Raw genomic sequence first — 57,113 nt, forward strand, 5'->3', positions numbered from 1 at the left:
CCGGGGCAGCGGCCGGCGCGGCGTTGACGAGATCGACGACACCGTCCACCGGCGACCCCACCATGCTCCCCCAGGCAGGCGGACCCGACGGCATCGCCACGAACGTTCCCGACCCGTGCCGCGCCGACGCCCAACCACCCTCTCTCAGTTCGCGATACGCCGCACTGACGGTCACCCGGCTGAGCCTGAGCTCCTCCGCCAGCGCCCGCTCGGCGGGGAGCCGGACCCCCACTGCCATCGACCCGTCCGCGACCCTCTCGCGGAGTGTGTCGGCGAGCGCGCGGTACAGCGGTTGGCCGGGTGCGGTCGGTGCACCGACCAGCACCGCCAACTCGGCTGCCGTGATGGTCCGGACCGGTTCACTACTCATACAGGCCACTTTTCCACAGAGGACTGAAGATTGCGGTCCACTTGGCTCCGATAATCGATACATGCTGATGATTGGAATCCTCTTGGCCCTCAGTCTGGTCTCGGTGGCCTGGCTCGGTGTCAGCACCGTGCACGGCGGACGATGCGGGCTGTCCGGCCCTCCGCGCAGCCACCTGCACAGCGACTGACCGGGTGCGGCAGCATGAGGGAATGAACTCTGCCGCACCCGTTCACGCGATCGTCCTCGCCGGTGGACGAGCGACCCGGATGGGCGGCGTCGACAAGCCGGCCGTGGTCGTCGGCGGACGCCGGATGCTCGACACCGCCCTCGACGCCGTCGACGAGTGTGAGCGCGTCGTCGTCGTCGGCCCCCGCCGCGCCGACCTCGATTCGACGGTCCTGCAAACCCAGGAGACGCCGCCGGGCACCGGCCCGGTGGCGGGGGTGGCCGCGGGACTGGCCGTGCTCGACGCCGACCCGGCGGACCGGGTGATCCTGCTGGCCTCGGACCTGCCGTTCGTGCAGCCCACGACGGTCGGAACCCTCGCCGCCGCGGTACAGGACGCCGATACCGTGTTCGCGGTCGACGAGAAGGGGCGCCTGCAGTTCCTGTTGTCGGCGTGGCGCGTCGGCGCGCTGACCGACCGGATCCGGTCGCTGGGCTCGGCGGTCAATCAGCCGATGAAGGCACTCGTCCCGGCGACGTTCGACACCGTCCCCGTCAGCGGTGTCACCGACTGCGACACGCCGGACGACGTCGAGCGGGCCCGGGTCGGTGCCGCGGCCGTCCCCCTCACCATCCACGAGGCCCGCACGGCGATCCTGGCCTCGGTCCCCCCACTCCCGCCGCGATCCGCGGAACTCGCGACGGCACTCGGCGCCACTCTCGCCGAGCCGTTGCTCGCCGCCGAAGCCCTGCCCCGCATCGCAGTCTCCGCGATGGACGGCTACGCCGTCGCCGGGGAAGGTCCGTGGGTACTGCGCGACGCGATCCGGTACGCCGGCAGCGACGAGGAACTCGAACTGGCGGACGGCGAGGCGGCGCGCATCGCGACCGGCGCGCACCTCCCCCTCGGAGCGACCACGGTCGTGCGGGACGAATTCGCGGTGGCGACAGACACTTCCGACGGGCCGCGACTGTCCCGGAGGGAGGGCACGCCCTTGCGCGACGATGCACGGCGGCGCGGCGAGGACTGGCACGAGGGCCATCGACTCGCGGACGAGGGGACGGCCGTCACACCCGCCCTGCTGTCCGCCGCGGCGAGCGCGGAGGTGACCGCCGCGGGCGTGCGCGGACCGGTCCGCGCACACGTCGTTGTGACGGGCGACGAGATCCGGCGGGAGGGCCCCCTGCGACGGGGGCAGACGCGTGACGCCCTGGGACCCGTTCTCCCCCAGTTCCTCTCGTCGTGCGGCATCCGGACGGTCGCCGACACCCACCTGCGGGACACGTCGGACAGCTTCGACGAGTTGTTCCGGGAAGTACGCCAACCCGATCTGATCGTGATCGTGGGGGCCACCGGGGGCGGCGCGGCCGACCAACTGCGGGCAGCGCTCGACCGGGCCGAGGCCCGGGTCGTGGTGGGGAGGGTGCGGTGCCGGCCCGGCGGCTCCCAGGTGACCGCGCTGCTGCCCGACGGACGGGTGGTGCTCGGTCTGCCCGGAAACCCGTACGCCGCGGTCGCGACGCTCCTGACGACGGCTCCGTCCATTGCCGCCGCGCTGACGGGCCGCATCCCGGCACCGCCCCAGCTGGGACGGATCGCGAACGCGTCCGAGGCCAGCGGAGACGCCGCCCGCATCCTGCCCGCGGTCCCGCAGCAGGACGGCACGTGGCGCGTGGACGCCGGAATTCGCACCGCGCACCTGGCGGGCCTGATCGACCGTGACGCGCTGGCGCTGGTTCCGGCGGGAGCGGTCGACGGCGATCTCGCCGAACTGGTCCCGCTACCGCGCTGACGCGGCCGGTGAAGGGTCAGCGCTGCAACGACAGTGCGCGCTGCGCCGCGGGAATGCCACTGCGGTACCGCTCCGCCACCAGGCCGACGATGGCCGGGTCCACGCCGAGCGGCTCCGCGACGCCGTCCGCACCCACGTCCGCGAGGCGTGCGTGGAACAGTCCGTGGGCCAGGAGGTACGACGCGACGAAGACGCGCTTCTCGCCGTCCGCGCGCAGTCCGGCGACCACGTCGGCGACGCGGGGTTCCGCCGTCGCCACGTAGCCGATGCGGACCCGCGAGGCCACGAGTTCCGACAGCAGAGCCGCGGCGCGGCGCACGTCGCGCAGGGCCCGGGCGTCGGACGAGCCGGCCGCGGCGAGCACGACCGCGTCGCCCGGCTGCCAGCCCGCGTCGACGAGGCGGCGGAGGAGAACCTCGGCGAGCACGGGATCCGGTCCGAGTGCCCGTGTGACGGCCACCGACGGGTGACCGCTGTCCGCGACCTCCCGGGGAACGTCGGTGTGGACGTGGTAGCCCGAGGCGAGAAACGCCGGGACCACCACGGCGGGTCCGGGGAGGTCGCGGAGCACCTCGGCGGGCGAGGGCCCGAGTACGTCCACGAACGACACCCGGGTGGGTCCGACCTGCTCGGCGACGGCGTCGGCGAGCGCGGCAATCATTTCGGCGCCCCGGGGACTCCGTGTTCCGTGTGCCACCAGCACCAGTGCTGCTTCGTTCATGGCTGTCCCTCCTCACGTGAATCGGCGCAGTCGACGGGATCGAGGGCCAGGCGGTAGCCCCGCTTGACCACCGTCTGGACTGCTTTCGGTGCGCCCAGGGATGCGCGCAACCGGGCGACCGCCGTTTCGACGGCATGGGTGTCGCCGCCACCGCCCGGCAGCGCGGCGAGCAGTTCGTCGCGCGGGACGACCCGGCCGGGGCGGGCGCCGAGGGTGCGCATCAGCGACATCGCCGCCGGGGGTAGCTGACGCACCTCCCCGTCGACGACGACACATCCCCCGCGGATGCTCAGCTCGTGTCCGGCGGTCTGGATCTTGTTCGCCCGCCGCGGGAGTTCGTCGGCGATGTGCCGGGCGAGCGCACCGAGCCGCGAGCGCGCCGGCATGGTCGTCGGAACCTCGAGTTCGCGCAGCGGCCCTGCGGTGACCGGTCCCACGCACGCCGCGAGAACCCGGTGCCGGAACGAATGGAGGACCATCTCGATCATTCCGGTCTCCTTGGCCCGGGTCAGCAGCGAGGCCACGGCCGGTGCGCTGGTGAAGCTGACGGCGTCGAGGCCGCCGGTCGCGATGAGCTCGATCATCCGGTCCATCGGGGCCTGGTCCTCGAGCGGAGTCCACCGGTACACGGGGACGGCGATGACGTCCGCGCCCGCGCAGCGGAGCACCTCGCAGAAGTCCGCGACCGGCTCCCACTCGGTGGTGGCACCGTGCAACTGCACCGCGATGCGCTTGCCTTCGACGCCCTCACCGAGCAGGTGGTCGAGCACCTCGGCCGAGGACTCGGAGGCGGGCGACCATTCTTCCCGCAGGTCCGCGGCCCGGATCGCGCCCTTCGCCTTGGGTCCGCGGGCGAGCAGGCGGCTCGAGGCCAGTGCCCGGCTCAGTTCCTCCGCCTCACCCCAGCCGTCCGCGGCCTCCATCCACCCGCGGAAGCCGATGCCGGTCGTCGCGACGACGATCTCCGGCGGGTTGCCGATGATCTCGCGCGTGACGCGCTCGAGCTCCGTGTCGTCGGCCAGCGGGATGATGCGGATGGCCGGGGCGTGCACCACGGTGGCGCCGCGCCGCGTCAGGAGTGTGGCGAACTCTTCCGCACGCCGCGAGGCCGTGATCCCGACCGTGAACCCGCACAGGGGCGACGCGTCGTTCACGCGTTCGTGCTGTGGACCTGGACGACGCCTGCCCACACCCGCACGTCGTACACGGGCAACCGCACCGAATCGTCGTCGAGGCAGCGACCGTCGACGAGCGAGAACACCTGCTTGAGCAGCGGCGACGCCACCGTGGGCTCGCCCGCCCGGTCACCCACGAGGCCCCGGGACATCACGGCGGCGCGGCCGAACGGGTCGATGTTGCCCACGGCGTGCAGGGAGCCGTCCTCGAGCAGGAACAGCGCCACCTGTTCCCCTCCCCGCAGCAGCACGGCCACCCCGAGTCCGGGAATCAACTGGCTCAGCGGGCACGCGGACGTCCATTCGAGACGGCCTGACTTGACGCTCTCGCGCCTGGTTCCACTGGCACTGTGCACGTTCATGTCGACGACGGTCATCACAGTCCTCCTTCGGGCTGGTGTGTATCCGTGCTCGGATACATGGTTCGTGGTCGGTGTTTCCGCAGCGTTAAGCGGGGATTACTCCGATGTAGAAGCTGCGAATTTCGGCATTCCCATCAGCACCGGGACCTTCCGGACACCCGTGTCGTCGAACGCGACGGTCGGATCGGCTTCCTCGGGGGCGTTGACGAACGACACGAACCGCGACAGCTTCTCCGGGTCGTCGAGCACACCCGCCCATTCGTCCTTGTAGCCCTCGACGTGCTTGGCCATCGCCGCCTCCAGCTCGGCCGCGATGCCCAGGCTGTCGTCGCACACCACGGCCTTGAGGTGGTCGAGGCCGCCGTCCAGGGAATCGACCCACGGCGCGGTCCGCTGCAACCGGTCGGCCGTGCGGATGTAGAACATGAGGTAGCGGTCGATGTACGCGACCAGGGTCTCGTCGTCGAGACCGCCGGCGAGCAGCTGGGCGTGCTTCGGGGACTGGCCGCCGTTGCCGCCGACGTACAGGTTCCAGCCGTTCTCGGTGGCGATGACGCCGACGTCCTTGCCGCGGGCCTCGGCGCATTCGCGGGCACAACCCGAGACGCCGAACTTGATCTTGTGCGGGGACCGCAGGCCGCGGTACCGGTTCTCGAGGTTCACGGCCATCCCGACCGAGTCCTGCACGCCGTAGCGGCACCAGGTGGACCCGACGCAGCTCTTCACGGTGCGCAGCGACTTGCCGTAGGCCTGGCCCGACTCCATGCCGGCGTCGACGAGCCGCTTCCAGATCGCGGGCAGTTGCTCGACCCGGGCGCCGAACAGGTCGATGCGCTGACCTCCGGTGACCTTCGTGTACAGGCCGAAGTCGCGGGCCACCTCGCCGATGACGATGAGCTGCTCGGGCGTGCACTCGCCACCGGGCATGCGCGGCACCACCGAGTAGGTGCCGTTCTTCTGGATGTTGGCGAGGAAGTGGTCGTTCGTGTCCTGCAGTCCCGCCTGGTTGCGGTGCAGGATGTGGTCGGAGTCGGTGGACGCCAGAATCGAGGCGACCACGGGCTTGCAGATGTCGCAGCCCGAACCCTTGCCGTACTTCGCGATGAGCGCGGAGAACGTCCGTGTGTTCGTGGCCTGGACGATCTCGAAGAGCTCGGCGCGCGACTGCTCGAAGTGCTCGCACAGCGCCTTCGACATCACCACGCCGGACGATGCGAGAAGCTGCTTGATGGTCGGGAGGCAGCCACCGCAGGTGGTTCCGGCGTTCGTGCAACTCTTGACCTGCGCGATGTCGCAGGCGCCGTCGGCGATCGCCCCGCAGATCGCACCCTTGGTGACGCCGTTGCAGGAGCACACCTCTGCGTCGTCGGGCAGGGATCCGGCTCCGGGCTTCTCCCCCGCGGGCGAGATGAGTGACGCCGGATCACCCGGCAGTTCACGGCCGACGAGGGGCCGCAGCGACGCGTAGGCGGAGGCGTCACCGACGAGGATGCCGCCGAGCAGCGTCTTCGCGTCGTCGGACACGACGAGCTTGGCGTAGGTGCCCTTGGCGGCGTCGCTGAGGACCACCTCCAGCGCGCCGGGGGTCTGCGCGTGGGCGTCGCCGAAGCTGGCCACGTCGACACCCATCAGCTTGAGCTTGGTGGACAGGTCGGCGCCGGGGAATTCCGCCGCGCCGCCGAGCAGTCGGTCCGCCACGATCTCCGCGGTGGTGTAGCCGGGGGCGACGAGGCCGTAGCACCGTCCCTCCACCGCGGCGCACTCGCCGACCGCGTAGATGTTCTCGTCCGACGTGCGGCAGCCGAGGTCCGTGATGATCCCGCCCCGCTCGCCGACGTCGAGTCCGGCGTCGCGGGCGAGCTGGTCCTGCGGTCGCACACCCGCGGAGAACACGAGGAGCGCGGCCTCGATCACCGATCCATCGGACAGCTCGACGCTGATTCCGTCGGGGCCCTCGGTAATGCCGGCGGTGCCGACTCCGGTGTGGACGGTGAGGCCCAGGTCGGTGACCAGTTTGGCGAGCAGCGCGCCGCCCCCCTCGTCGACCTGCAGCGGCATCAGCCGGGGAGCGAATTCGACGACGTGCGGGGTCATCCCCATCAGCTTGAGGGCGTTGGCGGCCTCGAGGCCCAGCAGGCCGCCGCCGACCACGACACCGACCGCGCCGGGGCCGGCCGCGTCGGCCCGCTTCCGGATGCCGTCGAGGTCGTCGAGCGTGCGGTAGACGAAGCACTCCGGCCGGTCGTGTCCCGGGATCGGCGGCACGAACGGGTACGAACCGGTGGCCATCACGAGTGCGTCGTACCCGACGACCTCACCCGAATCGGTGGTGACCTTGCGGACCTCCCGGTCGATGGACGCGGCGCGACGGCCGATCCGGAGATCGACGAGCGCGTCGCCCGGGTAGTCGTTGCCCGCGAGCGCAAGCTCCTTGGGGTCCCACGCCCCCACGTAGGTGGACAGTCCCACCCGGTCGTACGCGGGGAGGGGTTCCTCGCAGAGGACCGTCACCGACCAGTCGTCGGATTCGTCGCGTGCGCGCAACGCCTCGACGAACCGGTGCCCGACCATTCCGTGTCCGATGACCACTGCTGACTTGCGGCTCATGCCGTCGCTCCTTCTAGCTGAATTTCTCGAGTTCGAGCGGTACTGCGTGAGGTCACGCCGAGACCGACACCTTTTCGTCGTCGCCGTCGGTGACTGCGATGCCGGGCGCGGAGGGCCGGCGCAGGAAGACGAACCAGGTGACGGCGATGCACACGACGTAGAAGGCGAGGAACACCCAGAACGCCATGGTCGCCGATTTGGCGGGACTGCTGTACGAGGCGCGGAGGATCAGGTTGATGCCGACGCCGCCGAGGCCGCCGATGGCTCCCGCGAAGCCGATGAGCGCACCCGACATCGAGCGGGACCAGCTGGCCCGATCCTCGCGGCTCAGTCCGTCGAGGCCCTGCGCCTTGGCTTCGAAGATCGACGGGATCATCTTGTAGACGGACCCGTTGCCGATTCCCGACAGCAGGAACAGCGCGATGAAACCGAGGACGAACGCGGTCATGACTCCACCGGTGGGGGCGCCGGCCGTACCGTCGTCGATCGTGCCTGCGGTGACGAGCACACCGGCGGCGAGTGCCATCGCGGCGAAGGTGTACAGGGTGATCCTGCCGCCGCCGATCCGGTCGGCGAGCTTGCCGCCGAGCGGGCGGGCGATCGAGCCGAGCAGCGGGCCGATGAACGCGATCTGCGCCGCGTGCAGTGCCGCCTGGGCGGGGGTCGCGCCGCCTGCGAGGAAGTTGATCTGCAGCACCTGGCCGAACGCGAAGCTGAAGCCGATGAACGAGCCGAACGTGCCGACGTAGAGGAAGCTGATCACCCACGAGTGCGAGAACTTCAGGGTCGCGCCCATCGCCCGCAGGTCGGCCTTCTGATTGCCGAGGTTGTCCATGAACATCGCGGCACCGACGGCGGCGACACCGCAGAGTACGAGGTAGACGGCGCACACGATCCACGGTTCGGTGTTGCCGACGGTCGCGATGACGAGCAGGCCGACCAGCTGGATCACGGGAACCCCGATGTTGCCGCCGCCGGCGTTCAGCCCGAGGGCCCAGCCCTTGAGACGCTGCGGGTAGAACGCGTTGATGTTGGTCATCGACGACGCGAAGTTGCCGCCACCGACACCGGCGAGCGCGGCGACGAGCAGGAACGTCGTGTACGACGCACCCGGGTTCAGCATCAGGTACAGCGTGAACACGGTCGGCACCAGCAGCACCAGGGCGCTGAACACGGTCCAGTTGCGGCCGCCGAACCGGGCGGTGGCGACGGTGTAGGGGATCCGGAGGATCGCCCCGACGAGGGTGGGGACGGCGACGAGGAAGAACTTGCCCGCAGCGTCGATGCCGTAGACGTCGGTCGGCATGAACAGGACCATCACGGACCAGATCGACCAGACGGAGAAGCCGACGTGCTCCGCGACTACGGACCAGATCAGGTTCCGCTTGGCGACGTCCTTACCGCCCGCCTCCCAGGCGTCGACGTCTTCCGCGTCCCAGTGCTCGATGTAGTGCTTCTTCACCCGGGCCTCCTCGTTGTGTGGGAGACCCAAAGGTAGAAAACCGGTGTTGCGGCGGTGCTGCGGTCGGTGACCGGGGCGTCAACTGATCCTCACTTTTCAGCCGGGCCGATGTGAGGTTTCCTGCATGTTTCCTAGACGTGTCGAAGAGCGTCCTCGAGTTCGGATTCGGCGTGCCAGCTGTCCTCGAGCATGCGCGGCTTGCACGCCTGGAACGCTGCTATGAGGAGGATCACCACGCCAAAGGTCAGGAATCCGAACGACACGGTCCACCCGCCGGACGCGTCGTGGAACACGCCGAACAGCAGCGGACCGAGGCACGCGACCGCGTAACCCACACCCTGGGTGAAACCGGACAGTGTCGACGATCCGATGTGGCTGCGCGTGCGCAGATTGATCAGCGTCAGCGCCATCGGGAACGTGCTGGGCCCGAGCCCGAGCAGCACGATCCACAGGATGGGCGCGCTCATGGGGGCGAGCAGCAGTCCGCTGAAGGACACGAGGTAGCAGACCGCGCACCCGATCACGATCGGGAACGGGTTGCGCATGCGCGCGCACAGCGTGGGAGCGCCGAACGCCGCGACCAGACCCATGAACGAGAACAGTCCCACCATGGCACCGCCGAACGCCTCGCTCGCGCCTGCGTCCGCGAGGATGTCGGGAATCCAGGTGAACATCGAATACGTGATCATCGACGTCATCCCGAACATGCCGGCCATCCCCCAGCCGACGGGCGAGCGCCACGCGTTGCCGTGAGGACGGTCCGCCGGGAGGTCCGCAGCCGGTGTGGCCGCCACGACCACTGCGCGTCGTCGGGCCCGGGTGAGCAGGACGATCCACGGCACCGCCGCGGCGAAGCCGAGCAGGGCCCAGATCCCGATCGACAGCCGCCAGCCGAATGCCTCCGCGAGCGGGACCGCGACGAACGCGGGCGCGATGGTGCCGATCTGCACGCCGACGATGTACACCGAACTCATCACGGCCAGCCGGTCGGAGAAGTACCGCTTGACGAGTGGGGGAATCACCACGTTGCCGATTCCCATGCCGGCGAGCGCGAGCGCCGACAGTGCGAGCAGCGACCACGTGTCGCTCATCAGTGCCCTCGTCAGCATGCCCACCGCGGCCATCAGCATGGCGACGAGCGCGGTGCGTTCGAGGCCCCACCGCTTCGCGATGAGCGGCGTTCCGAGCCCGAACAGCGCGAACATCGCCGTCGGGACCATCCCGAACACCCCGACGACCGTCGGCGAGAACCCGACGTCCTCCCGAATCTGGGAGGCCAGCGGGCTGAACGACGTGACCGCCAGTCTCAGGACGAGCGCCGACATGGCGATCGCGCAGAAGACGAGGAGGCGGCCGCGTAGAAGAGTCACGAGAGAAATCATAGGATGACCGGATGACCTTTGGAAAACCCGTGCGGCGCTCGAGTCTGATCTCACAGGTCACCGAGCAACTGCGCGACGAGATCTGCAGCGGGCGGTGGGCGGTGGGCGAGAAGATCCCCACCGAGACCGCGCTGTCCGAACTCACGGGCACGGGACGGAACACCGTCCGCGAAGCCGTGCAGGCCCTCGTCCACACCGGGCTGCTGGAACGGCGTCAGGGATCGGGCACGTACGTCGTCGCCACCTCCGACGTCGGGGGCACGCTCGGCAAGTACTTCGCAGGCGCCCACGAGCGCGACGTCACCGAACTACGGCAGGCTCTCGACGTCACGGCCGCCGCCCTCGCCGCCCGGCGACGCACCCCGGACGACGTCGCGCGCCTGCAGACCCTCCTCGACGAACGTCGCCGGTGCTGGGCCGAATCCGACACCGAGGCCGCCGTGGCGGCCGACGTGACTCTGCACCGCGCGATCGTCGAAGCGAGTCACAACGCCGTGTACCTCGAGTTCTACGACTCGCTGCTGCCCTCGATCGCCCAAACCGTCGATCGGCACGTGCACGCGACCGGGGCGGGGTTCCACGACGAGCACGGGCGCCTGATCCAGGCGGTGGTCGACGGCGACGAGACCGCGGCGACCGCGGCCGCTCGGGACCTGTTCGCCGAACTGCTCGTCTAGAGCAGGAGACGCACCACGTCGGCCGTCCGGGCGAGTCCGGGAAACGCCTCCGCCGTGGACCGCGGATGCAGCACGTGGACCGCGAGCCGGAACAGCACCGCGCGCAGCAGCATCTGCGGCCACTCGGGCAGATCCTCCCACCGCCCGATGAGGGCCTCGTCGGCCCCACCCCAGGAGATCGCGTCCACCACCGCCACCGCCGCCGCCCATGACGCGGGACGCCAGTACGGGGTGATGTCGGTGATGCCGGGCGCGAGCGCGCCGGCGAACAGGACGGTGCCGAACAGGTCACCGTGCACCAGTTGATCCGGGCACGTGACGGGTTTGCGCAGCGTCGCGAGACCGGCGATCAGTTCGAGACTCTTCCGCCCGTCGGGGGACGGCGCCTCGAGCTGTTCGGCGCCCTTCGCGCTGCGGAGCGGGATCTTCTCCCACGCGGCCCGGTCCGCCGCCACGAACACGTCGACCTCCGCCCACGGAGCGACCGGGGGCTGCACCAGGAACCGGGGGCGGTCGAGCTGGGAGGTGGCCGCATGGAGACGTCCGGACATCGACACGACCTCGTCGTGCCGGGGTTCGGGTGTGCCCTCGATGAACGTGTCGGCACGCCACCCCGAGACCACGTACCTGCCGTCGGTCGAGCGGACCGGACGGGCGAGCCGCACCCCGTCCACCTCGAGCGTCTCGCGGACCTTGGCGGACCACGCGGCGCGCGCGTGGTCGGCGACGGCTGACAGGACTACGTCTCCACAGAGCCACCCGCCGTCCCAGTCCGCACCGAGTGGGATGGGCTCGACTTCCCGGAGGCCGAACGTGGAGCACACGTGTTGAGGGGGTTGGCCTGTGCTCACGGACTCAACGCTACCGCCGGGTGGGCCGGTGACAGCGCAAGGCGCGCTGGCCGGCGACGGCAATCACGCGTCGGCCGGGACCAGTGGACGAGCGGGGGTCAGTAGACGGGCAGGCTCGTGTCCACCTGTTTCGCCCATGCGATGACGCCGCCCTGCAGATGCGTCGCATCGGAGAAACCCGCCTTTTTCAGCGCGGCCAGCGCCTCCGCCGACCGCACGCCGGTCTTGCAGTGCAGCACGATCGGCTTGTTCTGCGGAAGCTCCGACAGCGCCTCTCCCGACAGAATGCGGTCCTTCGGGATCAGCACCGCACCGGGGAGGTGGACGATGTCCCACTCGACCGGTTCGCGCACGTCGATCAGTTCGATCTCCTTGCCGGAGTCGAGGAGGTCGCGCAGTTCGGTGGCGGTGATGGTCGACCCCGCCGCCGCGGACTGGCCCTCGTCGGAGACGACACCGCAGAACGCGTCGTAGTCGATCAGTTCGGTGATCGGGGTCCGCGCCGGGTCTCGGCGCAACGTGATGGTGCGGTACGTCATGTCGAGCGCGTCGTACACCATCAGCCGTCCGAGCAGCGATTCGCCGATGCCGGTGATCAACTTCACCGCCTCGGTGGCCATGATCGAGCCGATCGACGCGCAGAGCACGCCGAGGACGCCACCCTCGGCGCAGGACGGCACCATGCCGGGCGGCGGCGCCTCCGGGTAGAGGTCGCGGTAGTTGAGTCCGCGACCGTTCGGAGCGTCCTCCCAGAACACGGACGCCTGGCCCTCGAAGCGGTAGATCGAACCCCACACGTACGGCTTGTGGGCCAGCACTGCGGCATCGTTGACGAGATACCGGGTGGCGAAGTTGTCGGTGCCGTCGAGGATGAGGTCGTACTGCTCGAACAGTTCGACGGCGTTGTCGGGCTCGAGGCGCAACTCGTGCAACCGGACGTCGACGTTGTCGTTGATCTCGCGGATCGAATCGCGTGCGCTCTCGGCCTTGGGACGGCCGACGTCGGAGCGGCCGTGGATGACCTGACGTTGCAGGTTGGACATGTCGACCTCGTCGAACTCGACGATGCCGATCGTTCCCACCCCCGCCGCCGCCAGATAGAGCAGGGCCGGCGAGCCGAGACCACCCGCGCCGATGACGAGGACCTTCGCGTTCTTCAGACGCTTCTGCCCGGCCATGCCGACGTCCGGGATGATCAGGTGCCTGCTGTACCGCGCCACCTCGTCCCGGGACAGTTCGGCGTCCGGTTCCACCAACGGCGGTAGTGCCCCGGCGGTCTTCACAGAACGGTCAAGCGACACGGTCCACTCCTGACGATTGCGCGACAGCTTCCGATGTGTCGGACAGCATTTGTGTCGGACAGCATTGAATTCAACACCCCGACGAGGTCCATTCTTCCCTCCCGCGAGCAGTCGCGCGCAGGCAGTCCGGACTCATGCGCGGGGGAACGGCCACGGATTGAAATGGCAGGTCAGGCCATTCATCGGGACGATGCCCTCGGGGTCGAGTCTTGCGATGTCGTTGTTGGCCGTACCGAACGTCTGCTGCATCATCACCGGCGCGAGGCCGCCTTCCGTCTCGCACGGCTGGTGGTCCTGGTAGCCGATGGCGTGGCCGACCTCGTGGTTGATCTGATACTGCCGGTAGGACCCGATGTCGCCCTGGAACGCGATCGCGCCGCGAACCCAGCGGGGCTCGTTGAGGACGACGCGGTCGATGCCGGGGTTGTAGCAGGACACCTCGAGCTGGATGTCGTAGCCGCACGCCTCGCGAATCGTCATCTGGGACGTCAGCGACACGCGGAAGTCGGGGTCGCCCTGGTCGACGCGGCGGAACGCGAACCGAGGGTCCTTCGTCCAGCTCTTCGGGTTCGACAGCGTCTGGTCGACCATCCGGCCGAACGACTCGTCACCGCCGAACCCGGAGGTGTCGACGCCGTCCTCGATCTCGACGCTGTAGGTGAATTCGCGCTCGGTGCCCTCCCCGACCTTCGGCCCGGCCCCGGGGACGATGTGCCAGGTGCCTGCTCCGACCGCTGTGAACGGACCTCCCTCGGGCAGCGCACCCGAGGGAAGTTCGGCGGCGAAGTTGCCGTCCGCCTCCGGCGGGACCCCGATGACGCTCGAACCGTCGGTGTCGCGGGACAGGGTGCCGAAGCCGGGGCTGTCGGTCTCGGCGGTGGTGTCGGTGCCCCCGGTGTCACGGACCGCGTCGACCACGACGAGCACGGTGACGACCAGCAGGATCGGGATGGCATAGGCGCGCCAGCCGTAGGTGGAGACGAACCGGCCGATGCGGCTCTGCTTCCTCACCTGCCGCTCGGGCCGCGGGTTCCGGGGCCTGCCGACGTCGCGGCTGGTCGGGTCCCATTGCGCACGCAGCGGTTGATGCGACTGCGCCCGCGGTGCCGACTGCGACGTGCCGGGACTGCTGCCACGCCGGTCGACACTCCGCGATCGTCGCTCCCCGTCCTCGGAGCTCTGCGGAGCCCGGCCTTGCACCCGCGGTCCTCCTCGGTCAGTCACGCAGCCAGAATCTCACAGTCCGGCACCGCCTCGTCCCAGTGCACCACCCGCTGCTCATTCGGCGTGTCACACGGACGGGATCCGCAACGCCGCGGCTACCGGGGTCACCAGGGTCCCCGGACCCGCATGATGCACCAGTTACCGGTCAGGCAATATCCTTGACTGGGCGAGTCCAGCGAGTCCACCATGAACGGTTCACTACGCGCGGGTATCGTTCACACAGTTACACAGAATGTGACGCGGAATACTTGTGCAGATTGGAAGCGCTATGACTGAACTCGCGGATCGGACGAACTCCGATCGCGATGCCAAAACCGGAAAGGGCACCGGGGCCCGCCGCAGCACGCGACTCCCCCGCGACGCCCGGCGACTGCAGCTACTCGCCGCAGCCAGCGAGGTCTTCGTCACACGCGGATACCACGCTGCCGGTATGGACGAGATCGCCGAGTGCGCCGGTGTGAGCAAGCCCGTCCTGTACCAGCACTTCCCCGGCAAGCTCGAGCTGTACGTGGCCGTGCTGCAGAGCTATGTCGACAGCCTGATCTCCGGCGTGCGGCAGGCACTGCGGTCGACTACGGACAACAAGCAACGCGTCCGCGCCGCGGTGCAGGCGTTCTTCGACTTCGTCGACAACGACTCGCAGGGCTTCCGCCTGGTGTTCGAGTCGGACCTGATGGGTGAGCCGCAGGTGCAGAGCCGTGTCGAGCAGGCGACCGAGGCCTGCGTGGACGCCGTGTTCGACCTCGTCAGCCACGACTCCGGGCTCGACCCCTACCGCGCCCGCATCCTCGCCGTCGGCCTGGTGGGCGCCAGCCAGTTCACCGCGCGGTACTGGCTGGAGGCAGCACGCCCGATCCCGAAGGAAGAGGCGGTCGACACCACAGTCACGCTCGCCTGGGGTGGTCTGTCCCGCGTGCCGCTGCATCCCGAACAGCGCTGACGACACCGACGAGAGAAAGGGCCCGCAGTCGACTCGACTGCGGGCCCTTTCTCGTGTGTTCACTTGGTCGGAGCGAATCCGACCTTGCGGATATCGGACGGGCCGATCTCCACGTAGGCGATCTTGCTGGACTGAACGAGGTACTTGCGTCCCTTGTCGTCCTGCAGAGACAAGATCCCGTCGCCTCCGGCGAGGGCGTCCGAGACCAATGTCTCGACCTCGTCCGGGGTCTGCTCGCTGCTGACGATGAGCTCACGCGGGCTGTCGATTACACCGATCTTGACCTCCACGGTCAACCTCCGAACTCTCCGAGAAACATCAGCTGTCCTGGCCAGGCTAATGCAGTGGCCGCCGCGGGTGCGCGTCCGCGGGCTGTGCCCTGAGCGAACACGACGGCGGTGCCGTCACACGAGTCGCGACGGCGGTGCCGTCAGACCAGACCCAGCACGGCCATGCGTTCGGCGTGCATCTCCTGCATGCGGTCGAACAGCGCTACGACTCCGTTGAGGTCGCCGGACGCGGAGATGACGAGTTCGGTCAGCGCCTCCCGCTGCGCGAGGACGAACTGGGCCTGGGTGATGGCCTCGCCGAGCAGGCGCCTGCCCCACAGCATGAGGCGGTCCTTGTCGCGGTTGCTGGCCTTGATGGCCTGCTGCACCTCGTGGACGACGAACTCCGAGTGACCGGTCTGCGAGAGCACTTCCTCGACCGTCCGCGAGGCCTCGGCGGGCAGGGAGTGCCCGATCTCGCGGTAGAAGTCCGCGGCAATCCCGTCGCCGACGTACGCCTTCACCAAAGCCTCGAGCCACGTCGACGGGGCCGTGGACGCGTGGTAGTTGTCCAGTGCGCGGACGAACGGGTCCATCGCCTCGAAGATGTCGAACCCGCGGGCCGTCAGAGCCTTCTCGAGCATCTCGAAGTGCCCCATCTCGGCGGCCGCCATGCTCGCGAGCGCCACTTTGCCCTGCAGGGTGCGCGCCATCTGCGCGTCCTCGGACAACCGGTAGAACGCGGAGATCTCGCCGTACGCGAGGACCGCGAAGAGTTCACTGACCCCGGGGTGATCAGCGGGAATGGTGGAATCAGAGGATGCAGGCGTGTTGGGCTCCATGGCGCCACAGCCTAGTGCGTCGGGCAGTGATGTTTGCCATGAGTAACCAGTTGCGGGGCGTTCACCGGCTACAATGATCGTGGGTAACCGCTCGCGACCACGTTCGTCTCCACCGAGAACGCGGGTCGAGCGATGATCGAACGCGGTCAGACCAGCGGTTCCCACCGATAATGTGCGCGCACCTGATCGACGGTCCCAGCCGCGCCTCGCCGGAATCTTCGATTTCTGTGCTGAGGCAGAGGCAGGATCGACTCGAAAGAGGACATCGACGAGAGCGTCGACTGGGAAATCGGGCCGACCAGCGGCCTGGCCCTTACCTCGTGCGTGCGTGCAGCTACGAGGAAGGCCAGTCCCCTGAGCAAGATCACTGTCGACCATGAAGACGACGCCACCGAGACCACGCTCTCGGCGCAACTCGACTCCACCCACGTCGCCCCCACGTTCGCCGAGCTCGGAGTGCGTGACGAAATCGTTCGCGCGCTCGACGAGATCGGCATCCAGCGCACCTTCGCCATCCAGGAGCTGACGCTCCCCCTCGCCCTCGCAGGCGACGACCTGATCGGTCAGGCCCGCACGGGCATGGGCAAGACGTTCGGTTTCGGCGTCCCGCTGCTCCACCGCATCTCCTCCGGCACCACCGGGACCGCTGCGCTCGACGGCACGCCCCGGGCACTGGTCATCGTTCCCACCCGCGAGCTGTGCATCCAGGTCACCAAGGATCTCGAGGGCGCGGCGAAGTACCTGAAGGGCGAGAAGAACGAGCTCGAGGTTCTCGCCATCTACGGCGGCCGCCCCTACGAGACGCAGATCGCGACCCTGCAGAAGGGCGCGGACGTCGTCGTCGGCACCCCGGGCCGCCTGCTCGACCTGGCCAACCAGGGCCACCTGATCCTGGGCAAGGTCGAGGTCCTCGTCCTGGACGAGGCCGACGAGATGCTCGACCTGGGCTTCCTGCCCGACATCGAGCGCATCCTGGGAATGGTCCCGGACAAGCGGCAGACGATGCTGTTCTCGGCCACCATGCCCGGCCCGATCATCACGCTGGCCCGCACGTTCCTCACGCAGCCGACGCACATTCGCGCCGAGCAGGCCGACGACTCGGCGGTGCACGACCGCACCACCCAGCACATCTACCGGGCGCACGCGCTGGACAAGGCGGAGATGGTCGCCCGCGTGCTGCAGGCCGACGGCCGCGGCGCGACGATGATCTTCACCCGCACCAAGCGCACCGCGCAGAAGGTCGCGGACGAACTCACCGAGCGTGGGTTCGCCGTCGGTTCCGTGCACGGCGACCTCAACCAGGTCGCCCGCGAGAAGGCGTTGAAGGCGTTCCGCTCCGGCAAGATCGACGTGCTCGTCGCGACGGACGTCGCGGCACGCGGCATCGACATCGACGACGTGACGCACGTCATCAACTACCAGTGCCCGGAGGACGAGAAGACGTACGTCCACCGGATCGGCCGGACCGGCCGCGCGGGCCGCACCGGCATCGCCGTGACCCTCGTGGACTGGGACGACATTCCCCGCTGGCAGCTCATCGACAAGGCCCTCGGCCTCGGTATCCCCGATCCGGTGGAGACGTATTCCAGCTCACCGCACCTGTACGAGGAACTGTCGATTCCGGACGAGGCCACCGGCACGATCAAGCGCGCCCGCGCCGAGAAGGCCGAGAAGGCCGCGGCCGAGCAGGACGAGAACGCCGAGCTGGGCGAGAGGACCGAACGCACGGAGCGCCCGGCGCGCACCCGGACCCGGCGCCGCACCCGCGGTGGCCGTCCCACCGATTCGGTGGGCCCCAAGTCCGTGTCACCGGAGCCGACGGCACCCGAATCCGCCGCTTCGGGGACGGACGCCGACGGCGAGGGCGCATCCAAGCCTCGTCGGCGCCGTCGCCGCCGGACCACGAAGGTCGGCGCCGCCGCGACGAACGCGGAGTAGCCGGCCACCGTGCTCGCACCTGAGCGGCGCTCGCGCGCCGATCTCGTCGTCGCGGCCGGAATCGCACTCGCGGTGGTGGTCGCCATCACCGTGGTGTGGTTCCGCAGCGACGCCCGGGGTACCACTTCGGTCACCGCGGCCGAGCCGCCCGCCGCGGCCGTCACGGCCCTGACCGTGCCCGAGACGCTGAATCCGATCTGGGACTCCGCCAGCCCCGCCACGGCCGCACCCCTCGTCGTCGGCGGTGCGGCCGTCACGGCTGAGGGCGGAGCCGTCGTGGGACGCGACCGCATGTCGGGCACCGAACTGTGGCGGTACGAACGTGACCTCGCACTGTGCGGTGTGACGACGTCCTGGGACAAGGTCGTGGCCGTGTACCGCGACCATCGCGGATGCTCGCAGGTCACCGAACTCGACGGCGGCACCGGTCAGCGGCTGGCGCAGCGGAACAGCGACGCGGATGCCGCGGTGTCGGTGACCTCCGACGGCACCTATGTGGCGTCGCTCGGCGACAGCCGCCTGGAACTGTGGCGCTCCGACCTGGTGCGGACGGTGGAGTACGGCCGGGTGGACGCACCGGTGAATCCCAAGAAGCAGCCCCGCAGCGGGTGCACCCTGATCGACGCCGGTTCGAGCAGTAGCCGGCTCTCGGTTCTCGAGCGCTGTCCCGGCGAGGTGGCCGATCGCCTGACGGTCATGAACCCCTCGCCGAAGGACAACCAGGAACCCGATGAGTACGGCTCCAGCGTCCTCGCGGGTGTCGACGCCGGTGTCGAGGGTGCCCGCATCCTCGGGGTGTCGGGCGAGACGACGGCCGTGTATCTCCCCGCCGGGAAGACGTCCGGCCCGCGGATCGGCCTCTTCGACGGCACCGGCAACGCCGTGTCCGAGTACGCACTGTCCGGTCCGGTGGGATCGGACCCGGTCACCTCGACGGGCAGTTCGGTGATCACGTGGTGGACCGGTTCCGAAGTGGTGTCCCTCGGCACCTCCGACCTCGCCCCGCGCTGGGCCTTTCCGGGCGCTCTCGGTCCCGGTGCCGTGATGGCCGGCGACCTGCTGGTTCCGGTGGACTCCGGCATCGCCGTGCTCGACCTGTCGACCGGAGCCTTGCTGCGGACGATCCCCGTGGCGCGCGACACCCGGACCGGTCCGATCACCACGACCGTGGCCGGAGACGTCGTCCTCGAACAGCGTGCGGACAGGGTCGTGGCGTTGCGCTGACGCGACGGCTCACCCGGGTTCGGCGAACACGACGAGATAGCCGTCGAGGTCGCGGATCCAGATCTCGCGGTGTCCCGCACTGGGATTGACGTGCACGTCGGTGATCACGTCGGCACCCACTTCCCGCAGTCGCGCGACGGTCGCGTCGAATTCGGCGGCCTCGAACCAGATCGCCACCCCGTTGCCCCGCGGGAGTGCCGGATCACCGATGGTGCCGTGGTGGTGCCCCTCGTCGAGCCGGTGCAACTGCAGCACCATGTGCCCGTCGACGAGAAGTTGCTCGTAGTCGGGTCCACCGTGCCCGCTACGCGCGTCGAGGATGGTCCGATACCACTCGCCGGACCGTTCGACGTCGCCGACGGCGAGGAGCGGCTGAGCCCGAATCCTGGGGGTGTCGAGCCGGGGTGCGTCTGTCATGGTGAGAACGTTATCGCCGCGCCCTCCCCCGCACTTGGACGAATGAGCGCTCCACACCCGTCACCGGAACGTCGCGCGGTACGCGGTGGGTGAGACGCCGACCGTGCGCGAGAGGTGCTGTCGCAGCGACGTCGCCGTGCCGAAGCCCGCGGCCCCGGCCACGTCCTCGACCGGCAGATCGGTGTTCTCCAGCAGTTCACGCGCGCGCATGATCCGCTGTTCGAGAATCCACTGCGTCGGCGACATCCCCGTTTCGGCGCGGAATCGCCGCGTGAACGTACGCACGCTCATCGACTCCCCCGCGGCCAGCTCCCGCAGCGACAGCGGTTGATCGAGCCGGGTCAGTGCCCGGGCCCGCGCTCCCGCGGTCGACGCGCCGTCGGCCTCCGGGACGGGTTCGGTGATGAACTGTGCCTGACCACCGCTGCGGTGGGGCGGCACCACCGTTCCCCGCGCCACCTCGTTGGCCACCGACGCCCCGTGATCGACCCGAATCATGTACAGGCACAGATCGATTCCCGAGGCGACGCCCGCGGCGGTGAGGACTCCGCCGTCGTGGGTGTAGAGCACCCCGGGGTCGAGGCGAACGTGGGGGTAGAGCCGCCGGAACGCGTCGGCCGACTTCCAGTGCGTGGTGGCGCGCCGGTTGTCGAGGAGACCGGCCGCCGCGAGCACGAACGACCCGGTGCAGATCGACGCCATCCGGGTGCCGGTGCGAATGTGTGCGAAGGCGTCGGCGAGCGCGCGGGGCAGGCATCCGTCGTCGGGCGGGTCGTAGTCCTGGTCCGAGGCCGGGACCACGACGGTGTCGGCCGTGCCGAGCAGTGCGGGACCGTGCTCGACGGCGATCGTCACGTCGCTGTCGGTGCGGACGGCGCCGGGTGTGAGTGCGCACGTCAGGACTTCGTACAGCGGTTTGCCGTCCCGCGACCGCGCCTCCCCGAACAGGCGGTGGACGATGCCGAACTCGATCGGGAGAACGCCGTCACGCACGAATACGACCACGCGATGCGGACGCACGGCCGGCGGCGAGACTGCGATATCGGACATGGCCCGATTATTTCACATAGTGTCCCTCCGGCCACTGTCGCGACGGCATTCACGCACGCATGATCGGAGGAGTCACGACGACACGGAGCGGAAGGTGGACCATGAAGATCCTGTGGGTATCGGCGCATCCCGAGCCGAAGTCCCTCAACGCCGCACTGCGCGGTGACGCGCTCGCCGCGCTGCGCGAGGCGGGCCACGAGGCACGGACCTCCGACCTCTACGCGATGCGCTGGAACCCGGTGGTGACGGCAGCGGACTTCGGCCACGACCCACACCGTCGCCTCCGGGTCGGCGCGCGGTCGGGGCAGGCGTTGACCGAGGGAACCCTCGCCCCCGACATCCGGGCGGAACAGCGCAAGCTCGCCTGGGCAGACACGGTGATCGTGCAGTTCCCGCTGTGGTGGTACGGCATGCCCGCGATCCTCAAAGGCTGGTTCGACCGCGTCTTCGTCGAAGGGTACGGCTACGGTGTGCGCCGCACGGACGGTTCCACCCGGCGATACGGCGACGGCACCCTCGCGGGCAAGCGGGCGATGACGGTCGTCAGTTTCGGCGGCAGCGCGGACAGCGTCGGACCGCGCGGGATCAACGGCCAGATGGACGAGGTCCTGTTCCCGATCCATCACGGAATCTTCTGGTACACGGGGATGTCCGTGCTGCCGCCGGTCCTGATCGACAGCGCGGACCGACTGTCCGCCGACCACTACCCCGGCCTCGCGGCCCGGTTGATCGATCGCCTCGCCGGTCTGCCCGCCGACGCGCCGTTGCCGTTCCGTGCGCAAGACGGCGGCGACTACGACGACCGCTTCGTGCTGCGGGAAAATCTCGCCCCCGGGCTCACGGGAGTGCGCGCCCACTACGCGGTCCCCGGGTAACCGCTCTCAGGGATTCGAGGTGGAGTCCACACCCACCGAGCACTGCAACGTGTTCTAATTCACGACATGGCAACCTACGTGATCACCGGCGCGGCCTCGGGTATCGGAGCGGCGAGTCGCCGCCGACTCGAAGCCGCAGGCCACACCGTCCTCGGCGTCGACCGAGCGCAGACCGACGTGGTGGCGGACCTGTCGACCCCCGGCGGACGAGCCGCGGCCGCGGCCGCGGTCGACGACGCGACCGGGGGCGTCGTGGACGGTCTCGTCTGCTGCGCCGGACTGGGGTCGCTGTCCCACGTCCCGGGCGGCACACTCGTCGCCGTCAACTACTTCGGAGCCGTCGAACTGGTGACCGCCCTGAAGCCCGCCCTGCAACGCGCCGACGCCGCCTCGGTGGTGGTGATCTCGTCGAGCAGCACCACCACGCAACCGGGGATCCCCGACCATCTGGTGACCGCGTGCCTGGACGGCGACGAAGCGGAGGCGAGGCGCATCGGCGACGAGGTGACCGCGATCCCCGCGTACCCGGCTTCCAAGCTGGCGCTGGCCTGGTGGATCCGCCGTGAAGCCGTGCGACCCGAATGGATCGGCGCCGGGATACGGCTGAACGCGATCGCGCCGGGCATGATCGACACCCCGATGACCAGCGGAGACGATCTCGACCCCGAATTGGCGAAGGCGCTGGACTTCTACCCCGTGCCACTCGGCCGGCGCGGACGTCCGGACGAGATCGCCGCGCTCGTCGAATTCCTGCTCGGACCGGGGTCGACGCTGCTCTGCGGAAGCGTCGTCTTCGCCGACGGGGGCACGGATGCCCAGTTACGCCAACAGGATTGGCCCGCGGCGTGGAATCCCACGACGGAGGAACTTACTCGGCACTTCCAGGCGAAAACGTAGCGAGTTCCGATCCCGCCCAGTGCTTGGCGAGGTTCTCGGCCAGGTCCCGGTACGCCTGGGCGCCCTTGTTCTTCCGCCCCGCCAGGACGGTGGCGCCCGAGGCCGTCGCCTCCGCGAAACGCACCGTCCGCGGGATCGGCGGAGCGAGGACCGGCAGGTTGTAGCGGTCCGAGACGTCGGAGAGCACGTCGCGGCTATGGGTGGTGCGGGCGTCGTACAGCGTCGGCAGCGCGCCGAGCAGCACCAGGTCGGGGTTGGTGATCTGCTGCACCTCCGTGACCGTCCGCAGCAACTGCCCCACACCGCGGTGCGCGAGCGTCTCGCACTGCAGCGGCACCAGTACCGATTGCGCCGCCGTGAGCCCGTTGAGCGTGAGGACGCCGAGCGAGGGCGGGCAGTCGATGATGACGGTGTCGTAGTCGTCCAGCAGCGGCGCCAGAGCACGCTTGAGGGCGAACTCGCGACCGGGGCGCATGAGCAGCAACGCTTCCGCGCCCGCGAGATCGATCGTCGCCGGGAGCAGCGCCACACCGTCCTCGGTGTCGATCACCGCGTCCTGCGCCGCCAGATCGCCCGTCAGCACCTCGTGGACCGAGGCTTCCAAACGGTCGGGGTTGTGCCCGAGGGAGAACGTCAGACACCCCTGTGGGTCGAGGTCCACCACCAGAACCCTCTGCCCCAGCGCGACGAGGGCCGCACCGAGAGAGGCCACCGTGGTGGTCTTCGCGACCCCACCCTTCTGATTTGCCACTGCAAGAACCGTTGTCACGGCTCGATCCTTACCTACTTCGTCGCCGGAGGCGAGCCATACACGCAGATTGACTGACATGATGGATGGATGCCACCCAGTGATTCGCCGCGCGGCCGTCGGATCGTCCTCCTCCGACATGGCGAAACGGAGTGGGCCCGTTGGGGTAAACACACCGGTCGAACCGACGTCCACCTCACCGAACTGGGCGAATCCCAGGCGCGGGGGATCGGTCCGGCGATGGACGCACTCGAACTGCGCGACCCCCTCGTGATCGTCAGCCCGCGGCAACGCGCCCGGGAGACTGCGGAACTGGCGGGACTGAAGATTCAGCGCACCTGGGACGCCCTCGCCGAATGGGATTACGGCATCTACGAGGGCATGACGACCCCGGAGATCAGGCAGCAGGTGCCCGACTGGACCGTATGGACCCATCCCTGCCCGCGTGGGGAGCAGGCCGAACAGGTACACACCCGGTGCGACCTCGTGTTGTCCGTCGCGCATTCACAACTCGTCGACCGTGACGTGATCCTGGTCGGGCACGGGCACTTCTCCCGCGCGCTCATCGCCCGCTGGGCGGAACTTCCCGTCAGCGAGGGCCGCCGCTTCGCGATGGCGCCCGGCGCGTACTCCGTCCTCGGCTTCGAGCACGGGGCGCAACAGGTGATCAGCCACAACGTGACCACCGAGAAAGGTGCCCGATGATCAGACGCGCAGTGCCCGAGGACGTCGCCGCGATCACCGCCATGATCTACGAACTCGCCGATTATCAGAAGGCCCGCGACGAGTGCACCGTCACCGCCGAGCAGATGGACGACGCCCTGTTCGGTCCGCGGCCGTCGACGTTCGCCCACGTCGCCGTCAGTGACGACGACCGGGTGGTCGGAATCGCGGTCTGGTTCCGGAACTTCTCCACCTGGGACGGAACGCACGGCATCTACCTGGAGGACCTGTTCGTCAGCCCGTCCGAGCGCGGTTCGGGGCACGGCAAGGCCCTGCTCGCCACACTGGCGAAGGAGTGCGTCGACAACGGCTACACCCGGTTGTCGTGGTCGGTGATCAATTGGAACAAGCCGTCGATCGCGTTCTACGAGTCGCTGGACGCACACCCGCAGGACGAATGGACCACGTACCGGCTCACCGGGGATCCGCTCGGTCGCCTCGCCGCCGAGGTGAGCTAGCGGTCCGTCGGGTTATCGGCGTCGGCATCGGCGTCCTGCCCGTACTCGGCTGCCAGCCACTTCGACGTGGGACTGCTGAACAGGCACCCGAGGGCCGCCACCACGATGACGCCGAGGAGCACACCGAAGAACGGCTGGTGCGAATCGGTGAGCAGCGACCATGCCACCGGGAGCAGGAGCAGCTGGGCGACGATCGCGATGGCCCGTCCCCAGCGCCGGCCGAAGATCAGAGCGAGTCCGGCGGCGAGCACCGCGCCACCGAGAATCGCGAACCACGCCGCGGTTCCGTATCCACTGCTGACACTCTGGTCGTGTCCGAGCAGACCTCGAATCACCAGCACGACGGCCACGCCGACGGCGACCGCGCCCTCGAGCGCCACCAGGGCGCCCGCCGCGCGGACCGTGGTGGGCGTGGACTTGCGGAGAGACGGATTCGGCACGTCGGCCAGCCTAGAACACCCCGTCGCCATCGGCCTCGGGACGGTGACACCGTCTCCCCCGGCTAGGCTTGGGCCCCGTGCGCGCGCTGCTGATCGTCAACCCCAATGCCACGTCGACGACCCCGGCCGGGCGCGATCTCCTCGCCCACGCACTGTCGAGCCGCGTGCGATTGACGGTGGCGCACACGACTCACCGTGGCCATGCCGCCGAGCTGGCGCAGCAGGCGTGCGTGGACGGCATGGGCCTGATCATCATCCACGGCGGCGACGGCACCGTGAACGAGGTGGTCAACGGCCTGCTCGGCACCCCGGCACCGACATCTATGAGCGCGGTGACGGTGGGACCCATTCCCCCGATCGCCGTCGTTCCCGGCGGTTCCGCCAATGTCTTCGCCCGCTCGCTCGGCATCGCGCCCGACCCGGTGGACGCCACCAACCAGCTCATCGATCTCCTCGCCCGCAGGCAGCGGCGCCGGATCGGCCTCGCGCACTGTGACCACCGCTGGTTCACGTTCAACGCCGGCCTCGGCTGGGACGCCCAGGTGTGTGAGGCGGTCGACATGCACCGCGAGAACGGTCGCCCGGCCACACCGGCGCAGTACGTCCGCGCGGCGGTCCGGGTGTTCTTCCGATCGAAGTACGCCGACCCGACGCTCACCGTCGAGGTTCCCGATCGTGACCCGGTCGAGGGCGTTCATTACGCGTTCGTGTCGAACGCGAGTCCGTGGACCTATCTCAACAAGCGCGAAGTTCACACGAATCCCGACACCACGTACGACACCGGACTCGGCGTTTTCGCGATGAAGTCCACCGCGATCCTCACGACGCTGCGGGTGGCCCGGCAGCTGCTGACCCCCGGCACCCGCCCGAAGGCGAAGAAACTCGTCCGGGTCGACGACGTCCCCTGCGTGCGGATCTCCGCCACGGAGCCCATCGGACTCCAGATGGACGGCGATTACATCGGATTGCGCAAGGTGGTCGAGTTCGTGTCGGTACCGGACGCGCTGGACGTGGTCGCACCGGCTCGACCCTGAGCGCAACTCGGGAATACCCGTTTTCACCTAGCGGGAACTGCCTGCAGGAGGTACAAAGGACTGCGCACTTCGTAGGGCAGCCTAACTACGTGAGCTCCCCCACGGTGCGGCGGTTTTCTATTGACATCCCGCCAGTTCGTGAAAGCATTCACAAGCAACAGTGCGGAAACATTCTCTACGCACACATGAACTCACCAAGACGAAACGGTGCACGACGCACCCAGTTAAGGAGCAGAAGGATGGACTGGCGCCACAAGGCAATCTGTCGCGACGAAGACCCCGAGTTGTTCTTCCCTGTGGGCAACAGCGGTCCGGCTCTCGCGCAGATCGCCGATGCCAAGGTTGTCTGCAACCGCTGCCCGGTGACCGCCGATTGCCTCTCGTGGGCACTCGAGTCGGGCCAGGACGCCGGTGTGTGGGGCGGCATGAGCGAAGACGAGCGACGCGCACTCAAGCGCCGCAACGCTCGGACGCGTGCACGCACCACCGTCTGACACTTCAGAGGGAGACGGGCCCGGCACCACATGGTGCCGGGCCTTTTGCTTGCCCCGAGGCGATCAGTAGCGTGGTCCACGGCGCCCCAGCGGTACCCGCAACACGGCATCCGTTCCCCCCTCGGCCCCCGGATGCAATCCGAGGGAGCCGTTCAACTCGGCGGCCACCAGGGTCCGCACGATCTGCAGACCGAGGCGGTCGGACCGCTCCAGGCTGAATCCTGGCGGCAATCCCCTCCCGTCGTCGTGGATCACGACGTCCAGCCACCGCGCGGACCGTTCGGCCCGCATCGTGACCGTGCCCGGGGCGCCCGGTTCGAACGCATGCTCGATCGCGTTCTGCACGAGTTCGGTCAGCACCATCACCAGCGGCGTGGCCCGTTCCGCGGAGAACACCCCGAAACTGCCCTCCCGGCGGACCTTGATCGGCGTGCTCACCGTCGCCACGTCGGACAGGATCGGCACGAGACGGTCGACGACCTCGTCGAGGTCCACCTCCTCGTCCACCGACATCGACAACGTGTCGTGCACGAGGGCGATCGAGGTGACGCGGCGCACGGATTCGCTGAGCGCCTGCCGGGCCTCCTCGTTGTTGGTGCGGCGGGCTTGCAGTCGCAGCAGCGCCGCGACGGTCTGCAGGTTGTTCTTCACCCGGTGGTGGATCTCGCGGATCGTCGCGTCCTTGCTGAGCAGAGCACGATCCCGCCGCTTGACCTCGGTGACGTCGCGCACGACCACGGCGGCGCCGACCCGCTTCCCGCCGGGTTTGAGCACCAGCGCCCGGAGCAGGACCGTCGCCCCCCTGGCCTCGATCTCCATGCGGCGGCCGGGCTTGTCGGCGATCGTGTCGCGGATGTACCCGGCGACTTCCTGCGACTCGAACGGGTCCGTCACGAGCGACCGGGTGGTGGCGGCGAGGTTCTGACCGATCAGGTCCGAACTGAGACCCATCCGGTGATAGGCGGACAGCGCGTTGGGACTGGCATAGACCACGCTGCCGTCGGTGTCGAGGCGAATGAAACCGTCGCCGGCGCGGGGGCTCGAGTTGGTGTCCGAGCGCGCCTCGCGGATGGGGAAGGTGCCGTCACTGATCATCTGGCACAGATCCTCGGCGCAGTCGAGATACGCGACCTCGAGCGGGCTCTGCGCCCGCTGATGCGACAGGTTCGTGTCGCGGCTCAGGACGGCGATCACCTCACCGCCCCACCGCACCGGCACCGCTTCCCCGCGCGGCGGCAGGCCGGCGTGACCGCCGCCGGCCTCGGGCCGGACGACACTCCCCTGGACGAGTGCCTGCAGCACCTGCGGGTGTTCGGACTCCGACACGACCGTCCCGACGACATCCTCCGGGAACGCGGTCGACGCGGTGGTGGGCCTGCAGTGCGCGACACAGATCACGGTGCCGGCCGGGTCGGTGGCCGCGGAGTCCGTTCCGACCCAGAGCAGGACGTCCGCGAAGGAGAGGTCGGCGAGCAGCTGCCATTCGCCGACCACCCGCTGGAGATGGTCGACGGCCTCCCCCGGCAGGTCGGTGTGTTCGGCGAGCAGGTCGCTCAGTGTGGACATCGTCGGTGGTGTCAGCTCAGGAGATGACCGCGATCAGGTCGCCCTGCTGGATCACGTCGCCGACCTTGACGTCCACGGAGGTGACCGTGCCGGGCTCTTCGGCGATGACGGGGATCTCCATCTTCATCGACTCGAGGATGACGAGCGTGTCGCCTTCCTTCACCTCGTCACCCGCGCTCACCACAACCTGGTACACCGTCGAAACCATTTCGGCCCGCACGTCTTCTGCCATCGTGATCCTTCACTCCCGGGTGTCGAGAAAGCCCTGTTGCAAGGACACCCAACCACACGTGGAAGACTGTGGTGAAAAGAAGGGAGATCTACTCATGGGTAAGCGTGGTCGCAAGAAGCGCAGTCGCAAGGGCAACGCCGCAAACCACGGCAAGCGTCCCAACGCCTGACGCGCCGTAGAAACGCACCAGGGGCCGGAAAGCATCGCTGCTTTCCGGCCCCTGACTGCTGTTCTGACGGGTCAGTCCTCGGGATCGGTATTGGTGATGAGGATCGTCCGCCGCAATTCGATGGAGAGCCTCTGACGCAGGCTTTCCGGTGCGTGCTCGCCGCCGCACTTGCGGTTCACGAGGCTCTTCACCTTCTCCTCGATTCCGTACGCCTCGAGGCACGATCCGCACTCGTCGAGATGTCGCTGCAGCCGCGCCCTCGACGCCTCGTCGCATTCGCGGTCCAGCATCAGCCAGACGTCCGCGATGACGGCGGAGCAGTCGAGCTGCTCGAATTCGTCCTGCTCGCTCACCGGGAAACCTCCTGCTCCGAATTCACGACAGCGCCGGCGGGCACATCATCGGTGCCCCCACGATTGAATCCACGTTCACGCGCGACGTCCGCGAGGAGGCCTCGCAGCTGCTTGCGCCCCCGGTGCAGTCGCGACATCACGGTCCCGATGGGGGTGCCCATGATCTCGGCGATCTCCTTGTAGGGAAAACCCTCGACGTCGGCGTAGTAGACGGCCATCCGGAACTCCTCCGGCAGGGCTTGGAGCGCTTCCTTGATGTCGTCGTCGGGGAGCGCGTCGAGTGCCTCGACCTCCGCGGACCGCAGACCGGTCGACGAATGTTCCGCGGTCGCCGCCAACTGCCAGTCGGTGATCTCGTCGGTGGGGTACTGCGCGGGCTGGCGTTGCTTCTTGCGGTACGAGTTGATGTACGTGTTCGTGAGAATGCGGTACAGCCACGCCTTGAGATTGGTGCCCTCACGAAACGAACGGAACGCCGTGTAGGCCTTCACGTACGTTTCCTGCACGAGATCCTCGGCGTCGGCCGGGTTCCTGGTCATCCTCAGAGCAGCGCCGTACAGCTGATCCAGAAGTGGGAGCGCATCCCTTTCGAAACGCGCGATCAACTCGTCCTGTGGCTCGGCTTGTTCTGCCGTCGGACGGTCATGTTCCTGCACGCTGATCCCTTCGGTCGCCGTGGGCGTCAAGGTTACCGCCAACCGGAGACGCGACGTGGGCTCCATTACCGAGGACATCACGATACGGACCACTCCCTTCGATGCACGCTGATCTTCACCACGTACCAACACGCCTCCCGGCCGCAGTGTTCCCCGACCGCGTGGCACGGTGCCGGACCCGGGGTGGCACAGTGTCTGTCCATGGCCGGAACTGCCACTCCCGCGACGTCACTGCTCGACAAGCACCGCATCGTCCACGCCGTGCACAGCTACGCGCACGACGCGCGGGCTGACTCGTACGGTTCCGAGGCCGTCGACGCGCTGGGTGCCACCGTCGGTGTCACCGCCCACCAGGTGTTCAAGACGCTCGTGATCAAACTCGACACCGGCAAGCTGGCGGTCGCGGTGCTGCCGGTGCCGGAGAAACTGTCGCTGAAGGCGGCGGCGGCGGCGCTCGGCGCGGGAAAGGCCGTGATGGCGGACCGCGCCGAGGCCGAGCGGTCCACCGGGTACGTCTTCGGGGGCATCTCCCCGCTCGGCCAGCGCAAGCCTCTTCCGACGGTCGTCGACTCCTCGGCGCTCGACTGGGACCGGGTGCTGTGCAGCGCCGGCAGGCGCGGACTGGAGATCGAACTCGCGCCCGCCGACCTGGTACGGCTCAGCGGAGCCGTCACCGCGGCGGTCACAGCAGGCTGATCTGCTCCCCCACCTGCGCCTCGTCACGACCGGTGGCGTCCGGGTCGAGAAGTTCGGGTCCGTTGTTCTTCACGCTGTTCACCAGTGTGGACACCCGCCGGACCGTGATGTCGGCGATGGCGTCGGGTGATACCTCGAGCAGATCCGTCGACGCGGGGTGCTCGGGATCGAGCCACCCGGCCCAGCGGTCGCGGGGCATCACCAACGGCATCCGGTCGTGCACGTTCTCGAGCTGCGCAACGGAGTCGACCGTGATGATGCTGCAGCTCAGGACCGGGGGCGACTCCGCGACCGCGGGGTCGTGCCACACGGACCACAGCCCGGCCATGTACAGGCGGGAGCCGTCGTCCGGCGACATGTAATACGGAATCTTCTTCGCCTTGCCCGCCTTCTTCCCGGCGGGCGCCGGATCGACCTCCGTCTGCCACTCGTACCAGCCGTCCATCGGAACGAGGCAGCGCTTGTATTTGAAGGCGTTCCGGAATGCCGGTTTGGTGTCGACGGAATCCGCTCGCGCGTTGAACAGCACCGGCCCCTTGCCGAGTTCCTTCGTCCACGACGGGACGAGCCCCCACCGCATTCGCCGGATCCGGCGGGCGTCGTGACGGTCGACCACCGTCAGCACTTGAGTCGTCGGTGCGACGTTGTAGTCGGGCGGACTCTCGTCGTCGCCCGACTCGTCGATCGCATCGAGGTCGACCGCGAGTGTCGCCGGATTCGCAGTGGTCGCATACCTGCCGCACATGCCCACCAGAGTGGCACGAACCACCGACACCCGCGACACGCCGCCCACCCCGCCCGGCGGCCCGTCCGATAGGCGAAGATGGAGACCGTGAGCCTGAGCCTGTGGAACGCCCCCCGTGCCGAAGCGCCCGTCGTCGCGACGGTCGCCCTCCCCGGATCGAAGTCGATCACCAATCGCGCGCTGATCCTCGCCGCACTCGCGGACGGGCCGTCCACCCTCACCGGAGCACTGCGCAGCCGCGACACCGACCTCATGATCGACGCCCTCCGCACACTCGGAACAAGCATCGACACCGTCGATGCCGACACCACGCTGCGCGTCACACCGGGCCGGTTCCGGGGCGGTGCGGTCGACTGCGGGCTCGCCGGCACCGTGATGCGGTTCCTTCCGCCGGTCGCGGCACTCGCCGACGGAACCGTCCACTTCGACGGCGACGAGCAGGCCCGCACCCGCCCCCTCGACACCATCCTGAACGCGCTGCGCGGGCTCGGCGCGGACATCGACGGCGACTCCCTCCCCTTCACCGTGCGCGGCGCGGGCTCGCTTCGCGGTGGACGAGTCACCATCGACGCCTCGGGCTCGTCGCAGTTCGTCTCCGGGCTGCTGCTCTCGGCGGCCGCATTCGACGAGGGCGTCACGGTCCATCACGACGGCAAGACGGTCCCGTCGATGCCGCACATCGACATGACCGTCGACATGCTCCGCGAATCGGGTGTCGAGGTGTCGACCCCCGCGACCGGTGGCGAGGCCGACACGTGGCGGGTGAGCCCCGGCGTCGTGCGGGCGATCGACCGGGCGATCGAGCCCGACCTGTCCAACGCCACCGCCTTCCTGGCCGCCGCCGCCGTCACCGGCGGTGAGGTGACGGTCCCGCTGTGGCCGAGCCGGACGACGCAACCCGGCGACGCGATCCGCGAGATCCTGCTGGCGATGGGAGCGGACGTCCGGCTGGACGGGTCGAACCTGACGGTCCGCGGCCCGCAGAAGCTGACCGGGATCGACATCGATCTGCACGACGTGGGCGAACTCACCCCCACCGTCGCGGCACTCGCCGCTCTCGCCGACGGCACGTCCCACCTGCGCGGCATCGCGCACCTGCGCGGTCACGAGACCGACCGGCTGGCCGCTCTCGCGCACGAGATCAACGCGCTGGGCGGAAACGCCACCGAGACGGAGGACGGCCTCACCATCGTCCCGGCAGACCTGCACGGTGGGACGTGGCGCTCCTACGCCGACCACCGGATGGCGACCGCCGGGGCCATCGTCGGCCTGACGGTCGACGACATCCGGATCGAGGACGTCGGAACCACTGCCAAGACCCTTCCCGGGTTCGAGAACCTCTGGGCCACAATGCTGTCCGCAGGCACAGCGACCGAACGGAAGGCGAGCTTCTGAGCCGCAGGCAGTACGACGAGTCCGACGTCCGGGTGCGCCCGGGCCGAGGCACGCGTCCGCGCACCAAGACCCGGCCGGAACATCTCGCCGCGGAATCCGCGATGGTCGTCTCGGTCGACCGCGGCCGCTGGGGATGCGTGCTGGGCGGCGACCCCGAACGGCCCCTCGTCACGATGCGCGCCCGCGAACTGGGCCGCACCCCCATCGTGGTGGGCGACGAGGTGAGCGTCGTCGGCGATCTGTCCGGCAAACCCGACACCCTCGCCCGGATCGTCCGGGTGGCCGACCGCTCCACCGTGCTGCGGCGCACCGCCGACGACACCGATCCGTACGAACGGATCGTCGTGGCCAACGCCCAGCAGCTGCTGATCGTCGTGGCACTCGCCGACCCGCCGCCGCGAACCGGATTCGTCGAACGCGCACTGGTCGCCGCGTATGCCGGCGGGTTGAGCCCCATCGTGTGCCTGACGAAGAGCGACCTCGAGTCACCCGAGGAGTTCGCGAGCGCGTTCGCCGACCTCGACGTGCCCGTCGTCGTGGCCGGCCGTGACGATCCCGTCGACGAGGTCGTGTCGATGCTCTCCGGCCGGCTCACCGCGCTGATCGGTCATTCGGGGGTCGGAAAGTCGACTCTCGTCAACCGCCTCGTGCCCGACGCCGACCGCGCCGTCGGAGTGGTCTCCGGCGTCGGCAAGGGCCGCCACACCTCCACGCAGTCGGTCGCGCTGCCGCTGCCGGATGGCGGCTGGGTCATCGACACGCCGGGTATCCGCTCGTTCGGGCTGGCCCACATCTCCCCGGAGAACGTGGTGGCCGCGTTCTCCGACCTGGCTGCGGCCATCGAGGACTGTCCGCGAGGGTGCACCCATCTCGGCCCTCCGGCAGACCCGGAGTGCGCTCTCGACCAGCTCGCGGGGAAGGCCGCCAAACGCGTAGGCGCGGTCCGTCACCTCCTCACGGCCATCGCGTCCAACGAAGCCTGGTGAGGGACGAACCGCGCCTGTAGCGGAGCCTTCTAGCGGGAGAGCAGCGCGCGCAGACCGCGACGCTTGCGGGTGCGCTTGATCGCGCTACCCAGCCCCTGGCGGCGGCCGGTCACGGGATCGATTGTCGCCGTGGTGTTTCCACCGAACTTGCGCTCCGACGCCGTCTCCGGTGCGTCGTCCGCCGTCGCCTTGAGGTACTTGTTCGGCAGCGACAGCTTGGCGATGGTGCGCCACGACTTCGCGTACTGCACCAGGAACGGTCCGGTGGTGTACGGCAGGTCGTACTTCTCGCACAGTTCCCGCACCCGGACGGCGATCTCCGCGTAGCGGTTGCTCGGCAGGTCGGGGAACAGGTGGTGCTCGATCTGGTAGCTGAGGTTGCCGGACATGAAGTCCATGACCCTGCTGCCCTCGATGTTCGCGCTACCGAGCATCTGCCGGAGGTACCACTCGGCCGGCGTCTCCTTGTCGATGTCCGCCTTGGTGAACTTCTCCGCGCCGTCCGGGAAGTGCCCGCAGAAGATGATGGCGTTGGTCCACACGTTGCGGATCACGTTGGCCGTCAAGTTGGCGGTGAGCGTGCTCTTCCACGCGGGGCCGGTGATCGCGGGGTGGATCACGTAGTCCTTGAGGATCTGCTTGCCGATCTTCTCGCCGACCTCGCGCAGCTTGCGCTGCGTCTCCTCCTTCGGCACGCGCCCCTTGGCGACCTTGCCGAGTTCGAGGTGCTGCGCCGCGACGCCGTACTGGAACATCAGTGCCAGCAGCGTGTTGTAGACCAGGTTGCCCGCGTTGAACGGCTTCCACCGCTGGTCGCGGGTCACCCGGAGCAGTCCGTATCCGACGTCGTCGTCCATGCCGAGGACGTTGGTGTACTTGTGGTGCAGGTAGTTGTGCGTCTGCTTCCAGTGCGCGGACGGGCCCGTGTTGTCCCACTCCCACGAGGTGGAGTGCACTTCCGGGTCGTTCATCCAGTCCCACTGGCCGTGCATCACGTTGTGGCCGAGTTCCATGTTCTCGATGATCTTCGAGACACCGAGCATGCCTGCGCCGAGCAGCCATGCGGGACGCCGGCGGCTCGCGAAGAGCACCGCGCGGCCACCGATCTCGAGTCCGCGCTGCAGTCTGATGGTGTTGCGCACGTATCGCGCGTCGCGCTCCCCGCGCGACTCCTCGATATCGCGGCGGATCGCATCCAACTCGCGCCCGAGCGCCTCGACATCGGCTTCGGTGAGATGTGCGTATTCCTTGACATCTGCAATCGCCATGGGGGACCTCCTCCTGGCTGGGTCGACAGTTCACACCCGATAGGCGCTGACTTGACCTACCGTACCGTAAGTTACGACACCGTAGGTTACCTGAGTGTAGGTGTGAGTGAAATCACCGACGGCGGCGAGGAATCTTGGCCTCGGCGCGGGCGCGCAGCGCCGACAGCAGACCCCGGCGCTGTCCCGTGACGGGGTCCGTGCGCAGCGTCTCGACCATCGCCGCACCCGCATCGCGGGCGTCGCGGAACTTGCGCTCCGACGACGTCTCGGGGGCGTCGTCGGCCGTCGCCCGCAGGAAGCGATCGGGCAGCGCGAGCTTGTGGATCGTGCGCAGAGCCAGCAGGTACTGCTTCGCGAGCGAACCCGTGGTGTACGGCAGGTCGTACTTCTCGCACAGCGCCCGCACCTTCACGGCGATCTCCGGATACCGGTTGCTGGGCAGGTCCGGGAACAGATGGTGCTCGATCTGGTAGCTGAGGTTGCCGCTCATGAAGCCCATGATCTTGCCGGAATCGAAATTGGCGCTGCCCAGCATCTGCCGGAGATACCACTCGTGACGGGTCTCGTTCTCGTACTCCGCGACGGTGAACTTCTCGGCACCGTCCGGGAAGTGGCCGCAGAAGATCACGACGTACGCCCACAGATTCCGGACGAGGTTGGCCGCGGTGTTCGCCGACAGCGTCGACTTCCAGGCCGGGCCCGCGAGCAGCGGGAACAAGAAGAAATCCTTGCCGACCTGCCGGAAGATTTTGCGGGCGAAATCCTTGTTGGCCTGGGAATTGAGCTGACCCTTCTCCGCGCCCTCGAGTTCGGCCGCGAAGGTGAGGTCGTGGAGCGCGATCCCCCACTCGAACGTGGCGGCGAGGATGATGTTCGCGAAGGGCTGCAGCAGATTGATCGGCCGCCACTCCTCGTCGCGGGTCATCCGCAGAATTCCGAAACCGACGTCGGAGTCCATCCCCACGATGTTGGTGAACGTGTGGTGGGAGTAGTTGTGAGCCCGCTTCCAGTGTTCCGAGGGACCCGTCTGATCCCACTCCCACGACATGGAATGGATCTCCGGATCGTTCATCCAGTCCCACTGGCCGTGCATCACGTTGTGGCCGAGCTCCATGTTCTCGATGATCTTCGAGAGGGAGAGCATGGCGGTGCCCGCGACCCACGCCGGCCGGTACCGGCTCCCGAACAACGCGAGCCGGCCACCGAGCTCGAGCAATCGCTGAGCCCGGATGGCCCGGCGGATGTAGCGGGCGTCGCGGACGCCTCGCGAATCCTCCACGTCGAGCCGGATCGCATCCAACTCACGCCCGAGCGATTCGATGTCCGCTTCGGTCAGATGCGCGAACTCTTTGATGTCGGTGATCGCCACCGTGCTCCTCCGTCTGGTGAGAGTCCGAGAATAGCGGAGTCAGGTGAACAACACGCTCACGCTCACGCGTCGAGCGTGCAGTCCCCTGCCGCCGCGGAGATGCACGTCTGGACTCGGTCACCTTCGGCATGCTGCTTGCCGGACCTCAGGTCGATGGCGTGCCCGGCGAGGATCGGCACGACACAGGTCTGACAGATACCCATCCGGCATCCGAACGGCATCAGCGCACCGACCTGCTCCCCTGCCTCGAGGAGCGTGGTGGCGCCGTCGATGGTGACGGTCTTGTCGGCCTTGGCGAACGTCACCGTTCCACCCTCGCCCGACGTATCGGCCCGGGAGACGGCGAACCGCTCGAGGTGCAGCTTGTCCTCGATGTTCTCGTCGCGCCACAGCGTCTCGATCTCGTCGAGCATCGGCAGTGGCCCGCACGCCCACGTCTGACGTTCACGCCAGTCGGGACACACCTCGTCGAGCGAGGACAGCGCGAACTTGCCCTGGCTGCGGGTGAGCTGGATCTTGCACCGGAAGTCGTCGTGCTCTTCGTGGAGCTGGGTGAGCTCGTCGGCGAACATCACGTCGGCGTCGGTCGGCGCGGAGTGGACATGGAAAACGTCCGGGAGTTGACCGCGGCGGTTCATCGTCCGGAGCATCGCCATGACGGGGGTGATACCGCTTCCGGCGGTGAGGAACAGGATCCGCTGCGGCGGCGGGTCGGGCAGCGCGAAGTTGCCGGTGGGGGTCGCGAGCCGCACGATCGTGCCCGACGGCACACCGTTGACGAGGTGACTCGACAGGAACCCTTCGGGCATCGCCTTGACCGCGATCGAGATGAGCTTGTCGTCCCAGTTCGGCGGCGATGTGAGCGAGTACGAACGCCAGTGCCAGCGACCGTCGACGTGCAGGCCGATGCCGATGTACTGGCCCGGCTCGTAGTCGAAGTCGAATCCCCAGCCCGGCTTGATGACGATCGTGGCCGAATCGGCCGTCTCGGCGCGCACCTCGAGGATCTGCCCACGCAGTTCGCGGGCCGACCACAGCGGGTTGGCCAGGTGCAGGTAGTCGTCGGGCAGCAACGGCGTCGTGAACCGGGCAGCCGCGCCGCGCAACCAATTGAGCTTGGACCGCTTGGCGGGCACGACCGCTGCTGCGGGCGCCTCGATCCAATCCTTCAGACCCATCCGACCTCCACCTTTTCCGTCATCACCTACGCTACCGTAGGTTCTCAAGTTACGGTACCGTAGGTTACCCCGAGGTAAGAGGACGCGCCCGGTCAGAGCAGTTCGAGAAGGAACGGAAGCTCCTGGGTGGCGTACCACGCCAGAACATGATCCTCCGCGTCACCGAGGACGAACTCCGCATCCGGATCGCCCAGATCGGCCTCGTCGATCGCCGACACGGCCCGCTCGATGTCGGGTTCCGCCTCCGCGAGATCCACATGCACCGACGCAACCCGGCCGATCGTCACAGGAGCCGGCAGCCGCACCACCGCGTCGTCGAGATCCGGCCGCGGCGTCACGTCGTCCACGTCCGCGGCGATCACGGCGCGCCGGAAGCGGACACCGTCGGTTCCGCCCTCCGCGACCCGGCCCGCGATCAGACGGAGCGAGGCCCGGGCGGCTTCCGCCATCGCGACCTCGGCCAGTTCGTCGTCGTCTCCCGACGAGTACGCCTCACGGAGGGTGGCGGTGACGGCGAAGGCGGTACGGCTCATCGGGTCGAATTCCTGGTCGGCCACGAGCTGCTGGAGGATCTCGATCGTCGCGGGAACGTACACCCTCGTCATGCGACACCCGTCATTCGCACCGCGGACTTCTCACCGGCTGGCATCCAACAACTCCTCGAGAGATTCGTACAGCAGCGCCGCCACCACGTCCACGTCGGCCATGGCGTCACGGTCTGCATTCAAACCGTAATAGACGTTGCCGTCGTAGGACGTCAGCGCAATGCTCAAAGTCTGGTTTTTCAGCAGCGGCGACACCGGATACATCTCGAGCATCCGCGCTCCCCCGACGTACAGCGGCAGCTGCGGACCCGGTGCGTTGGTGATCATCAGATTGAACATCCGCTGCGAGAAGCTGCTCGCCACCCGGGCACTCATCGCGTGCAGCGTGGCCGGTGCGAAACCCGACAACCGCACCAGGGTCTCCGCTGTGACCCGCTGACTCTGCTTCGCGTGGGCTTCCATCGCGTGTGCCACGTGCGAAAGTCGCACCACGGCATTCGGTTCCCCCACCGGAAGGTCGATGAGGAACGAGGACACCATGCTCCGCGGATCCGCCCACTCGCCGCGACGCGACGCCTCCTCGGCATCCTCCGGGTCCGTCGCGTACACCGACATCGGGACCATCGCCCGGACCGTCGTGGACTCGGCCACCGGTTCGCCGCGGGACAGCAACCAGTACCGCATCGCCCCCGACACGACGGCGAGGATGACGTCGTTGACCTCGCACCCGTACTGCGCGCGGATCTTCCGGTAATCGCCCAATTCGGTCTTGACCACGGCGAAGCGCCGGTTTCGGGAAATGGTCGCGTTGAGCGGACTCGCCGGCGCCACCTGCGTGGCGGTGCGCACCACCGCGGCGAGTTTGCCGACCGCGCGCACGGTCTCACCCACCGCCGAGGCCATGTCACCCAACGTCACCCGCAGCGCCGCCAGTCCCTCGCCCGGCCGCGACACCATCTCCGCGAGCGCACCGGCAATGAGCGTGGACTCGCTGGGCGCGGGGCTCGGCATCCACAACTCCTCGGCCATCGGCCGCCGGGTCTTCGCCGGGTCCAGGATCACCTGCCCGATCTCGAGCGCCGTCTCGCCGTCGACGAGCGACGAATGAGACTTCGTGAAGATGGCGAAACGGTTGTTCGACAGCCCCTCCACCAGATACATCTCCCACAGCGGGCGCGTGTTGTCGAGCGGGCGCGACGTGAGCCGTGCGACCAGGTCGTGCAACTGGGCATCCGATCCGGGTTTCGGCAGCGCCGACCGACGGACGTGGTACTCGATGTCGAAGTCCTGATCGTCCACCCACACCGGACGCGACAGCCCCAGCGCCACCTCCCGCACCTTCTGGCGGTAGCGCGGCACCAGACTCAGCCGTTCCTCGACGAGGCTGAGTAATTCCTCGTAGGACAACCCGTTTCGCGGTTTCCGGAAGATCGCGAGCGAACCCACGTGCATCGGCGTGCTGCTCGCCTCGAGGAAGTAGAACGACGCGTCCTGCGTAGTCAGTCTCGTCACCATGTCGGCGCCTGTCCCCCTTGCATCCCGTCTCGATCCACGTCGAGAAGTATCGCTATCTCGTCCGCGGTGGCCGCGCCGTCGACGTGGTGAACCCCGACCATCCCGGCCGCCACCGCGCCTCGGACATTGACCGGCAGGTCGTCGACGAAGATACAGTCCCCCGGGGCCAGACCGAGCGCGTCGGCGGTCAGCCGGTAGATCCGCGGATCAGGTTTGGCGACACCGACGTCCCCGGACAGTACGACGCGGTCGACGAACCGGCCGTCGCCGAGTTCCCGCAGCCACTGCGCGGCGGGCCCTCCGGGATCGTTGCTGAGGATTGCGGTGCGCACACCACGGTTCCGGGCACCGGCAAGGACGGACGACAGGCCGTCCATGTCCGAACCGGGGCCCGCCAGAACGCCGCCGAAGTCCAATATCAATCCCCGCACGTCCCCACCCTAGGGTCCGCTCCCCGGTTCGGCGACACGACGACGGGATCCGTGCGAGTATGACCGCTACGACGGCCGTCTCATGCCGAAACCGGGGGGTAAGAAATGAGTGAGTCCTACACGTTCCTGTCACGGGTGCCGCACTTCGAGCCGGCCGCCCGCGACGTTCCCGCACCGCCGCTGCCGGCAGGCCCGGACGCGCCTGCGGGTGGGCGCCACGCACCGGGTCGCGGTCGGCACCGTCCGTCGCCCCATTCGGGGGCGTCGCCGCGATCTCCGGCGGCGCCGCCGGACACGGCACCGCTTCCCCCGCGCGATGTCCATCGCTTCACGGAGCAGGCGTTTCGGCTAGTCCTCGAAGTTCTGGATCGACGCCGCAACGTGCGGCACCTGCGGCCGCTGGTGTCACCGCCGCTGATCGACGTCGTGCGCACGCTCGCGCTGGCGGATTCCCCGGGCAGGCGACTCGGCGTCGCGACGCTCGTCCGCGTGCATCTGCGCGCGGTGGAGCCCGGGGCGTACGAGGCGTTCGGCACCTACGGCCGGGGTCCCCGGGTCTTCGTGATCGCAGCCCGTGTCGAACGAGCGTCCGACACGGGCTGGACCGTCACCTCGATGGTGGTCGGCTGATCCGGGAGGTCAGCGCTTGCGCTTGGTCCGCGGAGCCTTCTTGCCCTTCGACTGCGACCGCGCGGCCTCGCGCCGCTGGCGGCGGGTTCCGGCGTCGGCGGCATCGTCCGACTCGGCCGCTCCACGGCGGCTGAGCTGGGCGTTGCCGTCCTCGGCGGGCCCGGAGTAGGTGAGCCCGCGCGGCTCGCCGTCGTCCAGACCCTTGGCGCGGAGGGCGGACGGCGCGGCCGTGCCCTGCGCCTGCTGTGCTGCTTCCTGGGTGGGCAGCGGACGCGGCGGGGCCGGAGCGGGAGCGGCCGACGCCGTTGCCGCGGCGGACGACGCGGTGACGCTGATACCCGGAGCCGGCGCCGCCTGCGGTGCCGCGGCCTCGACCTGAAGGTTGAACAGGAATCCGACCGACTCCTCCTTCAGCCCTTCCAGCATGCCGCCGAACATGTCGAAGCCCTCGCGCTGGTATTCGACGAGCGGATCGCGTTGGGCCATCGCCCGCAGACCGATGCCCTCCTTGAGGTAGTCCATCTCGTAGAGGTGTTCGCGCCACTTGCGGTCGAGCACGCTGAGCAGGACGCGGCGTTCCAGCTCACGCATGGATCCCTCGCCGGCCACACCGTCGATCTCGGCTTCCCGGCGGGTGTACGCCTCGTGTGCGTCCTTCAGCAGGGTCTCGCGCAGCTCCTCGGCGGTGATGTCCTTCGTGTCGCCCTCGTCGCTGTCGCCGACCAGTTCCTTGTAGTCGATGCCGACCGGGTACAACGTCCGGAGCGCCGTCCACAGCTGTTCGAGATCCCAGTCCTCGACGTACCCCTCGGCGGTGGCTCCGTCGACGTAGGCGGTGACCACGTCGGTGATCATCTTCTCGACCTGGCCCTCCATGTCCTTGCCTTCGAGGATCTGGCGGCGCTCGTTGTAGATGACCGTGCGCTGCTGGTTCATCACCTCGTCGTACTTGAGGACGTTCTTACGGATCTCGAAGTTCTGCTGCTCGACCTGCGTCTGCGCGCTCTTGATCGCCTTCGAGACCATCTTCGCCTCGATGGGGACGTCGTCGGGCAGGTTGAGCCGGGTCATGATCGACTCGAGCGCCGCGCCGTTGAACCGCCGCATCAATTCGTCCCCGAGCGACAGGTAGAACCGCGACTCGCCGGGGTCGCCCTGACGCCCGGACCGGCCGCGCAACTGGTTGTCGATACGCCGGGACTCGTGCCGCTCCGTGCCGAGCACGTACAGCCCGCCGGCCTCGCGGACCTTGTCCGCGTCGGCCTTCACCTCGGCCTTGACCTGGTCGAGGACGTCGTCCCACGCCGCCTCGTAGTCCTCCGGTGTGTGCACCGGGTCGAGTCCCTGCTTGCGCAGCGCGATGTCCGCGATGATGTCGGGGTTGCCGCCCAGCACGACGTCGGTGCCGCGGCCGGCCATGTTGGTCGCCACGGTGACCGCACCGGATCGGCCGGCCTCCGCGATGATCTGGGCTTCCTGCTCGTGAAACTTCGCATTCAGCACGTTGTGGGCCACGCCGCGCTTGGTGAACTGCTTGGACAGGTACTCGGACCGCTCGACGCTGGTGGTGCCGATCAGGACGGGCTGGCCGTTCTGATGGCGCTCGACGACGTCGTCGACGACCGCATCGAACTTGGCTTCCTCGGTCTTGTAGATCAGGTCGCCGTTGTCGACGCGCACCATCGGCCGGTTGGTGGGGATCGGGATGACGCCGAGGTTGTAGATCTGGTGCAACTCGGCGGCCTCGGTCTCGGCCGTACCCGTCATGCCCGACAGCTTGTCGTACAGGCGGAAGTAGTTCTGCAGCGTGATCGTGGCGAGGGTCTGGTTCTCGGCCTTGATCTCGACCTTCTCCTTGGCCTCGATCGCCTGGTGCATGCCCTCGTTGTACCGGCGGCCGACGAGGACGCGACCGGTGAATTCGTCGACGATGATCACTTCGCCGTCGCGGACGATGTAGTCCTTGTCCTTCGTGTAGAGCTCCTTGGCCTTGATGGCGTTGTTCAGGTAGCTCACGAGGGGCGAGTTGGCGGCCTCGTACAGGTTGTCGATGCCGAGCTGATCCTCGACCAGTTCGACACCGGCCTCGTGGACGCCGATGGTGCGCTTGCGGATGTCGACCTCGTAGTGCACGTCCCGCTTGAGCAGCGGCGCGATGCGCGCGAACTCCGCGTACCACTTGCTCGAGGCGTCGGCGGGGCCGGAGATGATGAGGGGTGTCCGGGCCTCGTCGATGAGGATGGAGTCGACCTCGTCGACGACGGCGAAGTTGTGACCGCGCTGGACGAGGTCGTCCAGGGAATGCGTCATGTTGTCGCGCAGGTAGTCGAACCCGAACTCGTTGTTGGTGCCGTATGTGATGTCGGCCGCATACGCGGCGCGGCGCTCCGCGGGTGACATCCCGGACAGGATCACGCTGGTGTCGAGGCCGAGGAAGCGGTGGACGCGACCCATCCACTCGGAGTCGCGCTTGGCGAGGTAGTCGTTCACCGTCACGACGTGCACGCCGTCGCCGGCGATCGCATTGAGGTAGGCGGGCAACACGCAGGTCAGGGTCTTGCCCTCACCGGTCTTCATCTCGGCGATGTTGCCGAAGTGCAGGGCCGCGCCGCCCATGATCTGCACGTGGAAGTGGCGCTGGTCGATGACCCGCCAGGACGCCTCGCGGGCGACCGCGAACGCCTCGGGCAGCAATTCGTCGAGCGTCTCGCCGTCCCGGTAGCGGGCGCGGAACTCCTCGGTCTTCGCGCGCAGCTGCTCGTCGGTCAGGTCTTCGACCTCGGGTGACAGCGAGGAAACGTGGTCGGCGATGTGCTTGAGCCGCTTGACCATGCGACCTTCACCAACACGGAGCAGCTTCGATAGCGACAGCGACGGCACAGTCTTGTTCGTCCTCAATCTTCGGCAGTGGATGGGTGACACACAAAATCCGGCCGGAGGTCCGAGAACCCCGGCCGGATTCCATGGTAGGCGCTTCCGCGATCGGACGAGTAGACCGACCGCTCGGATCGTCGAACGGAACGGACTACATCACGCCAGGCGTATCAATCCGTAGTCGAACGCGTGCCGCCGGTAGACGACGGACGCCTTGTCCGACTCCTTGTCGTGGAACAGGAAGAAATCGTGTCCTACCAGCTCCATCTCGTACAGCGCGTCGTCGATGGTCATCGGCGTGGCCGTGTGTTCCTTGGTACGCACGACATGACCCGGTGTGTGCTCTTCCGACACCTGACCGTCCAGGGAGATGTCGGGACTGATACCGAGACTCTCGTCCTCGGCGAGTGCGGCGGTGGCCTCCGCCACCGACACCGGGGTCTTTTCCCCGTAGTGAACCTTCTTCCGATCCTTGGTGCGGCGGAGCCTGCTCTCGAGCTTGGCGGTCACCGACTCGAACGCTGCGTAGAAACTGTCGGCGGATGCCTCGGCTCGGGCTACCGGCCCCTTGCCTCGGGCAGTGATCTCGACGCGCTGGCAACTTTTCCTCTGGCGTCGATTGGGTTCGTGTTGAAGTTCGACATCGAACAGGAATATGGAGGGATCGAAGCGCTCGAGGCGCGACAGCTTCTCGGAGACGTACACGCGGAAGTGGTCGGGTACCTCGACGTTGCGTCCCTTGACGACGATCTCGGCGTGGGGGGTATCCGTCTTCTCTGTTGCGTCCGTAGTGCGGTCGTCGACGAAAACCGAGGCTTGCGAAGGGGTCGTCACTCGTACCTCCCGATTACGGCCCCGCCCCTTGGTGGGCGGCGGCGAGTTTGAGCAATGCCGGAAGGGGGTCCGCCCGGCACCAGGTTCGAAGTTTCACCTCCTACCTGTGATTTCGGGTGTGTCCGCGACGCTAGTACGTAACTCGCGTGAGTGCCACTGTTCGGCAGAATTTCATCCAACACCCGCCACGACGACAACCGCACCTACTCGGATACCCACTCGCGACAGCACCCGAACCGACTCGGCGGCGGTCGCGCCGGTGGTGGACACGTCGTCCACAAGAAGCACCGAGACACGCTGCAGCGCAGTTATTTCCGAGGAGATGTGGCGGGCGAATCCTGCACCGCTGCGCGTCAGCCGGACGCCACCCTCGAGGTTTACTCGACGTTGATCGGCGCTCAATCCGACGGAATCGCGCACGCCACGCCGCATGACGAGGGCAGGGCACACGCGCCGCGCCCCCACCGCCGCGACGGCGATCCGGGTGACGGGGTCACCGCCGCGGGCGCGGGCGGCCCGGGGCCGCGTCGGAGCCGGCACGAGAACCACCGGCGCGACGTCCGGTGGGTCGAGTTCACCCCACTGCTGCAGACGGCCCACCGCGCCCGCCAGGGCGGCTCCGAGCGGCACTGCGAGATCGCGGCGGCCCCGTTCCTTCGCGGCGATCACCGCTCGCCGGCGTGGACCCGAATAGGGCCCGAGCGCCCACACGTCGACACCAGGATCCACGCGGGGCCGAAGCAGCACGGGATCGTCCGCCAGCTCCGCGGCGCAGCGGACACACCATTGCGTGCCCGGCATCCCGCACCCGCCGCACTCGGCCGGCAGGATCAGGTCGAGCAGGCTCCGAACGCCAGGCAGCACAGGCATGCGGGCAGTATCCGGGACCGCACCGACAGCCCGCCCTCCGACGGCGTCAGCCGGGCAGGATCGGGATGGCCTTCACTCCCGTCAGACCGGGAACCTCCCGCCAGTAGCGGTCCCCCGCCGGATCGTTGTTGTTCAACTGGAAGACCGCTCGCGAGTCGGCGACGAACTCCGTGGTCGTCGACGCGTCCACCGCGACCACCGGTGCGGTCAGGTTGCGGCTCGGCAGCGCGTCCATTCGCGAACCGTCGACGGCCACCTGCACCACCGGGATGTCGGAGGCGGCACGCGCGACGACGATCGTGTCGCTCGTGCTCCAGTCGAGGGAGAGCGCCGGGCTCCCCAGGCCGATCGCGACCGCTCGCGGATTCGTCAGCGCGTACTCGCCGCCGGGCATCTGCGTCACGATGGCCAGATAGACCTTCCCGTCCACGATCAGCGCCGCCCGCACCCCGTCCCGGGACAGCCGCAACTCCGTGATCGTCGTGCCCAGCGCGGTGACGGCCCCGGCGTCCACGTTGACCACCGACGTCCGGCCGGTGCCGGGTTCGCGCAGCACGCGAATGACCGTGTTGCCGTTGACCGCAGCCCAGATCGCCGAGTTGTCGGGGGCCCAAGTGGGGCGGGTGATCGCGCCGCCCTCGAGCACCGAGGCGGCCCCGTCCTCGTAGGCGCCGACCATCAGGGAACTCGCGGGTTCCGGCGCGGGACGACCGGTGTCCGCGACGGCGGCGACCAGCTTCCCGTCCTGCGACAGCGCGAGCGAGCGCATGTTGCGGGCGGAACCGAAGTAGCCGGGGACCGGCGTGACCCCGGTCTCGGTGACGCTCACCAGCGAACCCTCCCGCAGCGCGTGCAGTCCGACGGTCGCACTCGATGTCGCGAACGGATTCATCGACGCGACGTCGGCGGTGGTCCACCCGTTCGGGAACCGCTCGTCGAACGGCTCACCGTCGGCGAGCAGAACGTAGGGTCCCGAGATCTCCGCATTGGCCAGTGTCCAGATCACCTGCGCCGCGAACAGTTGCTTCGCCTGTTCGTCCATCGGCGGCACCCCGGTGAAGTCGATCCGGATCCCGCCGAGCCCCACACCGACCTGCGCGGTGCGGCCGTCGGCCTTCGTGATCGGGCCGCGCACCGACACACCGGCGAGTTCGTTGCGCACGGCGGGGGCCAGGGCCGCCTTCGGCCCGTCGATCAGCAGGCTGATCAGCTGTGACGCCATCTGGTCCTGCGGGCCCGACACCCATCGCGGATCCGGTACCACCGTCGTCCCGGCAGGGTCGAGGAAGTACAGCGATTTGCGCTGGTACGTGTTCAGGAACTGCGCCCGGTCCAGGATCACGCCGGCCGGGAGTTCGGAGATCCGCCACTCGCCGTCGAGGAGTTCGAGGCTGATCTTCGTCTCGAAGCTGCCCTCCTCCGCGACGTACAGTCCGCCGGGCTCGAGCTGCCCCACCTTGTTGGCGCGGATCGTGTACGTCGCCTTGTCGGCGGACCGTGTCTCCGGCAGGACGTCGACCTTGTCGACGATGGTCGCGCTGGCCGCGTCGTCCCAGCTGCCGGAGACCCCCGCGGTGAGGAACTGGCGGGCCGACAGATGCCGGTCGGTCGGGTCCGTGCTGGCCTTGAAGAAGTCGCGCAGCAACAGGTCGGGCTCACGACCCGGCGCCGGGGCCGCCACACTCGATCCCGGCGAATCCCGGTTGATCGTGCCGATCGCCTGCGGCGTCGAGGAATCCGGGAGGCTCGCGCAGCCACCGACCGCCACGAGCGCCGCCAGCACGATCGCACCGCACACCGACCGCGACACCAAGACGGTCCGCCGGGGCGTCACAGCTCCTGCTCCGGCAGCTGCGAACCCTCACGATCGCCGACGTGCGCCCGCTCCCGCTCCCGCTGCTGCGGAAGCGTGCGGGACTCGTCGGCCGACGCCTGCGTGCTCTCGTTGCGCACCGGTAGCGTCGAGTCGCCCGGGACCGGCTGTCCTTGAACATATTTCGCGGTTCCCGGTTTCAGCGGCAGCGGACTCGTCACGACCTTGCGGCCCCGCACCCGGGGCAACGTCAGCCGGAAGCAGGCGCCGTGGCCCGGTTCCCCCCACGCCTCGAGTTTGCCGTCGTGAAGATTCGCGTCCTCCACACTGATCGCGAGACCGAGGCCGGTACCGCCCGACCGTCGCACCCGCGACGGATCGGACCGCCAGAACCTGTTGAACACCAACTTCTCCTCGCCCGGCCGCAGTCCGACACCCTGGTCGCGCACGATGAACGCCGTGGCGCTGTCGTCGGCGCGCAGTCGCAGCAGCACCGGTTTGCCTTCTCCGTGATCGATCGCGTTGGCCAGGAGGTTGCGCAGGATCCGTTCCACCCGGCGAGGGTCCACCTCGGCCATCACTGCCTCGTCGGGCAGGTCGACGATCAGTTCGGTCCCGCTCTCCCGCGCGAGATGGCGCACGGTCGAGATCGCCGCCCGCGCACACATCCGGACGTCGAGTTGCTCGGCGGCCAGTTCCGCGACACCGGCGTCGTGCCTGCTGATCTCGAGAAGGTCGGCCAGGAGACCTTCGAACCGGTCGAGTTCCGCGACCAGCAGTTCCGACGACCGCCGGAGCACGGGATCGAGATCGTCACTGCCGTCGTGGATCAGGTCGGCCGCCATGCGCACCGTGGTCAGCGGGGTCCGCAGTTCGTGGCTCACGTCGGAGGTGAACCGCTTCTGCAGATTTCCGAATTCCTCGAGCTGGGTGATCTGCTTGGACAGGCTCTCCGCCATCTCGTTGAACGACATCGCCAACCGGGCCATGTCGTCCTCACCACGGACGGGCATGCGTTCCTTCAACCGGCCATCGGCGAAACGCACCGCGATCCGCGACGCCGACCGGATGGGCAGGACCACCTGCCGGGCGACGAGGAGCGCTATGGCCGCGAGCAGCACCGCGAGCACCGCACCGCCCACCAGCAGGGTGCCGCGGACGAGCGACAGGCTCCGGTCCTCACTGGCCAGCGGGAACACGAGATACAGCTCGAGTGTGGAGATGGCCGACGCGGTCGGGCTGCCGACGATCAGCGCGGGGCCCGAATAGCCTTCGGGATCGTTGACGGTGGCGAACTGGTACGCCACCTGCCCGGCCTGGACGAACGCGCGCAGCGATTCCGGGATCTGGTCCGCCGGACCACTCGACGTCGGCGCGCGCGGGCCGTCGCCGGGCACGATCAGCACCGGGTCGAACGTCCCCGCCGAACCCGACGCCTGCCCGGCGTCGGGTTCGCGGTTGGTCAGCGCGGCCCGCGCGCCGTCGAGCTGGGTGGTGGGCGAACTACTGTCGTCCGCACCGGCCAGCTGCCCCTCGACGGTGCTGCGGGCACGGTCCATCTCCTCGGTGGCCGCGTTGATCTTGGTTTCGAGCAGACGGTCGGTGATCTGGCTCGTGAGCACCACGCCGAGCACGACGATGACGATCAGCGACAACGTCAGCGTCGAGACGACGACCCTCAGCTGCAGCGAACGACGCCACGTGTGCGCGAGGGTATTGCTCAGTGAGTGACCCCACCGAAGGATCGGCGAAACGCGTCGGTTGACACGACGCCGCCATCGGGAAACACCTGTCACGGCGGTCCGGCCTTGTAGCCGACCCCCCTGACCGTCAAAACCACTTCGGGATTCTCGGGATCAGTCTCGACCTTGGCCCGCAGACGCTGAACGTGCACGTTGACCAGGCGGGTGTCGGCTGCGTGTCGGTAACCCCACACCTGCTCGAGGAGTACCTCACGGGTGAATACCTGACGGGGCTTCCGCGCCAGGGCCACCAGGAGGTCGAACTCGAGGGGGGTGAGGGAGATCAGTTCTTCGCCCCGGCTCACCTTGTGGGCGGGAACGTCGATGACGATGTCGGCGATGCTGAGCAGCTCGGCCGGCTCGTCCTCGGTGCGGCGGAGCCGAGCCCGGACGCGCGCCACGAGCTCCTTCGGCTTGAAGGGCTTCATGATGTAGTCGTCCGCGCCGGATTCCAACCCCAGGACCACGTCGACGGTGTCCGTCTTCGCGGTCAACATCACGATGGGGACACCGGAATCGGCCCGCAGGACGCGGCACACGTCGATGCCGTTCATGCCGGGCAGCATCAGGTCGAGCAGCACCAGGTCCGGGCGTGTCTCCCGGACCGCGGTGAGCGCCTGGGTCCCGTCCCCCACCACATACGGGTCGAATCCCTCGCCGCGGAGCACGATCGTGAGCATCTCCGCGAGCGCAGTGTCGTCGTCGACAACCAGAATCCTTGGCTTCATGTCCCTATCGTTGCATCTTCGGAGGCCGTAACAGCCCGTTCGCCGTTACGGCGTGCCGTGTTCTTTCTCGTCACGGCGTGCCGTGGTGTCTTTCCAGAGTGCCAGGTTTTCGGCGAGCGTGACCGGATCGGTGTCCGGGGTGAGCACCCACCACGGGGAAACCCACTCGTTCGAGGCCAGTTCGCGGTACACCTCGCCGGTCCGTTCCTGCAGTCCGCGGTCGCGCTCGTAGGCGTCGAGCGCCCGGCTCGCGTCGGCCGATTCGCGGCCCCGGGCGCGCTGCTCGGCCAGTGCGACCGGAACGTCCAGGTACAGCTGCAGGCCGGGCCGCGGCAATCCCAGCCGCTCGAACTCGAGGTACTCGACCCAGCCCACGAACTCCCCGTCCGCCCCCTGGTGGAGCCGGGCGGCACCGTAGGCGGCGTTGGACGCCACGTAGCGGTCGAGGATCACCAGGTCGTGACCGGCGAGCAGGGTGGACAACTCCCCGACGGCTCCGGACCGGTCCAGGGCGAACATCACGGCCATCGCGTGCACGGAGTCACTGAGGTCACCGTGCGCGCCCTTGAGGGCCTCGGACGCCAGGTCGGCGTGCACGGACCTGCCGTACCGGGGAAAGTCCAGCGTGCCGACGGTCACGCCCTGCTCGGTGAGGCGTGACACCGCTTTGCCGACCAGTGTTCGCTTGCCGGCGCCGTCCAGGCCTTCCAGCGCAATCAGTGTTCCCACGAGGAAGAAGGCTATCCCCCGGCCCGTACCGATCGGACCGGGGGACGCCGTGATCTCTAGTAGCGGTAGTGCTCGGGCTTGAACGGGCCCTCGACGTCGACGCCGATGTACTCCGCCTGCTCCTTCGTGAGCTTGGTGAGCGTGCCACCGAGCGCCTCGACGTGGATCTTCGCGACCTTCTCGTCGAGGTGCTTCGGGAGGCGGTACACCTCGTTGTCGTACTCCTCAGGCTTCGTCCACAGCTCGATCTGCGCGATCACCTGGTTGGAGAAGCTGTTGCTCATCACGAACGACGGGTGGCCGGTGGCGTTGCCGAGGTTCAGCAGGCGCCCCTCGGACAGCACGATGATCGAGTGACCGTCCTTGAACCGGAACTCGTCCACCTGCGGTTTGATGTTGATGCGGGTGACCTCGCCGGAGCGCTCGAGGCCGGCCATGTCGATCTCGTTGTCGAAGTGGCCGATGTTGCCCAGGATCGCCTGGTGCTTCATCTTCTGCATGTGGTCGAACGTGATGATGTCCTTGTTGCCCGTGGACGTGATGACGATGTCGGCCCAGCCGATCGCCTGCTCGACCGTCTTCACCTCGAAGCCGTCCATCAGTGCCTGCAGGGCGTTGATCGGGTCGACCTCGGTGACCGCGACGCGGGCGCCCTGACCGCGCAGAGCCTCGGCGCATCCCTTGCCGACGTCGCCGTAACCGCAGACGAGCGCCGCCTTGCCGCCGATCAGGACGTCGGTGCCGCGGTTGATGCCGTCGAGCAGCGAGTGGCGGGTGCCGTACTTGTTGTCGAACTTGCTCTTGGTGACCGAGTCGTTGACGTTGATCGCCGGGAACACGAGTTCACCGGCCGCCGCGACCTGGTAGAGACGCAGGACGCCAGTGGTGGTCTCCTCGGTGACACCCTGGACCGACTCCGCGACCGTGGTCCACTTGGTCTTGTCCGCTTCGAGGGACTGACGCAGCAGGGCGAGGAACACCTTGTACTCGTCGGAATCCTGCTCGTCGTCGGTGGGCGGCACGACACCGGCCTTCTCGAACTGCGCGCCCTTGAGGACGAGCATCGTGGCGTCGCCGCCGTCGTCGAGGATCATGTTCGCGGGCTTGTCGGCGTCCGGCCAGGTGAGCATTTGCTCGGCGGCCCACCAGTACTCCTCGAGGGTTTCGCCCTTCCACGCGAAGACCGGGGTGCCCTGCGGCTCCTCGGGCGTTCCGTGCGGTCCGACGACGATCGCGGCGGCGGCGTGGTCCTGCGTGGAGAAGATGTTGCACGACGCCCAGCGAACCTCGGCGCCCAGCGCGGTGAGCGTCTCGATGAGGACGGCCGTCTGGATCGTCATGTGCAGCGAACCGGAGATTCGAGCACCCTTCAGCGGCAGCACCTCTGCGTACTCGCGGCGAAGCGCCATCAGTCCCGGCATCTCGTGCTCGGCGAGCCGGATCTCCTTGCGCCCGAACTCGGCCAGCGAAAGGTCCGCCACCTTGAAATCGATCCCGTTTCGGCTCTCGGCCACGGGCGTGGTTGAAACTGAGGTCGTCATCTGCCTCTCCTGGTTGACTGGTGTTTCGATCAAGGCTATCGGTACGACGGCCCGAGGGTGACACTCACATGACGCCGCACCACGGTGCGGTCACTCCCGGTCGGCGCCGTCCACGGCCGCGTCCACGAAAGGTCCCAGGAGAGCACCCAGGTCCTCGGCGACGTTGGCCTCGGATTCGGGGGGCATCGAGATGTAACTCATAGCCAGGCGCACGATGGCCCGGCTGAGGATCCCGGCGTCCGACGGGCTTGCCCGCACCCAGCCCCGCTGGAAGACCTCGGCCAGTCTCGTGGACGCCCGTTCGATGATCGGGGCACTCTCGGTGGTGATCAGGCGCAGCAGGTCGGGCTTGGTCTCGCCGCGCAGAAGCGACTGCACCAGCGGATCGGACAGGCTGCCCGCGAAGAACGCGGTGAACCCGGAGAGGAGCGCGGCGCGGCCCTTCCCGACGTTCGCCACCAGCGCGTCGTCGACGGCGTCGACCAGTTCGTCGGCCAGGCGCAGGGCGTACGCCTCGGCCAGGCCCTGCCGCGACTTGAACTCGTTGTAGAGAGTCTGCCTGCTCACCCCCGCACCGGCCGCGACATCCGACATCGTGATGTCCGACCAGTCCTTCTCGAACAAGAGATCCCGCATCGCGTCGAGCACCGACTGACGCAGCAGCAGCCGAGCGGCCTCCTGATAGGGCACCCGGACACGCGACGAAGTCATGACGAGAACTGTAGTGCCCCGGTTTCGCCGCACCGTAATCCGGGCGACGTGCGCCGTGCGGGACGTCGTCCCAACGAATTCCGGAACGCCACTGCCCCCGGCCTGCGAAACCTTCTGCGCCCCAGCCGGAGAACCCGCACCCTGCCGGATCAGACCTCGCCGCGGCTGCGCCGCTCCATCATCGAGTGCCGTCGGCTGTAGGCGAAGTAGATGATCACACCGAGCACCATCCAGACGACGAACCGGATCCACGTCTCGACGGACAGATTGATCATCAACCACACGCAGGCGAGCACGGCGAGGATCGGCACCAACGGAACCAGCGGCACCCGGAATCCGCGCGGGAGGTCCGGGCGGGTCCTGCGCAGCACGATCACGCCGATCGACACGAGGACGAACGCGAACAGCGTTCCGATGTTCACCATCTCCTCGAGGGTGCCGATCGGGAAGACGCCCGCGAGGACCGCCACCACGACACCGACGAGGACGGTGATCCGAACGGGGGTGCCGTGCTTGCCGGTCGGCGCCAGCTGTCGCGGCATCAGCCCGTCCCGGGACATGGCGAACAGCACCCGGGTCTGTCCGAGCATCAACACCATCACCACGGTCGTCAGGCCCGCCAGTGCACCGAACGAGATCAGGTTCTTGGCCCACGTGATCCCGTGGATGCCGAACGCGGTGGCCAGATTGGAACTGTCCCCGGCCAATTCGTGGTAGTCGACCATACCGGTGAGCACCAGCGTCACCGCCACGTAGAGGACCGTCACGATGAGCAGCGATCCCAGAATTCCCCGGGGCAGCGCCTTCTGCGGATCCTTCGTCTCCTCGGCGGTGGTGGCGACGATGTCGAAACCGATGAACGCGAAGAACACCAGACTCGCCGCCGCGAGGAGGCCGTACCAGCCGAACGTGCTGCCGCCCGCGCCCGTGGCGTAGGAGAACAGGGACTGGTGGATGCCCTCACCCGTGCTGCCCGCCTCGGACGGCGGGATGTACGGGGAGTAGTTGTCGGTGTCGATGTAGAACGCGCCGACGACGACCACCACGAGCACCACGGCCACCTTGATCGAGGTGATCACGAGGGAGACCCGCGACGACAACTTCGTGCCGGTGGCCAGCACGACGGTGATGATCGCGACGATCAGGACCGCGCCCCAGTCGAATGTCACCGAACCGATATGGGCGATCGGCGTGTGATTGCCGATCACCTCGCCGAGGTACAGCGACCAGCCCTTCGCCACGACCGACGCGGCGAGCGCGAACTCCAGGATGAGGTCCCAGCCGATGATCCAGGCCACGAGTTCACCGAACGTCGCATAGGAGAACGTGTAGGCGCTGCCCGCGACGGGAACGGTCGAGGCGAACTCGGCGTAGCAGAGTGCCGCGAGACCACACGCGATGGCAGCGATCACGAACGCCGCCGACACGGCGGGCCCCGCGACGTTTCCCGCGGTACGCGCGGTCAGCGTGAAGATACCGGCACCGATGACGACCGCGACACCGAAGACGGTGAGATCCCACGCGGTCAGATCCTTGCGGAGTTTGGTTTCCGGTTCGTCGGTGTCGCGGATCGACTGCTCGATCGACTTGGTGCGGAACAGTCCGGTCGGCCTGCCGCCGAGGTCCGGTTCTCCGCCGCCTTTGTCCTGGATGGCCACATCAGCCTCCTCAATCGAAAGTTGCCGTTCAGCCTATGCCTTCGCTCGCCCGGAACAGGTCGGGTTCGATGTAGATGCGGCGAGCCGCCGGGACGGCCGCACGCACCCGCGCCTCGGCTCCGTCGATGGCGTCGGCGATCGTGCCGATGTCCGATCCGGCGGCCACCGCCACCTTCGCGGCCACCAGGATTTCCTCCGGTCCGAGGTACTGCGTCTTGCAGTGGATGACGCGCTCGATCTTGTCGCCGTCCACGAGAGCGGCGAGGATGCTCGCCTCCTCGTCCGCGGTGGCCCCCTCCCCGATCAGCAGGCTCTGCATCTCGACGATGAGGATGATCGCGATGATTCCGAGCAGCGCGCCGATGCACAGGGTGCCGACGCCGTCCCACACGGGATCGCCGGTCAGCATCGTCAGTCCGACACCACCGAGCGCGAGAACCAGGCCGATCAGCGCCCCGGTGTCCTCGAGCAGCACGACGGGCAGTTCGGGACTGCGCGACGTGCGGATGAATCCCCACCAGGTCGCCTGCCCCTTGAGCGGACGCGATTCGCGCACGGCGGTGAAAAAGCTGAACCCCTCCAGTGCGATGGCGATCACCAGGATGATCACCGCGACGAGCGGCGACGACAATTCCTCGGGGTGCTGGATCTTGTGGATGCCCTCGTAGATCGCGAACAGCGAACCGAGACTGAACAACACGAGCGCGACGACGAAAGAGTAGAAGTAACGGCTACGGCCGTAACCGAACTGGTGCAGATCGTCGGCGGCACGTTCGGCCTTCTTCTGACCGAGCAGGAGCAGGCCCTGGTTGGAGGTATCGGCCACCGAGTGCACGGACTCCGCCAGCATGGACGACGAACCGGTGATCAGGAAGCCGGCGAACTTGGCCACCGCGATGCCGGCATTCGCGCCGAGAGCGGCGAGGATCGCCTTCTTTCCCCCATGAGCCGACAACTGACTACTCCTCTCGGTTGCACACGGTCCTCACGACGGGCCGCGGTGCCCTTCTCGGATCGCAGGGCGGCTCACAGGCTACGCGATCGGCGGGCCGACCCTCGCACTGAACAATTGGGCGTGATCGGTCCCCGCCGTCACCACCACTTCGGGGTCCTGGGCCGCGATCCAGACCGCGTTTCCCTGGGTCACTTCGAGGGATTCGGCTCCGCATCGCAGCACCACCGAACCCGACGTGCACAGCAGGATGTGCGGTCCCTCCGTGTCGAGGCGGTGCTCGGCGGGGCCGTCCGGCGACAGGTCGATCCGTGCGAGCACGAACTCCGGCGCCGGCGTCGAGTACACGAATTCGCCACTGCCCGGGCACTCCCGCGCCTCGAGGATCGGAATGTCGACGGTGTCGAAGTCGAGGACACGCAGCAACTCCGGAACGTCGACGTGCTTGGGAGTGAGTCCCCCGCGCAGCACGTTGTCCGAGTTGGCCATGATCTCGACGGCCATGCCGTTCAGGTAGGCGTGGAGGTTGCCCGCGTCGAGGTACAGGCCCTGCCCCGGTTCGAGAGTGACCCGGTTCAGCAGGAGCGCCGCCAGAACACCCGCGTCCCCGGGGTACACCTCGCTCAATTCGAGGGCCGTGCGCACCTCCGCCGCGAACTCCCCGTCCTTGGTGCTCGACAGGTAGTCGACGCAGCCGTCGAGCACCCGCGGCATCAGCGCACCGAGCACCGGCTGTGGCAGCGTGATCCACGTGGTGAACAAGGCGCGGAGACCGTCCGAGTCGGGTTGCCCCGCAATCAGTCCGACATACGGCTGCAGTTCCGGGACCGCGATCGCCTCGAGCAGCTTGACGGTGCGCTGCGGGTCCCGGAAACCGGCGAGCGCGTGGAACCGGCTCAGCGCCACGACCAGTTCCGGTTTGTGGCTGGCGTCCTTGTAGTTGCGGACCGACGACTCGAGCGGGATGCCCGCGTCGTTCTCCCGTGCGAATCCCTCCCACGCCTGTTCCGCGCTCGGGTGCGCCTGCAACGACAGGGGCTCCTCCGACGCGAGCAACTTCAGCAGAAACGGGAGCCGCTCGCCGAACGACTCCACACTCCGCTTCCCGAGTTGGCGTTCGGGTTCCGAATGCACCAGGTCCAGAAGCGACCGGGGCCCCTCGTCGGTGAGGACACGGGCCGGATCGCCGGGGTGCGCCCCCAGCCAGAGTTCCGCCTCCGGATGTGCCGTCGGAACCGGAAGTCCGCGCAGCTGAGCGATGGCTGTGCGCGATCCCCAAGCGTAGGACCGAAGCGCACCTTCGAGTCGGTGCACTAGATACCGCCCATCAGTTGCAGATACGCCGCAGCCATGTCGAGCCGGCCGACGAGAACCGCCGCCTGTTCCAGTTCGGGACGCTGCGAGACGACCTGCCCCTCGTCGGACGACGCGACGACGAGGTCGGCGTCGCCCAGGACCATGATCTTGCGTTCGGTGAGCATGCGGTCCGCATCTGCCGAGAACACGAACGTGCGGACCGGGCTCGCCGGCGGCGGACCGTCCAGTTCGGGATCGTGGAATATCGAGTCGTGCGCCGCGAGCGCCTGGTCGACGCGGAACGCGCCCGCCGCGCTCAGGACGTCGGGCAGCTCGGACGCGGTGGCGACCCGGCCCGCGTGCAGGAGCGCCTCGGCGCCGTGCCGGGCCAGTTCCACCATGCTCTCCGAATCGCCGGTGAGCACGATGCGCCGCCCCTGCATGCGGGAAGCCAGCGACTTCGCCGGGTTGTGGAACACCTCGCTGTTCGGCCTGTCGCGCAGTGCCTCACCGTCGACGGCGTCGGCGAGTTGCTCGAGGTCGGGAACCTCGTCGCCCCAGCGCTCCGAACCGACCACCCGCAGGACGGCGAGCAGGACGGCGAAGTACCGCAACAGACCGTGCCGTGTGAGAGCGTGCACCCGCGGGGCGAACATCACGACCCGCCCCGCGGCCGCCGCCTGCAGAGGTCCCTCGTCCGGTGCCGCCACCACCACTTCGGCGCCGCGCCGCACGGCGGCATCGATGGCCTGCACGAGCCGAGGGTCGCCGGCGTCGTCGCCGGCCACGACGACCACGTCGAGCGGGCCGACCCATACGGGCGTCCGGGTGGTGCGCAGCAGCGGGAATCCGATCCGTTCGGCGAGGACCGCGGTGAGGATCGCCGCACCGCGGCTGGCCCGGCCGGCACCGGTGACCACCACGACACTGCGCGGCCGCAGCCCGTGCAGTCGCTCGAGGGTCCCTTCCTCGACCGCGGAGCGGGTGGCCCGGATCTGGGCGCCCCCCATCGCCGCGGACCGCAGAACGCCCTCGGTGTCCGCGGCGACCAATGCATCCCCGTCGTCCAGATCGAGCAGGGGCGTCGGCGCTGTCATGACACCGCACCCCCTTTCTTCGTCAGTGCACGCCACATTCGCAGCACGAGCAGAATCCGTTAGTTCCAACTATGGCAGTCAGGCTCGGACGATGC

57 protein-coding genes and 1 pseudogene (2 of these 58 running past the window's edge) are annotated in these 57,113 nt (G+C 68.3%); 17 read left to right on the forward strand and 41 right to left on the reverse strand.

Features of this window, described 5'->3' with window-relative positions; translation table 11 throughout:
• Positions 1–370: the 5' end (the start) of a PLP-dependent aminotransferase family protein gene (locus ACFTWF_RS30065; protein WP_378464763.1), read on the reverse strand. 1,076 nt of this gene lie to the left of the window's left edge; the window shows 370 of its 1,446 coding nt (coding positions 1–370); the start codon lies at positions 368–370; its stop codon lies off the left edge, out of view.
• 61 nt (positions 371–431) lie between these two features.
• On the opposite strand from ACFTWF_RS30065, the gene ACFTWF_RS30070 reads away from it, so the two are divergent.
• On the forward strand, positions 432–557 hold the full coding sequence (locus ACFTWF_RS30070; RefSeq protein WP_378464764.1) for a hypothetical protein: 126 nt from the start codon (positions 432–434) through the stop codon (positions 555–557).
• A gap of 22 nt (positions 558–579) precedes the next feature.
• Positions 580–2,328 (forward strand): NTP transferase domain-containing protein, encoded by a 1,749-nt coding sequence (locus ACFTWF_RS30075; RefSeq protein ID WP_378464765.1) that lies wholly within the window; start codon positions 580–582, stop codon positions 2,326–2,328.
• A 16-nt stretch (positions 2,329–2,344) separates the two neighbouring features.
• Here ACFTWF_RS30075 and ACFTWF_RS30080 read toward each other — a convergent pair whose 3' ends face one another.
• From ACFTWF_RS30080 to ACFTWF_RS30105, 6 genes are all read right to left on the reverse strand, one after another.
• On the reverse strand, positions 2,345–3,049 hold the full coding sequence (locus ACFTWF_RS30080; RefSeq protein WP_378464766.1) for a sirohydrochlorin chelatase: 705 nt from the start codon (positions 3,047–3,049) through the stop codon (positions 2,345–2,347).
• Positions 3,046–4,203, reverse strand: coding sequence for a uroporphyrinogen-III synthase (locus ACFTWF_RS30085; protein ID WP_378464767.1), 1,158 nt, complete (start codon positions 4,201–4,203; stop codon positions 3,046–3,048). Before ACFTWF_RS30085 ends, ACFTWF_RS30080 begins: the two co-directional genes overlap by 4 nt.
• On the reverse strand, positions 4,200–4,601 hold the full coding sequence (gene nirD, locus ACFTWF_RS30090; protein WP_073359259.1) for a nitrite reductase small subunit NirD: 402 nt from the start codon (positions 4,599–4,601) through the stop codon (positions 4,200–4,202). The genes ACFTWF_RS30085 and nirD overlap by 4 nt, the downstream gene beginning before the upstream one ends.
• Before the next feature lie 81 nt (positions 4,602–4,682).
• Positions 4,683–7,193 carry a nitrite reductase large subunit NirB gene (gene nirB / locus ACFTWF_RS30095; RefSeq protein WP_378464768.1) on the reverse strand — a complete coding sequence of 837 codons (2,511 nt, stop codon included), beginning with the start codon at positions 7,191–7,193 and terminating at the stop codon, positions 4,683–4,685.
• A gap of 52 nt (positions 7,194–7,245) precedes the next feature.
• The gene (locus ACFTWF_RS30100; protein WP_378464769.1) at positions 7,246–8,655 is read right to left on the reverse strand and encodes an MFS transporter; all 1,410 of its coding nucleotides are present in this window, start codon (positions 8,653–8,655) and stop codon (positions 7,246–7,248) included.
• Positions 8,656–8,786: 131 nt separating this feature from the next.
• Positions 8,787–10,037 carry a CynX/NimT family MFS transporter gene (locus ACFTWF_RS30105; RefSeq protein ID WP_378464770.1) on the reverse strand — a complete coding sequence of 417 codons (1,251 nt, stop codon included), beginning with the start codon at positions 10,035–10,037 and terminating at the stop codon, positions 8,787–8,789.
• An 11-nt stretch (positions 10,038–10,048) separates the two neighbouring features.
• Between ACFTWF_RS30105 and ACFTWF_RS30110 the strand changes: the two genes are divergently transcribed.
• Entirely contained in the window at positions 10,049–10,714 is a 666-nt protein-coding gene (locus tag ACFTWF_RS30110; protein WP_378464771.1) for a FadR/GntR family transcriptional regulator, read from the forward strand.
• Here the strand turns inward: ACFTWF_RS30110 and ACFTWF_RS30115 are convergent.
• From ACFTWF_RS30115 to ACFTWF_RS30125, 3 genes are all read right to left on the reverse strand, one after another.
• Positions 10,711–11,565, reverse strand: coding sequence for a TIGR02569 family protein (locus tag ACFTWF_RS30115; protein WP_378464772.1), 855 nt, complete (start codon positions 11,563–11,565; stop codon positions 10,711–10,713). The genes ACFTWF_RS30110 and ACFTWF_RS30115 overlap by 4 nt on opposite strands.
• Before the next feature lie 98 nt (positions 11,566–11,663).
• A complete protein-coding gene (gene moeZ, locus ACFTWF_RS30120) occupies positions 11,664–12,848 on the reverse strand; it encodes an adenylyltransferase/sulfurtransferase MoeZ (RefSeq protein WP_378464829.1) in 1,185 nt (394 codons plus the stop codon).
• A gap of 150 nt (positions 12,849–12,998) precedes the next feature.
• A complete protein-coding gene (locus tag ACFTWF_RS30125) occupies positions 12,999–14,090 on the reverse strand; it encodes a DUF3152 domain-containing protein (RefSeq protein ID WP_378464773.1) in 1,092 nt (363 codons plus the stop codon).
• 268 nt (positions 14,091–14,358) lie between these two features.
• On the opposite strand from ACFTWF_RS30125, the gene ACFTWF_RS30130 reads away from it, so the two are divergent.
• Positions 14,359–15,030: a TetR/AcrR family transcriptional regulator gene (locus ACFTWF_RS30130; RefSeq protein WP_378464774.1), complete on the forward strand. Its 672-nt coding sequence runs from the start codon at positions 14,359–14,361 to the stop codon at positions 15,028–15,030.
• A gap of 59 nt (positions 15,031–15,089) precedes the next feature.
• On the opposite strand, the gene ACFTWF_RS30135 is transcribed toward ACFTWF_RS30130, so the two are convergent.
• Both ACFTWF_RS30135 and ACFTWF_RS30140 read right to left on the reverse strand, forming a co-directional pair.
• The gene (locus ACFTWF_RS30135) at positions 15,090–15,320 is read right to left on the reverse strand and encodes a DUF3107 domain-containing protein (protein ID WP_141470305.1); all 231 of its coding nucleotides are present in this window, start codon (positions 15,318–15,320) and stop codon (positions 15,090–15,092) included.
• 140 nt (positions 15,321–15,460) lie between these two features.
• A complete protein-coding gene (locus tag ACFTWF_RS30140) occupies positions 15,461–16,141 on the reverse strand; it encodes a ferritin-like fold-containing protein (protein ID WP_185729040.1) in 681 nt (226 codons plus the stop codon).
• 324 nt (positions 16,142–16,465) lie between these two features.
• Here ACFTWF_RS30140 and ACFTWF_RS30145 point away from each other — a divergent pair, with 324 nt between their 5' ends.
• Both ACFTWF_RS30145 and ACFTWF_RS30150 read left to right on the forward strand, forming a co-directional pair.
• Complete coding sequence (locus tag ACFTWF_RS30145) at positions 16,466–18,079, forward strand: DEAD/DEAH box helicase (protein WP_378464775.1); 1,614 nt, start codon at positions 16,466–16,468, stop codon at positions 18,077–18,079.
• 9 nt (positions 18,080–18,088) lie between these two features.
• A complete protein-coding gene (locus ACFTWF_RS30150; RefSeq protein ID WP_378464776.1) occupies positions 18,089–19,303 on the forward strand; it encodes a hypothetical protein in 1,215 nt (404 codons plus the stop codon).
• A 9-nt stretch (positions 19,304–19,312) separates the two neighbouring features.
• Here ACFTWF_RS30150 and ACFTWF_RS30155 read toward each other — a convergent pair whose 3' ends face one another.
• Both ACFTWF_RS30155 and ACFTWF_RS30160 read right to left on the reverse strand, forming a co-directional pair.
• Positions 19,313–19,720, reverse strand: coding sequence for a VOC family protein (locus ACFTWF_RS30155; RefSeq protein ID WP_378464777.1), 408 nt, complete (start codon positions 19,718–19,720; stop codon positions 19,313–19,315).
• Positions 19,721–19,780: 60 nt separating this feature from the next.
• The gene (locus tag ACFTWF_RS30160; RefSeq protein ID WP_378464778.1) at positions 19,781–20,770 is read right to left on the reverse strand and encodes a GlxA family transcriptional regulator; all 990 of its coding nucleotides are present in this window, start codon (positions 20,768–20,770) and stop codon (positions 19,781–19,783) included.
• 101 nt (positions 20,771–20,871) lie between these two features.
• Between ACFTWF_RS30160 and ACFTWF_RS30165 the strand changes: the two are divergent.
• Positions 20,872–21,703: pseudogene (locus tag ACFTWF_RS30165) on the forward strand (NAD(P)H-dependent oxidoreductase).
• An 8-nt stretch (positions 21,704–21,711) separates the two neighbouring features.
• Positions 21,712–22,542: an SDR family oxidoreductase gene (locus ACFTWF_RS30170; RefSeq protein ID WP_378464779.1), complete on the forward strand. Its 831-nt coding sequence runs from the start codon at positions 21,712–21,714 to the stop codon at positions 22,540–22,542.
• On the opposite strand, the gene ACFTWF_RS30175 is transcribed toward ACFTWF_RS30170, so the two are convergent.
• A complete protein-coding gene (locus ACFTWF_RS30175; protein WP_378464780.1) occupies positions 22,514–23,311 on the reverse strand; it encodes a ParA family protein in 798 nt (265 codons plus the stop codon). The two genes, ACFTWF_RS30170 and ACFTWF_RS30175, sit on opposite strands and share 29 nt — an antisense overlap.
• 69 nt (positions 23,312–23,380) lie before the next feature.
• Here ACFTWF_RS30175 and ACFTWF_RS30180 point away from each other — a divergent pair, with 69 nt between their 5' ends.
• Together ACFTWF_RS30180 and ACFTWF_RS30185 are read left to right on the forward strand one after the other, a co-directional pair.
• A complete protein-coding gene (locus ACFTWF_RS30180; RefSeq protein ID WP_378464781.1) occupies positions 23,381–23,995 on the forward strand; it encodes an acid phosphatase in 615 nt (204 codons plus the stop codon).
• The gene (locus tag ACFTWF_RS30185; RefSeq protein WP_378464782.1) at positions 23,992–24,471 is read left to right on the forward strand and encodes a GNAT family N-acetyltransferase; all 480 of its coding nucleotides are present in this window, start codon (positions 23,992–23,994) and stop codon (positions 24,469–24,471) included. Before ACFTWF_RS30180 ends, ACFTWF_RS30185 begins: the two co-directional genes overlap by 4 nt.
• Here ACFTWF_RS30185 and ACFTWF_RS30190 read toward each other — a convergent pair.
• A complete protein-coding gene (locus tag ACFTWF_RS30190; RefSeq protein WP_378464783.1) occupies positions 24,468–24,911 on the reverse strand; it encodes a hypothetical protein in 444 nt (147 codons plus the stop codon). The genes ACFTWF_RS30185 and ACFTWF_RS30190 overlap by 4 nt on opposite strands.
• Before the next feature lie 77 nt (positions 24,912–24,988).
• Between ACFTWF_RS30190 and ACFTWF_RS30195 the strand changes: the two genes are divergently transcribed.
• Together ACFTWF_RS30195 and ACFTWF_RS30200 are read left to right on the forward strand one after the other, a co-directional pair.
• Positions 24,989–25,945, forward strand: coding sequence for a diacylglycerol/lipid kinase family protein (locus ACFTWF_RS30195; RefSeq protein ID WP_378464784.1), 957 nt, complete (start codon positions 24,989–24,991; stop codon positions 25,943–25,945).
• Positions 25,946–26,184: 239 nt separating this feature from the next.
• Positions 26,185–26,439, forward strand: coding sequence for a WhiB family transcriptional regulator (locus tag ACFTWF_RS30200; protein WP_073359278.1), 255 nt, complete (start codon positions 26,185–26,187; stop codon positions 26,437–26,439).
• A gap of 63 nt (positions 26,440–26,502) precedes the next feature.
• Here ACFTWF_RS30200 and ACFTWF_RS30205 read toward each other — a convergent pair whose 3' ends face one another.
• Together ACFTWF_RS30205 and ACFTWF_RS30210 are read right to left on the reverse strand one after the other, a co-directional pair.
• Entirely contained in the window at positions 26,503–28,005 is a 1,503-nt protein-coding gene (locus ACFTWF_RS30205) for a sensor histidine kinase (RefSeq protein WP_378464785.1), read from the reverse strand.
• A gap of 16 nt (positions 28,006–28,021) precedes the next feature.
• Positions 28,022–28,237: a biotin/lipoyl-binding carrier protein gene (locus tag ACFTWF_RS30210; RefSeq protein WP_005240095.1), complete on the reverse strand. Its 216-nt coding sequence runs from the start codon at positions 28,235–28,237 to the stop codon at positions 28,022–28,024.
• 94 nt (positions 28,238–28,331) lie between these two features.
• Here ACFTWF_RS30210 and ACFTWF_RS30215 point away from each other — a divergent pair, with 94 nt between their 5' ends.
• Positions 28,332–28,406 carry a 50S ribosomal protein bL37 gene (locus ACFTWF_RS30215; RefSeq protein WP_022597109.1) on the forward strand — a complete coding sequence of 25 codons (75 nt, stop codon included), beginning with the start codon at positions 28,332–28,334 and terminating at the stop codon, positions 28,404–28,406.
• Positions 28,407–28,477: 71 nt separating this feature from the next.
• Here ACFTWF_RS30215 and rsrA read toward each other — a convergent pair whose 3' ends face one another.
• Complete coding sequence (gene rsrA / locus ACFTWF_RS30220; protein WP_378464786.1) at positions 28,478–28,759, reverse strand: mycothiol system anti-sigma-R factor; 282 nt, start codon at positions 28,757–28,759, stop codon at positions 28,478–28,480.
• On the reverse strand, positions 28,756–29,493 hold the full coding sequence (locus ACFTWF_RS30225; protein ID WP_378464830.1) for a sigma-70 family RNA polymerase sigma factor: 738 nt from the start codon (positions 29,491–29,493) through the stop codon (positions 28,756–28,758). The genes rsrA and ACFTWF_RS30225 overlap by 4 nt, the downstream gene beginning before the upstream one ends.
• A gap of 123 nt (positions 29,494–29,616) precedes the next feature.
• On the opposite strand from ACFTWF_RS30225, the gene ybaK reads away from it, so the two are divergent.
• Positions 29,617–30,111 (forward strand): Cys-tRNA(Pro) deacylase, encoded by a 495-nt coding sequence (gene ybaK, locus ACFTWF_RS30230; protein ID WP_378464787.1) that lies wholly within the window; start codon positions 29,617–29,619, stop codon positions 30,109–30,111.
• Here ybaK and ACFTWF_RS30235 read toward each other — a convergent pair.
• Entirely contained in the window at positions 30,098–30,856 is a 759-nt protein-coding gene (locus ACFTWF_RS30235) for an SOS response-associated peptidase (RefSeq protein ID WP_378464831.1), read from the reverse strand. The two genes, ybaK and ACFTWF_RS30235, sit on opposite strands and share 14 nt — an antisense overlap.
• A 78-nt stretch (positions 30,857–30,934) precedes the next feature.
• Between ACFTWF_RS30235 and aroA the strand changes: the two genes are divergently transcribed.
• Together aroA and rsgA are read left to right on the forward strand one after the other, a co-directional pair.
• Positions 30,935–32,251, forward strand: coding sequence for a 3-phosphoshikimate 1-carboxyvinyltransferase (gene aroA, locus ACFTWF_RS30240; RefSeq protein ID WP_378464788.1), 1,317 nt, complete (start codon positions 30,935–30,937; stop codon positions 32,249–32,251).
• Positions 32,197–33,237, forward strand: coding sequence for a ribosome small subunit-dependent GTPase A (gene rsgA, locus ACFTWF_RS30245; RefSeq protein WP_378464832.1), 1,041 nt, complete (start codon positions 32,197–32,199; stop codon positions 33,235–33,237). The genes aroA and rsgA overlap by 55 nt, the downstream gene beginning before the upstream one ends.
• 29 nt (positions 33,238–33,266) lie before the next feature.
• Here the strand turns inward: rsgA and ACFTWF_RS30250 are convergent, their stop codons facing one another.
• The 6 genes from ACFTWF_RS30250 to ACFTWF_RS30275 all read right to left on the reverse strand — a co-directional run bounded on the left by ACFTWF_RS30250 (position 33,267) and on the right by ACFTWF_RS30275 (position 39,543).
• A complete protein-coding gene (locus ACFTWF_RS30250) occupies positions 33,267–34,505 on the reverse strand; it encodes a fatty acid desaturase family protein (protein WP_378464789.1) in 1,239 nt (412 codons plus the stop codon).
• 112 nt (positions 34,506–34,617) lie between these two features.
• On the reverse strand, positions 34,618–35,874 hold the full coding sequence (locus ACFTWF_RS30255) for a fatty acid desaturase family protein (protein ID WP_378464790.1): 1,257 nt from the start codon (positions 35,872–35,874) through the stop codon (positions 34,618–34,620).
• 62 nt (positions 35,875–35,936) lie between these two features.
• Positions 35,937–37,052, reverse strand: coding sequence for a ferredoxin reductase (locus ACFTWF_RS30260; RefSeq protein ID WP_378464791.1), 1,116 nt, complete (start codon positions 37,050–37,052; stop codon positions 35,937–35,939).
• 92 nt (positions 37,053–37,144) lie between these two features.
• Entirely contained in the window at positions 37,145–37,657 is a 513-nt protein-coding gene (locus ACFTWF_RS30265; RefSeq protein ID WP_378464792.1) for a DUF6912 family protein, read from the reverse strand.
• Between the two features lie 30 nt (positions 37,658–37,687).
• Positions 37,688–39,112 carry a wax ester/triacylglycerol synthase family O-acyltransferase gene (locus ACFTWF_RS30270; protein WP_378464793.1) on the reverse strand — a complete coding sequence of 475 codons (1,425 nt, stop codon included), beginning with the start codon at positions 39,110–39,112 and terminating at the stop codon, positions 37,688–37,690.
• Positions 39,106–39,543: an HAD-IA family hydrolase gene (locus ACFTWF_RS30275; RefSeq protein WP_378464794.1), complete on the reverse strand. Its 438-nt coding sequence runs from the start codon at positions 39,541–39,543 to the stop codon at positions 39,106–39,108. Before ACFTWF_RS30275 ends, ACFTWF_RS30270 begins: the two co-directional genes overlap by 7 nt.
• 105 nt (positions 39,544–39,648) lie before the next feature.
• Here ACFTWF_RS30275 and ACFTWF_RS30280 point away from each other — a divergent pair, with 105 nt between their 5' ends.
• Entirely contained in the window at positions 39,649–40,173 is a 525-nt protein-coding gene (locus tag ACFTWF_RS30280; protein WP_378464795.1) for an Rv3235 family protein, read from the forward strand.
• 9 nt (positions 40,174–40,182) lie between these two features.
• Here the strand turns inward: ACFTWF_RS30280 and secA are convergent, their stop codons facing one another.
• The 14 genes from secA to ACFTWF_RS30350 form a co-directional block, all read right to left on the reverse strand.
• A complete protein-coding gene (gene secA, locus ACFTWF_RS30285) occupies positions 40,183–43,053 on the reverse strand; it encodes a preprotein translocase subunit SecA (protein WP_378464796.1) in 2,871 nt (956 codons plus the stop codon).
• 150 nt (positions 43,054–43,203) lie between these two features.
• Entirely contained in the window at positions 43,204–43,881 is a 678-nt protein-coding gene (gene hpf, locus ACFTWF_RS30290; RefSeq protein ID WP_378464797.1) for a ribosome hibernation-promoting factor, HPF/YfiA family, read from the reverse strand.
• Between the two features lie 171 nt (positions 43,882–44,052).
• Complete coding sequence (locus ACFTWF_RS30295) at positions 44,053–44,751, reverse strand: ComF family protein (RefSeq protein WP_378464798.1); 699 nt, start codon at positions 44,749–44,751, stop codon at positions 44,053–44,055.
• A gap of 46 nt (positions 44,752–44,797) precedes the next feature.
• Positions 44,798–46,585: an MtrAB system accessory lipoprotein LpqB gene (lpqB, locus tag ACFTWF_RS30300; RefSeq protein WP_378464799.1), complete on the reverse strand. Its 1,788-nt coding sequence runs from the start codon at positions 46,583–46,585 to the stop codon at positions 44,798–44,800.
• The gene (gene mtrB / locus ACFTWF_RS30305) at positions 46,582–48,360 is read right to left on the reverse strand and encodes an MtrAB system histidine kinase MtrB (RefSeq protein WP_378464800.1); all 1,779 of its coding nucleotides are present in this window, start codon (positions 48,358–48,360) and stop codon (positions 46,582–46,584) included. The genes lpqB and mtrB overlap by 4 nt, the downstream gene beginning before the upstream one ends.
• Positions 48,357–49,034, reverse strand: a complete 678-nt coding sequence (gene mtrA, locus ACFTWF_RS30310) for an MtrAB system response regulator MtrA (RefSeq protein WP_005240059.1) — start codon at positions 49,032–49,034, stop codon at positions 48,357–48,359. The genes mtrB and mtrA overlap by 4 nt, the downstream gene beginning before the upstream one ends.
• Positions 49,035–49,079: 45 nt before the next feature.
• Positions 49,080–49,763: a dTMP kinase gene (locus ACFTWF_RS30315; protein WP_378464801.1), complete on the reverse strand. Its 684-nt coding sequence runs from the start codon at positions 49,761–49,763 to the stop codon at positions 49,080–49,082.
• 56 nt (positions 49,764–49,819) lie between these two features.
• Positions 49,820–51,304 carry an adenosylhomocysteinase gene (gene ahcY, locus ACFTWF_RS30320; RefSeq protein WP_378464802.1) on the reverse strand — a complete coding sequence of 495 codons (1,485 nt, stop codon included), beginning with the start codon at positions 51,302–51,304 and terminating at the stop codon, positions 49,820–49,822.
• Positions 51,305–51,394: 90 nt separating this feature from the next.
• Complete coding sequence (locus ACFTWF_RS30325; protein ID WP_378464803.1) at positions 51,395–52,015, reverse strand: TetR family transcriptional regulator; 621 nt, start codon at positions 52,013–52,015, stop codon at positions 51,395–51,397.
• Positions 52,016–52,164: 149 nt separating this feature from the next.
• Positions 52,165–53,673 carry an amino acid permease gene (locus ACFTWF_RS30330; protein ID WP_378464804.1) on the reverse strand — a complete coding sequence of 503 codons (1,509 nt, stop codon included), beginning with the start codon at positions 53,671–53,673 and terminating at the stop codon, positions 52,165–52,167.
• A 28-nt stretch (positions 53,674–53,701) separates the two neighbouring features.
• Positions 53,702–54,628: a cation diffusion facilitator family transporter gene (locus tag ACFTWF_RS30335; protein WP_378464805.1), complete on the reverse strand. Its 927-nt coding sequence runs from the start codon at positions 54,626–54,628 to the stop codon at positions 53,702–53,704.
• A 78-nt stretch (positions 54,629–54,706) separates the two neighbouring features.
• Positions 54,707–55,939, reverse strand: coding sequence for a mannose-6-phosphate isomerase, class I (gene manA / locus ACFTWF_RS30340; RefSeq protein WP_378464806.1), 1,233 nt, complete (start codon positions 55,937–55,939; stop codon positions 54,707–54,709).
• On the reverse strand, positions 55,939–57,018 hold the full coding sequence (locus ACFTWF_RS30345; protein ID WP_378464807.1) for a tobH protein: 1,080 nt from the start codon (positions 57,016–57,018) through the stop codon (positions 55,939–55,941). The genes manA and ACFTWF_RS30345 overlap by 1 nt, the downstream gene beginning before the upstream one ends.
• 78 nt (positions 57,019–57,096) lie before the next feature.
• On the reverse strand, positions 57,097–57,113 hold the end of the coding sequence (locus ACFTWF_RS30350; RefSeq protein ID WP_378464808.1) for a phosphomannomutase/phosphoglucomutase. It continues 1,351 nt past the right edge of the window; the window shows 17 of its 1,368 coding nt (coding positions 1,352–1,368); the start codon falls outside the window, past its right edge; it ends in the stop codon at positions 57,097–57,099.

This window comes from Rhodococcus sp. NPDC056960, from assembly GCF_042674125.1.
Classification (GTDB): Bacteria; Actinomycetota; Actinomycetes; order Mycobacteriales; family Mycobacteriaceae; genus Rhodococcus_F.

Bases quoted from the DNA above. Each gene is read 5' to 3' on its own strand.
- ACFTWF_RS30070 (WP_378464764.1), top strand. From the start codon at position 432: ATGCTGATGATTGGAATCCTCTTGGCCCTCAGTCTGGTCTCGGTGGCC.
- ACFTWF_RS30080 (WP_378464766.1), bottom strand. From the start codon at position 3,049: ATGAACGAAGCAGCACTGGTGCTGGTGGCACACGGAACACGGAGTCCC.
- ACFTWF_RS30200 (WP_073359278.1), top strand. From the start codon at position 26,185: ATGGACTGGCGCCACAAGGCAATCTGTCGCGACGAAGACCCCGAGTTG.
- ACFTWF_RS30155 (WP_378464777.1), bottom strand. From the start codon at position 19,720: ATGACAGACGCACCCCGGCTCGACACCCCCAGGATTCGGGCTCAGCCG.
- ACFTWF_RS30250 (WP_378464789.1), bottom strand. From the start codon at position 34,505: ATGGCGATTGCAGATGTCAAGGAATACGCACATCTCACCGAAGCCGAT.
- ACFTWF_RS30210 (WP_005240095.1), bottom strand. From the start codon at position 28,237: ATGGCAGAAGACGTGCGGGCCGAAATGGTTTCGACGGTGTACCAGGTT.
- ACFTWF_RS30280 (WP_378464795.1), top strand. From the start codon at position 39,649: ATGAGTGAGTCCTACACGTTCCTGTCACGGGTGCCGCACTTCGAGCCG.
- ACFTWF_RS30205 (WP_378464785.1), bottom strand. From the start codon at position 28,005: ATGTCCACACTGAGCGACCTGCTCGCCGAACACACCGACCTGCCGGGG.
- ACFTWF_RS30105 (WP_378464770.1), bottom strand. From the start codon at position 10,037: ATGATTTCTCTCGTGACTCTTCTACGCGGCCGCCTCCTCGTCTTCTGC.
- ACFTWF_RS30160 (WP_378464778.1), bottom strand. From the start codon at position 20,770: ATGTCCGATATCGCAGTCTCGCCGCCGGCCGTGCGTCCGCATCGCGTG.
- mtrA (WP_005240059.1), bottom strand. From the start codon at position 49,034: ATGAAGCCAAGGATTCTGGTTGTCGACGACGACACTGCGCTCGCGGAG.
- ACFTWF_RS30110 (WP_378464771.1), top strand. From the start codon at position 10,049: ATGACCTTTGGAAAACCCGTGCGGCGCTCGAGTCTGATCTCACAGGTC.
- ACFTWF_RS30180 (WP_378464781.1), top strand. From the start codon at position 23,381: ATGCCACCCAGTGATTCGCCGCGCGGCCGTCGGATCGTCCTCCTCCGA.
- ACFTWF_RS30185 (WP_378464782.1), top strand. From the start codon at position 23,992: ATGATCAGACGCGCAGTGCCCGAGGACGTCGCCGCGATCACCGCCATG.
- ACFTWF_RS30345 (WP_378464807.1), bottom strand. From the start codon at position 57,018: ATGACAGCGCCGACGCCCCTGCTCGATCTGGACGACGGGGATGCATTG.
- ACFTWF_RS30325 (WP_378464803.1), bottom strand. From the start codon at position 52,015: ATGACTTCGTCGCGTGTCCGGGTGCCCTATCAGGAGGCCGCTCGGCTG.
- ACFTWF_RS30225 (WP_378464830.1), bottom strand. From the start codon at position 29,493: ATGTCCTCGGTAATGGAGCCCACGTCGCGTCTCCGGTTGGCGGTAACC.
- ACFTWF_RS30265 (WP_378464792.1), bottom strand. From the start codon at position 37,657: ATGACGAGGGTGTACGTTCCCGCGACGATCGAGATCCTCCAGCAGCTC.
- ahcY (WP_378464802.1), bottom strand. From the start codon at position 51,304: ATGACGACCTCAGTTTCAACCACGCCCGTGGCCGAGAGCCGAAACGGG.
- ACFTWF_RS30170 (WP_378464779.1), top strand. From the start codon at position 21,712: ATGGCAACCTACGTGATCACCGGCGCGGCCTCGGGTATCGGAGCGGCG.
- ACFTWF_RS30140 (WP_185729040.1), bottom strand. From the start codon at position 16,141: ATGGAGCCCAACACGCCTGCATCCTCTGATTCCACCATTCCCGCTGAT.
- ACFTWF_RS30075 (WP_378464765.1), top strand. From the start codon at position 580: ATGAACTCTGCCGCACCCGTTCACGCGATCGTCCTCGCCGGTGGACGA.
- nirB (WP_378464768.1), bottom strand. From the start codon at position 7,193: ATGAGCCGCAAGTCAGCAGTGGTCATCGGACACGGAATGGTCGGGCAC.
- ACFTWF_RS30270 (WP_378464793.1), bottom strand. From the start codon at position 39,112: ATGGTGACGAGACTGACTACGCAGGACGCGTCGTTCTACTTCCTCGAG.
- ACFTWF_RS30130 (WP_378464774.1), top strand. From the start codon at position 14,359: ATGACTGAACTCGCGGATCGGACGAACTCCGATCGCGATGCCAAAACC.
- aroA (WP_378464788.1), top strand. From the start codon at position 30,935: ATGGAGACCGTGAGCCTGAGCCTGTGGAACGCCCCCCGTGCCGAAGCG.
- ACFTWF_RS30260 (WP_378464791.1), bottom strand. From the start codon at position 37,052: ATGGGTCTGAAGGATTGGATCGAGGCGCCCGCAGCAGCGGTCGTGCCC.
- nirD (WP_073359259.1), bottom strand. From the start codon at position 4,601: ATGACCGTCGTCGACATGAACGTGCACAGTGCCAGTGGAACCAGGCGC.
- ACFTWF_RS30295 (WP_378464798.1), bottom strand. From the start codon at position 44,751: ATGCCTGTGCTGCCTGGCGTTCGGAGCCTGCTCGACCTGATCCTGCCG.
- ACFTWF_RS30235 (WP_378464831.1), bottom strand. From the start codon at position 30,856: ATGTGCGGCAGGTATGCGACCACTGCGAATCCGGCGACACTCGCGGTC.
- ybaK (WP_378464787.1), top strand. From the start codon at position 29,617: ATGGCCGGAACTGCCACTCCCGCGACGTCACTGCTCGACAAGCACCGC.